We start from the raw sequence: 57,671 nt of genomic DNA, 5'->3' as shown, positions 1-57,671 counted from the left end.
TACGTAGGCGGCGGGCACCATGTGCGCGGGCAGCAGTCGCTCCAGATGGGCGCGGAGTTCGGCGGCGGACGGCGGCTCGGTGTCACCGCGGCCGACGACATGGGCCACCAGCCGCCGGGTTCCGGAGCCGTCCTCGTGGACACCCACGGCAGCCTCGCCCACCTGGGGGTGGGTGTGCAGGGCCGCCTCGATCTCGCCGGGTTCGATGCGGTAACCGCGGATCTTCACCTGCTGGTCGGCGCGGCCCAGGTACTCCAGCGTCCCGTCGGCCCGCCGGCGGGCCCGGTCGCCGGTGCGGTACATCCGTGTCCCGGGCGTACCGAACGGATCGGCGAGGAAACGCGTCGCGGTCAGGCCGGGACGGCCCAGATAGCCGCGCGCCAGCCCCTCCCCTGCCACGTACATCTCCCCCACGGCTCCGGGCGGTACCGGGGCCAGCGCGTCGTCGAGGACGTAGACGCGCAGGTCGGGAATGCCGGTGCCGATGGGGCTCGCGGAATGGGCGCGGGCCGCCGCGCGGTCCAGTGCCAGGTACGTGACGTGCACGGTCGTCTCGGTGATGCCGTACATGTTGACCAGGCGCGGGGCGGTGTCGGGGTGGCGGGTGTACCAGTCTGCGAGCCGGGAGACGTCCAGGGCCTCACCGCCGAAGACCACCGTGCGCAGGGCGAGGCGTGCGCCGATTTCGGGGTGCTCGGCGTCGGCGCGGGTCAAGGGGTAGAAGGCGGAGGGGGTCTGGTTGAGGACGGTGACCCGCTCGTCGGCGAGCAGGCGCAGGAAGTCCTCCGGGGAGCGTGCGATGTCCTCGGGGACGACGACGAGCCGGCCGCCGTGCAGCAGGGCTCCCCACAGTTCCCAGACGGAGAAGTCGAAGGCGTAGGAGTGGAACAGCGTCCACACGTCCGTCTCGTCGAAGCCGAACCAGTGGCGGGTGCGGGTGAACAGGCGCACGACGTTGGCGTGCGGGACGATCACGCCCTTGGGCCGGCCGGTGGAGCCGGAGGTGTAGATGGCGTAGGCGGGGGTCTCCGGCAGGGGGCGGCGGGCGGGGTCGGGGCCGCTGGAGGGGCGGCGGGCCAGGTCGGCCCGGGTGGCCGGGTCGTCCAGGGTCAGGACCGGCACTGCGGTGTCCCGGACGCGTTCGGCGGCCTCGGTGGTGGTCACCAGGGTCACCGGGGCGGCGTCGTCCAGCAGGTGGGTGACGCGTTCGGCGGGCAGCTTCGGGTCGATCGGCAGGTAGGCGGCGCCCGTCTTCAGCACGGCCAGGACCGCCACGACGAGGTCGGTGGAGCGGGGCAGGGCGAGTGCCACGAACCGTTCGGGTCCGGCGCCGGCCTCGGCCAGTCGGTGGGCGAGGCGGCCGGCCGCAGCGTCGAGTGTGGCGTAGTCGAGGCGGTCGGGGCCGCAGGTGACGGCGGTGACCTCGGGAGTGCGGGCGGCCTGGGCCTCGAACAGGTCCAGCAGGGTGTCCGCCGGGCGGCCCTGCTCGCCGCCGTTGACGTCGACCAGCATCCGCCGTCGTTCGTCGGCGGTCGTCCATGCCAGGGCGCGCAGCGGCCGGTCGGGCGCCTCGGCGAATTCCGTGAGCAGCAGGCGCAGCCGGTCGCCGAGCGCACGGACGGTGCCGGCGTCGAACAGGTGCGGGTCGTAGGCCAGGTCGAAGCCGAGCCGCTCGCCCTGGTAGGCGCGCAGCACCAGGGGGTAGTTGGTGGCGTCCCGGGAGGTGACGTCCGCCAGGCGGATGCCGGAACCGGAGGTGCGGGCCTCGTCGAAGGGGTAGTTCTCGAAGGCGACCATGCTGTGGAAGAGCGGGGTGCCGGACGGTACGTCGCTCAGGGCGGTCAGTTCGGCGAGGGAGGCGGCCGCGAAGCGCCTCGACTCGGCCTGGGCGGCCTGGAGTTCGCGCAGCCAGTCGACGGCCGAGCGGTGGCCCTCGACCCGGACGCGGGTGGGCACCGTGTTGATGAACATGCCCACCATCGACTCCACGCCCGGCAGTTCCTCGGGGCGTCCGGAGACGGTGGTGCCGAACACCACGTCCGGCTCGGCGCTGTAGCGGGCCAGCAGCAGCGCCCAGGCGCCCTGCACGACGGTGTTCACGGTCAGCCCGGCGTCGCGGGCGGTACGGGCCAGCGTCGCGGTCACCGCGTCGGACAGTTCGGCGGTGTGGACGTCCGCCGAGCGGGCCTCGTGTCCGCCGGTCAGGGGGCGGTCGAAGGGCAGCGGGGTCGGGGTGGCGAACCCGGCGAGGGCTTGGCGCCAGTGGGCCCGCCCGGCCTCGGCGTCCTGGTCGGCCAGCCAGCGCACGTAGTCGGCGAAGGGCCGGCGCACGGGCGGGTTCGGCTCGCTTCCTGCTGTGAGCGCCGCGTACTCCTCGCACACCTCCGTCAGCACCTGGGCCAGGCTCCAGCCGTCGAGTATGAGGTGGTGGGAGGTCCACAGCAGGTGCAGTCGGGCATCGGGCAGGCGGACGAGGGTGAGCCGCATCAGCGGTGCCGCGGCGAGGTCGATGCCGCGGGCGAGGTCGTCGGCCCGGAGCCGGTAGAAGCGGTCGGCGCGCTCCCCTGCGGCGACGTCCCGCCAGTCGAGCCGGGTGACCGGCACGCGGACGTCGCGGTGCACGACCTGCAGCGGCACGGGGACGTCCTGCCACACCACCGAGGTCCGCAGCGCGGGCGTGCGGTCGGTGACCCGCTGCCAGGCCACGGCGAAGGCGTGTGGGTCGGCCACGCCCTCCAGGAGCAGGGCGGCCTGGTCCACGTACACGTCCTCGGGTCCGCCGACCAGGCGGTGGAAGAGCATGCCCTCCTGGAGCGGGGTGAGCGGAAGCAGGTCCTCCACCGTGCGGCCGTCGCCCACCAGCCGGTCCACGGCGGCCTGGTCCAGGCGGGCCAGGGGGAAGTCGGAGGGGGTGCGGCCGCCCGCGTCGGGGCGGGCGCAGTGCTCGGCGATCGCGGCCAGCGCGGCCACCATCGCGTCCGCCAGGCTCCGCACGGTGTGCGTGTCGTGCGTGTGGTCGCTGTAGTGCCAGGTGATCTCCAGCTCGCCGTCGACCACGACGGCCGAGACGTCGAGCAGGTGGTCCAGCGGTTCGTCGGCCGCCATGTCCCTGCCGGGCACCTCGGCGGCCGGTGCGAAGTCCTCTCCGGGGCTCGCGTCCCACTGCCCGTGGTAGTTGAAGCACACCTGCGGCAGCGGCACCTCCCGCAGGGCGCGGGCGGCCGGAGCGGGCGAGCCGAGGCGGGCCAGCGCCTCGTAGCTCAGTCCGCGCCGGGGCACGCCCCGCAGCCGCTCCTTCACGGCCTTCAGCGTGCCGCCCCAGTCGGGTGCGGAGGGCGGTCCGGCCGGGGTGAGGGTGACGGGGTACTGGGTGGTGAACCAGCCCACCGTGCGGGACAGGTCCACGTCCTCGAAGAGCCGGTCCTCGCGCCCGTGGCCCTCCAGGGCGACGGTCACCCGCTCGGTGCCCGTCCAGTCGGTGAGGACCCGGCTCAGCGCGCTCAGCAGGACGTCGTTGACCTGCGTGCGGTAGGCGGCGGGCACCCGGCGCAGCAACGCCTCGGTGGCGGCGCGGTCCACCCGGGTACGGACGGTGCGCACGGATCCGGCGAGCGGGGTCCCGGGGCGGTCCACGGGCAGCGGGGTCCGGGGCTCGGCGGCTTCGGCCGTCCAGTACGGCAGGTCGTCGTCGAGTTCGCCGGCCCGCACCCGGCGGGACAGGTCCGCGGCCCAGTCGGTGAACGCCGAGGGGACGGGTTCAAGTCGTACCGGTTCGCCCGCCGACGCCTGCCGGTAGCCCAGCTCCAGGTCGGCGAGGAGGATGCGCCAGGAGACGCTGTCCACGGCCAGGTGATGCGCGGTCAGGAGGAGTTGAGGTCGTTGACCGGGCGGGGGCAGCAGCAGGGCGGCCCTCAGGAGGGCGCCCGTCTCCGGGTCGAGGGCCGCGCGGGCGGCGTCGGCGGCTTCGGTGCGGGCGGCGGGGACATCGGCGGCGCCGGTCAGGTCGTGGCGGGTCGTCAATCCGGTGGCCGGGCCCTCGCCGGGGTGCTGGCGCCAGGCGTCGCCGTCGCGGGCGAAGCGGGTGCGCAGTGCGGGGTGATGGGCGGCCAGCGCGTCCACGGCGCGCTCCAGCGCCGCCTCGTCGATGTCGTACGGCAGGTCGATGAGCATCGACATGCTGAAGAGGCGCGGGCTGCCGTGCCGGTCGCTGTGCGTGGCGAAGTACCAGTCCTGGACCGGGGTCAGCGGGGCGGGCCCCTCCTGCCGCGCCGGGCGGGGCGCGGGCACCTCGGCGGTGCGCGGGGACGCGGCGGCGGCCAGGTCGGCGACGGTCTGGTGGCGGAAGACGTCCCGCGAGGTGAGGCGCAGGCCGGCCGCGCGGGCGCGGGCGACGGCCTGGATGCTGAGGATCGAGTCGCCGCCGAGTTCGAAGAAGTTGTCGGTGACGCCCACTCTCGCGACGCCCAGCACCTCCGCCCAGATCCCGGCCAGGGTCTCCTCGTCGGGGGTGCGCGGTGCGACGAACTCCCGCTCGCGCGGGGCCGCGTCGACGTCGGGGGCCGGCAGGGCACGGCGGTCCAGCTTGCCGCTGGTGGTCAGCGGCAGCGCGTCGAGGACGGTGAACGACGACGGCACCATGTGGTCGGGCAGGACTCGGCGGCAGGCCGCCCGCAGCTCCGAGGCGGCGGGCGGCTCCGCGCCCTGTCGGGGGACGACGTAGGCGGCCAGCCGCAGGTGGCCGTGCGCGTCCGCGACCGCGACGACCGCGGCGCCGGTGAGGTCCGGCAGGTCGAGCAGTGCCGCCTCCACCTCGCCCGGCTCGATGCGGTGCCCGCGCACCTTCACCTGGTCGTCGGCGCGCCCGAGGTAGTCGACGCGCCCGTCGGCGGTCCAACGGGCCAGGTCGCCCGTGCGGTACATGCGGGTTCCGGGCGGGCCGAACGGGTCGGCGAGGAAACGCGCGGCGGTCAGCCCGGGGCGGCCCGCGTAGCCGCGGGCCAGCTGCTCGCCGGCCAGGTACAGCTCGCCGCCGACACCGGGCGGCACCGGCTGGAGGCGGTCGTCGAGGACGTACGCGCGCACGTGGGGCAGCGGCCGGCCCACCAGCGGACGCCCCTCGCCTTCGATACGGCAGGCCAGGGCGTCGACCGTGCACTCGGTGGGTCCGTAGAAGTTGTACGCGGCCACGTCCCGGTGGCCGGCCAGCTCCCGCCACAGGCCGGGGCCGATCGCCTCGCCGCCGAGCATCAGCACGCGCGGGCGGTGCCGCGGGTCGGTGAGCAGTCCCGCGGGCAGCAGCTGGCGCAGGTAGGACGGGGTCAGGTCGAGGAAGTCGATGCGGTGCTCGACGACGTACTCCACCAGGGCGGCGGCATCGAGCCGGGTCGTCTCGTCGACCAGGTGCAGCGGGTGGCCGTCGGCCATCAGCAGCACGCCCTCCAGCGAGGTGTCGAAGGAGAACGACGCGGTCAGCGCCACCCGCAGCGGTCCGCCGCCCGCGTCGGCGACGAATCCCGCGCGGTGCGCGGCCAGCAGGTGGGTGAGCGAGCGGTGCGTCACGGCGACGCCCTTGGGGCGGCCGGTGGAGCCGGAGGTGTAGAGGACGTACGCGGTGGTGTCCGGGGCCGGAGGAGCGACCGGGTCGGTGTCCGGCAGGGTGGTGGGCACCGCGCGCAGCGCGGCCTCGTCCAGCACCAGGGCGGGGCGGGCGTCGTCGAGCAGGAACCGGACGCGTTCCTCGGGCAGGGCGAGGTCGAGGGGCAGGTATCCGGCGCCGGACTTCCACACGGCGAGCATCGCCACGATCATGTCGGCGGTGCGCGGTAGCCGGAGCGCGACCAGCTGTTCGGGGCCGGCGCCCTGGGCGACGAGGTGGTGGGCGAGCCGGTTGGCGCGGGCGTTGAGGGTCGCGTAGTCGAGGCGGTCGTCCCCGGCGACCAGGGCGGTGGCGTGCGGGGTGCGGGCCGCCTGCCGGGCGAAGAGCTCCGGGTGGGTGGTGGCCGGGACGGGCGGGGCGGTGGCGTTCCACTCGTCCGTGATGCGCCGGGCCTCCCCCGGGGTGAGCAGGGGCAGGGTGCCCAGCGGGCGGTCCGGTGCGGTGGCCGCGCCCTGCAGGGTGCGCAGCAGCTGGCCGGCCATCCGCTCGGCGGTGGCGGTGTCGAACAGGTCGGTGCGGTACTCCAGCAGGCCGGTCAGCCCGTCCCCGTCGGGGACGAACTCCACGCTGAGGTCGAAGGTCGCCGCCTGCCGGGGCACGGCGACCGGGGCGGTGGCCAGATCACGCAGCGCGGGCGCTGCGGGCGGGGCCGGGTGCAGCAGGACCATCACGTCGAACAGGGGGTTGCGGCCCGCCTCGCGGGTCGCGCCCACGGCCTCCACCAGCCGCTCGAACGGCGTGTCACCGTGCGCGAAGGCGTCGTTGACGGTGGTCGCGGCGGTCCCGAGCAGGTCGCGGAAGGAGCCGGCGGTGTCCACGGGGGTGCGCAGGGCGACGGTGTTTGCGAAGAAGCCGACGGCGCGTTCCAGGTCGGTGCGGGAGCGGCCCGGGGTCAGGGAGCCGACGGTGATGTCGTCCTGCCCGGACCAGCGGGCCAGCAAGGTCTGGCAGGCGGCGAGCAGGGACGTGAACAGGGTGGTGTGCTGCTCGGCCGCCAGCTCGCGCAGCCGTGCGGTGACGTCCGCGGGCACGGTGAAGGTGTGCACGGCTCCCGCCCCGGACTCCTCCCCGTCGCGGGGGCGGTCGAGCGGCAGCCGCGGCGCCACGGCGCCCGACAACTGCCGCGTCCAGTAGGCGAGTTCACGCTCCAGGCGTGGGCCGGCGAGCTGTTCGCGCTGCCACGCGGCGAAGTCGGGGTACTGCGTCGCCACCGGCCCCAGCTCCGGGACCGCCCCCCGGGACAGGGCGTCGTAGGCGGTGCACAGTTCCTCCAGCAGGACACCCATCGACCAGCCGTCGGTGACGATGTGGTGCGCCGTCAGCATGAGCGTGTGCGCGGTGTCCGACTCGCGCAGCAGCCGGGCGCGCAGGAGCGGACCGGTGCTCAGGTCGAAGGGACGCTCGTACTCGGCGAGCAGGGCGGTCTCCAGGGCGGACGACGGTGTGTCGGTCACCGGCAGCGGCACCGGGGCCGCCGGGCGCACCGTCTGCGCCGGCCGGCCGTCGCTCTCCTCGAACGTGGTGCGCAGCGCCTCGTGCCGCTCGACGACGAGGTCCAGCGCGCGGCTGAGGACGGTGTGGTCCAGCGGGCCCGTCAGGCGCAGCGCGACGGCGCTGTTGTAGCGGGCGTCGCCGGGCCGCAGCCGGTCCAGGAACCACAGCCGCTGCTGGGCGAAGGACAGCGGCAGCGGCCGGGAGCGGTCGGCGCGCGGGATGCCCTGGCGTGCGGCGGCGGCCCGGCCGGCGAGACGGCGGCGCATCGCCTCCTGGAGGTCTGCCGGGAGGGCCTGGGTGCGGTCTCGCTTCGAAGACGTCATGGTCGTCCGGTCCTCACCGTTCGTCGTGGTGGTTGTCGCCGCGTACGGCGTCTTCGAGTTCGCTGAGCACCTGTTCCTCCACCAGGTCGGCCAGGGCGGCGACCGTGCGCAGGACCAGGACGTCACGGGGCGTGAGCGTCACGCCGAAGGCGTCGTTGGCCCGTGAGGCGATGAGCAGGGCGCGCAGGGAGTCGCCGCCCAGGTCGAAGTAGTCGTCCTCCGCGCCGACCGGCGTGTGCAGGGCCTCCTCCCATAGGGCGGCCAGCACCTCCTCGGTGGGCGTGCGGGGAGCGACGTGTTCCGCCGTCCGTGGCGCGTCCGGTGCGGGCGCGGGCAGGGCGGCCCGGTCGGTCTTGCCGTTCTCGGTGAGCGGGAAGCGCTCCAGCACCACGTACGCCGAGGGCACCATGGGGCCGGGCAGGGTGGCGGCGGCCAGTTTCCGCAGTTCGGCGGCGGTGGGCGCCTCGGCACCGGGTGCGCGCAGCAGGTGGGCGACCAGGCGCGGCAGCCCCGGCTCGTCCTCCCGGACGCTCACCACGGCGTCCAGCACGGCCGGGTGGCGCGCGAGCGTGGTCTCCACCTCGCCCGCCTCGATGCGGTGGCCGCGCAGCTTGAGCTGGCGGTCGGTGCGGCCCAGGTAGTGCAGTTCGCCGCGGGCGTCGCGTCGTACGAGGTCACCGGTGCGGTACATGCGGGAGCCGGGCGGCCCGAACGGGTCGGCGGTGAACCGGGTCGCGGTCAGGCCGGGCCGGCCCAGGTAGCCGCGGGCCAGCGCGGGTCCGCTCAGCCACAGTTCGCCCGCCACGCCGTCGGGGACGGGCCGCATCCGGGGGTCCAGGACGTAGGCGCCGGTGGCGGGCAGCGGGCGGCCGATGGGCGGGGCGCCGCCGTCCGCCTCCAGGGGATCGGACCAGGTGGCGACCACGGTGGCCTCGGTCGGCCCGTAGGAGTTGACCAGACGGTGGTGCGGGGCCCAGCGGGCGACCAGGTCGGCGCCGCACGCGTCGGCGCCGACGGTCAGGGTCTTCAGGCCGGGAAGGGTGCCGGGGGTGTCCGGCGGCAGGGTGGCGAGCGCGGCCGGGGGCAGCAGGGTGTGGGTGATGCCCTCGTCGCGCAGCACGTCGGCGAGTTCCGCGCCGAGCAGCGGGCCGGGCCGCGGTACGACCAGGCGGGCGCCGTGCGGCAGGGACATGCACAGCTCCAGCACCGAGGCGTCGAAGCTGGGCGTGGCGAACGCCAGCACCCGGTCACCCGGCGCCACCTGGTAGTGCGCGGCCTCGGCGGCGGCGAAGCCCGCCAGGCCCCGGTGGGTGACCACCACGCCCTTGGGGGTGCCGGTGGACCCGGAGGTGTAGATGACGTAGGCCGGGTCGTCCAGGTCCAGCGGGCGGGTGCGGTCGGCGTCGGTGGGCCGGTGGCCCGGTACGCCGTCCGGTGGCGCCGCGAGCAGGGCGGCCACCTCGGCGGCGTCGAGGGTGACGGCGGGCGCCGCGTCGCGCAGCATGAACGCGACCCGCTCGGCCGGGTAGTCGGGGTCCACCGGCAGGAACGCGGCGCCGGTCTTGGCCACTGCCAGCTGGGCGATGACCATGTCCGCCGAGCGCGGCAGGACCAGCGCGACGAGGGTGCCGGGGCCCGCGCCGCGTGCGATGAGCCGGTGTGCCAGGCGGTTCGCCCGCGTCTCCGTCTCGGCGAAGGTCAGCGACAGGCCGGGCGCGCTCAGGGCCGGCGCCGCCGGCCGGCGGTCCGCCGCCGCCTCGATCAGGGCGGGCAGGGTCGCCGGGGGCACCGGTGCGAGCTGCGGGCGGGCGGGGCCGCGCAGCAGCCGTGCCCGTTCCCCGGGCGGCAGGATGTCGAGGGCGTCCAGGCGGTCGGTGTCCTGAGCGGCCGCCAGTTCGCCCAGGGTGTGCAGGAGTTGACCGGCCAGGGAACGTGCGGTGGCCGCGTCGAAGCAGCGCGGGTCGTAGCCGAGTTCGACGCCGAGCCGTTCGCCCGGCGAGATCACCACGGTGAGCGGGTAGTTGGTGGCCTCGCGGGCGTCGAGGTCGCGTACGCGGACGCCGTGGGCGCCGGCCGTGGCGTCCCCGACCGGGTAGTTCTCGAAGACCAGCAGGCTGTCGAACATCGGTGTGCCGGCGTCCAGTCCGCTCCATGCCTGCAGGTCGGTCAGGGGCACGTGGTCGAAGCGGCGGTCCTCGGCCCGGGCGGCCTGCGTGTCCCGCAGCCAGGCGTCGAAGGACGCGCCGCCGTCCACGGTGACCCGTGCGGGCAGGGTGGTGATGAACAGGCCGGTGATGGTGTCGGCGCCGGGCAGGTCGGCGGGCCGCCCGGAGACGGTGGTGCCGAAGCACACCTGCCGCTCTCCGCTCCACCGCGACAGCAGCAACGCCCAGGCGCCCTGCGCCACGGTGTTGAGGGTCAGGCGGTTGCGGCGGGCGAAGTCCTCCAGCCGCTTGGTCTCCTCCGCTCCCAGCCACTGGGACAGCCACGTGTCGGAGCGGGTGGCGGAGCTCTGGGCCGGCCTGCGGTCGTAGGGCAGTGGGGTGGGGGCGGTGAAATCCGCGAGGACGCTCCTCCAGTGCTCCTCGGCGGGCGCGGTGTCCCGGGCGGCGAGCCAGGCGGCGTAGTCGGCGAAGGGGCGGCGGTCCGGCAGCCGGGGTTCCTCACCCCGGGCGAGCGCCGCGTGGGCGGCCATGACGTCCGCCAGCACGTGGAAGACGCTCCAGCCGTCCAGCAGCACGTGGTGGAAGGTCCACAGGACGCGTACCTGGTCCGGGCCGAGCCGGATCAGGGCGAGGCGCAGCAGCGGGGCGCGGTCCAGTGCCATGCCGCGGGCCTTGTCCTCGGCCAGGAGCCGTTCCAGTGCCGTGTCGCGTTCGGCCGGGGTCAGGGCGCTCCAGTCGTGCTCGGTGAGAGGCAGGACGGCGCCGCGGTGGACGGCCTGGAGCGGGACGGGGACGCCGTGCAACACCACGGTGGTGCGCAGGACGGGGGTGCGGTCGACCACGTACTGGAAGGCGGCGGCGAGCGGACCGGGGTTACGCGCCCCGTCCACGACGAACGTGATCTGTTCGACGTACATGCCCTGGCCGGGTTCGTCCAGCCCGTGCACGACCATGCCGGTCTGGGTGGGGGTGAGCGGGTAGAGGTCCACGATGTCGCGGCCGGTGCCCACCAGCCGGTCCACGGCCGTCTGGTCCAGCGGCGCCAGCGGGAAGTCCGACGGGGTACGGCCCCCCGCGCCGGGCTCGGCACAGTGCCGCACGATGCCGCGCAGCTCCTCGGCCATGTCGGCGGCCAGCCGGGCCACCGTCTCCGGCCGGTGCACCTCGCGCGAGTACGACCAGGTGAACTCCAGCCGCCTGTCCACGACCCGGCCGAGGACGTCGAGGAGGTGGGGCCGGTCCGCCGCGCGGTCGATGCCGCCGGCCAGTCCGGCGTACGGCGTGTCCAGCAGACCGCCCGTGGTGGCGTTCCAGTCCTGCTGCCCCAGGTAGTTGAAGCCGACCTGCGGCAGCCCCGGGAGGCCGAGCCGGTCGCGGTCGGGGTGCAGGTGACGCAGGGCGCCGTAGCCCAGTCCGCCCCGGGGCACGGCCCGCAGGCTCTCCTTGACGGACTTCAGAGCCGCCCCGGTGCCCGCGTCCCCGGGCACGTCCAGCGCGACGGGGGACATGGTGGTGAACCAGCCGACGGTCCGGGCCAGGTCGATGTCCTCGAACAGGTCCTCCCGGCCGTGGCCCTCCAGCGCCACCGTGACCCGGTCCCGCCCGGTCCAGCGGGCCAGGACCCGGCCCAGGGCGCACAGCAGGACGTCGTTGACGCGGGTGCGGTAGACGTCCGGCACGTCCTGGAGCAGCCGCCGGGTCTCCTCGCTGTCCAGGCTCACCGTCACCGTCTCCTCGCAGGCGGCGGTGTTGGCTCCGCAGAGGTCGGTCGGCAGCGGCGTCGAGTCGGCGGACAGGGCCTGCCAGTGAGCGAGTTCGTCGTCGAAGCCACCGGACGCGGTGTGCGCGGTCAGGCGCTGCGCCCATGCCCGGAAGGAAGTGGTCTTCGGCCCGAGGTCCGCCCGCTCGCCGGCGCGCAGCGCCCGGTAGGCGGTGTCCAGGTCCTCCAGGAGGATCCGCCAGGACACCGCGTCCACGACCAGGTGGTGGGCGGCCAGCAGCAGTACGGGCCGCCGTGCGGCGCCGGTCCGGCACAGCGCGGCCCTGAGCAGGGGTCCGGCGGCGAGGTCGAACCCGGCGCACAGGCGGTCGGCCAGGTCGCTCACCGACGTGTCCGTGCCGTCGGGCAGGTCGTGCACCTCCAGCGGCGGCGCCTCGCCGGGAGCGGTGCCGTGCTGCCGCCACCGCCCGTCGTGGGTCTGTTCGAACCGCAGGTGCAGCGCGTCGTGATGTTCCTGTACGACGGCGAGCGCGGCCCGCAGCAGGGCCTCGTCGGTGTCGGCGGCCAGGTGGAAGGAGACCGCCTGGGTCAGCCGCGCGGGGTCGCCGGTGAGCGTGTCGAACAGCCAGTGCTGGACGGGGGTGAGCGGCACCTCCCCCACGACCGGGCCCTGTTCCGCCACGGTCCGCCGGGCCGTGACCTCCTGGGCGGCGGCGGCCAGTTCGGCGATGGTCTGGTGCTGGAAGAGGTGCCGGGGGGTCAGGGCGAGGCCGGCCCTGCGGGCGGCGGAGACGATCTGGATGCCGAGGATGGAGTCGCCGCCGAGCGCGAAGTAGTTGTCCTGCGCCCCCACGTCGGGCACGCCCAGCACCTGCGACCAGATCGCGGCGAGCGCCCGTTCCGTCTCGGTGCGCGGCGGGCGGTCACCCGTCCCGCCCGGCGCCGACCACACGGGGTCGGGCAGCGCGCGCCGGTCCAGCTTGCCGGTGGCCCCGAGCGGCAGCCCCTCCAGCGGCACGACGAGAGCGGGCACCAGGTGGTCGGGGAGCGTGCGCGCGAGGAAGTCCCGCAGGCCGGCGGAGTCGGGCAGCCCACCACCGTCGGGGACGGCGTACGCCACCAGCCGTTTGTGGCCGTCGTGTTCGACGACGCGGGCAGCGGCCGCGGACACCTGGGGGTGCCGGGTCAGCGCGGCCTCGACCTCTCCGAGTTCGATGCGGAAGCCGCGGACCTTCACCTGGTCGTCCGAGCGGCCGAGGTACACCAGGTCGCCGTCGGCGGTCCACCGTACGAGGTCCCCGGTGCGGTACATGCGGCTGCCGGGCGGACCGAACGGGTCGGCGGGGAAGCGGGACGCGGTCAGTCCCGGCCGGTTCAGGTAGCCGCGGGCCACGCCGGTTCCGGCCAGGTACAGCTCGCCGGGCGCACCGGCGGGGACCGGTCGCAGCCGGGCGTCCAGGACGTAGGCGCGGGCTCCGCCGACGGGCCTGCCGATGGGCGGGACACGGTCGGGTTCGGCCGGGTCGCAGGTGAAGGCGGTGGCGTAGACGGTGGCCTCGGTGGGGCCGTAGATGTTCATCACCCGGCAGCCGGGGACCGCCGCGCGCACCTGGCTCACGGTCCGCACGGGCAGCGCCTCACCGGCGAGGACGACGGTGTCGGCGGTGACGCGGACGGCGTCCTCCGCCAGCAGCCGGCCCAGCGCGGAGGGCACCGCGCTGAGCAGTCCCGCCCGCCACGGCCCGTCGCGCTCGGCGAGGGCCAGCAGGTCGCGGACGATCTGGACGCGGCCGCCGGCCAGCAGCGGGGAGAAGATCTCGAACACCGACACGTCGAAGTTGAGCGAGGTGGAGGCCACGACGTGTTCCAGGCCGCGCCCGCCGAACTCGGCTGCGGCCCAGTCGGTCAGCGCCAGCACCGAGGCCTGGGCGACGACGACCCCCTTGGGCCGGCCGGTCGAGCCGGAGGTGTGGATGACGTAGGCGGGGTGGTCGGGCAGCAGCCTTCCGTGCCGTTCCTCGTCGGCGATGTCGTCGCCGGGCAGGGCGGCCAGGCGCGCGGCGCAGGCGGGGTCGTCGAGGGCGATCCGGGTGAACGGGCCCTCCGGCAGCCGGCTGGACGTCTGCGCACTCGTGACGACGGCTTCGGGCCGCACGTCGTCGAAGAGGAAGGCGACGCGCTCGGCCGGGTAGCCCGGGTCGACGGGAAGGTAGGCGGCGCCGCTCTTGAGGACCGCCAGCAGGGCCACGATCAGGTCCGGGGTGCGCGGCAGGGCGAGGGCGACGAACCGTTCCGGCCCGGCTCCGGCCTCGATGAGCAGCCGGGCCAGCCGGTTGGCGCGTTCGTCGAGCTGCCGGTAGGTGAGCTGTTCGGTGTCGCCGAGCACGGCGACGGCGTCCGGGACGCGCGCGGCCTGCGCGCGGAACGCCTCGGGCAGGGTCCGCCGCGGTGCCTCGGCCACCGGGCCGCCGAAGCGCTCCAGCAGACGACGGCTCTGCTCGCCGGACATCAGGGGCAGGTCGGCCAGGGTGCGGTCCGGGTCGGTGGCCATCTCCGTCAGCAGCGTGCGCAGGCTCGCGCCGAGGCCGTCGACGGTGGCGGCGTCGAAGGCGGCGGGATCGTAGTCGAGGGTGACGGTCAGGGTGTCGCCGGGCGCGACCACCACGCTGAGAGGGTAGTTGGTCGGCTCCACATCGCGTTCCTGCTCCATGGCCAGGCCGAGCCGGGCCAGGGCGTCCGCGTCGAACGGGTAGTTCTCGAAGACCACGATGCTGTCGAACAGCGGGGTGCCGCCCGGTACCTCGCTCCACGTCTGGAGCTGCGCGAGCGAGACGAAGTCGTGGCGCCGGGACTCCGACTGGGCGGCCTGGAGGTCACCCAGCCAGTCCGGCAGACGGCGCCGCCCGTCGATCCGTGCCCGGGTGGGCAGGGTGTTGATGAACACGCCCACCATCGAGGTCACGCCCGGCAGGTCGGCCGGCCGGCCGGAGACGGTGGTGCCGAACACCACGTCGTCCCCGCCGCCGTAACGGGACAGCAGCAGCGCCCAGGCGCCCTGGAGCACGGTGTTGACGGTCAGGCCGGCCTCCTGCGCGGTCCGGCGCAGCCTCGCCGACACCTCGGCGTCGAGCGTCACCCGCACCGACCCCGAGGAGGAGCTGCGGTGCGCCTCCTCCGGCCGCCGGTCGCGCGGCAGTTCGGTGGCGACGGGGAAACCGGCCAGGGCCTCGCGCCAGTACGCTTCCGCCCGCTCGGTGTCCTGCCGGGCCAGCCAGCCCAGGTAGTCGCTGAAGGGGGCACGGTCGGGCACCTGCGGGCGGCGCCCGGCGGTGAGCGCGGCGTACCGCTCGCACACCTCGTCGAAGACCTGGGCCGCGCTCCACCCGTCGAGCAGCAGATGGTGGAACGTCCACAGCATCCGCACCCGTTCGGGCGAGAGCCGGATCAGGGCCAGGCGCATCAGCGGGGCCGTCTCCAGGTCGAGGCCGGCCTGCCGGTCCTCGTCGACCAGCCGGGCGAGTTCCGCCTCGCACCGTTGGGCGGACCACCCGGACCAGTCGTGCTGGGTGACCGGCACGGGCGCCCGCCGGCACACGGCCTGGAGGGGTTCGGCGGTCTCCTGCCACACCGGGCGGGTGCGCAGCATCGCGTTGGCGTCCACGGTCCGCTGCCACGCCTCGGCCAGGGCGTGCGGGTCGCCGACGCCCGAGAGCACCAGTTGGACCTGGTTGACGTAGGTGCGGCTGTCGGGGTCCATGAGGCTGTGGAACAGCATGCCCGCCTGCATCGGCGTCAGCGGGTACAGGTCCTCGACGCCGCGGCCGTCGCCCACGACCCGGTCCACGGCCGCCTGGTCGATCCGGACCAGCGGGAAGTCCGACGGCGTACGGCCCCCCGCCCCGGGGTCGGCGCAGTGCGCGACGACCTCCTCCAACGCCCGCAGCATGCCGGCCGCGAGGTGGCCGACGGTCTCCTCCCGGTGCAGGTGCCGGCTGTAGTGCCAGGTGACCTCCAGCTCGCCGTCCTCGACGCGGGCCACCACGTCCAGCAGGTGCGGGCGCACCGACTCGGGCGCCTCGGCGCCGTCCAGCCCGCCCGGTACGGAGCGCACCAGCGCGCCGCCCCGGGCGGACCAGTCGAACCGGCCCAGGTAGTTGAAGCTGACGGCCGGCATCGGCGCGTCGGCCAGCCGCTCGTCCCGGGCGAGCCGGCGCAGGGCGCCGTGTCCCAGGCCACGCCCGGGCACGGACCGCAGCTGCTCCTTGACGGATTTCAGGGCGGCGCCCCAGTCCCCGTCCGGGACGTCGAGGGCGACGGGGAAGAGGGTGGTGAACCAGCCGACGGTGCGGGAGAGGTCGACGTCGTCGAAGAGCTGGTCCTCGCGGCCGTGCCCCTCCAGGCCGACGGCGACGGCTCGCCGCCCGGTCCACCCGGACAGCACCCGGCCGAGAGCCGTCAGCAGGACGTCGTCGACGCGCGTGCGGTAGACGCCGGGCACCTTCCGCAGCAGGTCGTCGGTGTGCCGCCGGTCCAGGCGTACGGTCACCGCGTCCACGTCGGCCATGGTGTTGCCGCCGTCGCCGTCCACCGGGAGCGGTGCGGCGCAGTGCCGGGCCACCTCCTCCCAGTGCTCGCGCTGCGCGGCGAAACCGCCGGCCTCGGTGTGGGCGTGCAGGCGCCGCGCCCACTCCTGGACGGAGGTCGTCCGCTCCGGCAGGCGCACCGGCTCCCCGGCTCGGGCCTGCCCGTAGGCGGTCTCCAGGTCCTCCAGCAGGATGCGCCAGGAGACGCCGTCGACGACCAGGTGGTGAACGATGAGGAGGAGCCGGGTGCCGGTCCCGGTCCCGGCTGCGGTCCCGGTCCCGGTCTCCGTTCCGGTCCCGGTTCCGGTGCCGGTGAACAGGCGGGCCGTCAGCAGCGGTCCGCTCGTCAGCCGGAAGGCGGCGTGCGCCTCGGCCGTGACGCGGGCCTCGGTCTCCTCGGCCGCCGTCGCCGGCAGTCCGCTCAGGTCGCGGACCTCCAGCAGCTCGGGGACCTCCTCGCCGGCTCCGGGGCACTCCTGGCGCCAGGAGCCGTCGGCGGACCGGGCGAAACGGCAGCGCAGGGCGTCGTGGTGGGCGTACACGGCCGCGAGGGCGCGGCGCAGGGCGGCCGGGTCGACGTCGTCGGGTGTGTCCACGACGACGGCCTGGTTGAAGAACTCAGGCCGCCTCGGTCCGGGATCGAGGTACCAGTGCTGGATCGGGGTGAGCGGGACCTCACCGCTCACCGGGCCGGTCCCCGCGACGGGTGCGGCGGTGCCGGTGGCCGCGGCGGCGGCCAGAGCGGCGACCGTGGGATGCCGGAACAGGTCCCTCGGGGTGAGCGTGAGGCCGGCGGCGCGGGCGCGGGAGACGACCTGGATGCTGAGGATCGAGTCGCCGCCCAGCATGAAGAAGTTGTCGTCGGCGCCGACCCGGTCCGCGCCGAGCAGCTCCGCCCAGATTCCGGCGAGGATCCGCTCGGCCTCGGTGCGCGGCGCGCGGTACTCGGCGTCGCCGGCCGCCGCCCAGTCGGGGGCGGGCAGCCGGCGTCGGTCCACCTTGCCGTTGGCGGTCAGGGGCAGCTCGGCCACCGTGACGAAGGCGGCGGGCACCATGTAGTCGGGCAGCTCGGCGACGACGTGCGCGCGCAGCTCGCTCGCGGACGGCACGGTGGCCGAGGGCGCGGGCACGAGGTGGGCGGCCAGCCGTTTGCGTCCGGTGTGCTCGTACACGGAGACGACCGCCTCGGCGACGGCCGGATGGGCGGTGAGCCGGGCCTCTATCTCGGTGGGCTCGACCCGGAAGCCTCGGATCTTGACCTGGTCGTCCGCGCGTCCCACGAAGTGCAGTTCGCCGTCGGCGCTCCACCGCACGATGTCGCCGGTGCGGTACATCCGCCCGCCGGCCGGGCCGAACGGGTCTGCCAGGTAGCGCGCGGCGGTCGCGCCGGGACGTCCGGCGTAGCCACGGGCCAGTCCGGCGCCCGCGATGTACAACTCACCTGGTACGCCGGGCGGTTGCGGTTGAAGGATGTCGTCCAGGACGTACACGCGGGTGTTGTCGAGCGGGCGCCCGATGGGCAGCACCGGCGGGAGCGGGTCACCGGCCCGGAAGACCCGTCGGGTCGCGAAGGTGGTGGTCTCGGTGGGTCCGTAGCCGTCGACGACGGTGAGGCCGGGGCAGGCGTCGAGCACGCGGCCCACCACGGCGCCCGGTACGGCCTCGCCGCCGGTCCACACCTCGCGGGCGCCGAGCAGGCAGGCGGGGTCCTCCTGGGCGAGCAGCCGGAACAGGCCCGCGGTCAGCCACAGGCAGCGCACGCCCCGCTCGGTGATCGCGCGGCGGACGACGGCGGCGTCCACGTCGACCGGCGGGGCCAGCACGGCCGTCCCGCCGCGCAGCAGCGGCACCCACACCTCGTAGGTGGCGGCGTCGAAGGCGTGCGGGGAGTGCACGAGGACCCGGTCGTGGCCGGTGAAGGCGCGGTCGAGGGCGAGCGCGGCGACGTCCCGCTGGCGTACCGCGACGCCCTTGGGGGTGCCGGTGGAACCGGAGGTGAACATCAGGTACTGGACGTTGTCGGGGTGGACCGGGCGGGCGGCCGGGACGTCTGCCGCGACGTCACCGTCCGCGTCGGGGAGTGCACCCGCCAGGAGCTCGTCCACGCGCAGGACGGTGCCGTCGGGCAGCGCCTCCCCCGCCGTCCGCTCCCACTCGACGTCGGTCAGCAGCAGCCGCGCGCCCGCCTCGGCGAGCATCCTGCGCAGCCGCTCCCGCGGTGCCCTGCCGTCCAGCGGGACGTACACGCCCCCGGTACGCACCAGTGCGAGCTGCACGACGACGAGGTCGACCGAGCGGCCCGTAAGCACGCCCACCGCGACCTCGGCGGCGACACCGAGCGCGGTCAGCCGGCCGGCCAGCCGGGCGGCCCGCGCGTCGAGCTCCCGGTAGGTGAGCCGCTCCTCGTCCGCCTCCAGGGCCACGGCGTCCGGTGTGCGCCGCACCTGCGCGGCGAACAGCTCCGCCACCGTGGCCTCGGGTGTGGCGGTGATGGTGTCGTTCCACTCCTCGACCACCTGGCGGCGGCGGGCGTCCGTGAGCAACGGCAGCCGGGCGGGCGCGAGTTCGGGGGTCGCGGCCATGCCCGCCAGCAGGACGGTGAGGTGCTCGACCATCCGCTCGACGGTGCCGGCGTCGAACAGCCGCGGGTCGTAGCCGAGCCGCAGTCCCAGTTCGGCACCCGGATAGGCCACGAGGCTCAGCGGGTAGTTGGTGGTCTCGATGCCGTCCAGTCCGGTCAGCCGCAGTCCGTGAGCGGCCGCCAGGTCGTCGTCGACCGGGTAGTTCTCGAAGACGACGATGCTGTCGAACAGGGGGGCCCGCTCGGGGAGCAGGGTGAAGTCCTTCATCCGGGTGAGCGGCACGTGGTCGAAACGGCGGTCCTCGCTCTGGTCCCGCTGGAGGTCGCGCAGCCAGTCGAGCAAGGCCCGGTCGTGCGGCACCGTCACCCGCGTGGGCAGGGTCGTGATGAACAGGCCGGTCATGGAGTCGGCTCCGGGCAGCTCGGGGGGCCGCCCGGAGACGGTCGTGCCGAACACCACGTCAGCTCTGCGGGCCAGACGGCTCAGCAGCAGCGCCCACGCCCCCTGCACCAGGGTGTTGAGGGTCAGCCCCGCCGTCCTGGCCAGCTCCTCCAGAGTCCGGGTGGTGACCGCGTCCACGGTGCCGCGGACCGCCGCGGTGGACTCGGCGCGGTGATTCTCGCGCGGCTCGCGGTCGTAGGGCAGAGCGGTGGCCTCGGCCAGGTCCGCGAGGCGACGCTGCCAGTGCCGGTCGGCCTCCGCCCCGTCGCGGTCGCGCAGCCAGGCCACGTAGTCGCGGAACGGGCGCCGGTCCGGCAGGGGCTCCCGGCCGGCCGTGGCGTGCCCGGCGAAGACGTCGGACAGCACCTGGAACAGGCTCCAGCCGTCCAGCAGCAGGTGGTGGAAGGACCACACGACGCGTACGGCACTGTCGGAGATCCTCGCGAGCACCAGCCGCTGGAGCGGGGCCCGGGTCAGGTCGATGCCCTGTTCACGGTCCCGGTCCAGCAGCTGCCGCAGCCGGGTTTCGCGCTCCTGCTCGGTCAGGTCGCGCCAGTCCAGGTGGGTCACGGGCACGCGGGCGTGGCGCCGCACGACCAGCAGCGGCTCGGGCATGTCCTGCCAGCGGACGTGTCCGCGCAGCACGGGCGTGTGGTCCGTGACGCGCTGCCAGGCCGCCGCCAGCGCGGCCGGGTCCGCCACGCCGTCCAGGTCGAAGGTCAACTGCTGGAAGTAGACGCCCTCGTCGGCCTGGGAGAGCCCGTGGAAGAGCATGCCGGCCTGGGTGGGGGTGAGCGGGTGGACGTCCTCCACCGCGTCCGGGTCGGCCCCCACGATCCGGTCCACGGTCGCCTGGTCGAGGCGGGCCAAGGGGAAGTCCGACGGGGTGCGTCCGCCGCTGCCGGGCCGGCCGGCGTGGCGCGCGATGCCGGCCAGCGCGTCGGCGAAGCGTGCGGCCAGATCGGCGACGGTCGTCCTGGTGTGCAGGTCCTCGGAGTAGAACCAGGTGAACTCCAGCGCGTCGCCGTCCAGTCGGCCCACGACCTCCAGAGGGTGCGGACGTACCGCCGAGGGGTGGGCGTCCAGTTCCAGCGTGCGGAACGATCCCGCGTACAGGCCTCCGGTGTCCGGCAGGCCGAACCGGCCCAGGTAGTTGAAGCTGACCTGAGCTTGCGGCGCCCCGGACAGGGCCTGCGGGCGGGTCAGATACCGCAGGGCGTCGTGCCCGACCCCGTGTCGGGGTACCGCCCGCAGCTGCTCCTTGACCTGCTTGAGCACGGCGTCCCAGTCGGCGTCGGGCGGGACGGCGAGGGCGACGGGGTGGCGGGTGGTGAACCAGCCGACGGTACGGCTGGTGTCCACGTCGGCGAAGAGTTCCTCGCGGCCGTGTCCCTCGACATCCACCAGCACCCGCTCGTGCCCGGTCCACGTGCACAGCACCCGGCCGAGCGCGCTCAGCAGTACGTCGTTGACCCGGGTGCGGTAGGTGTCCGGCAGGGTGCGCAGCAGGGCGGAGGTGTCCTCGGGGGTGAGGCGGACGGTCACCGAGCGCGCCGAGGCGTAGGTGTTGGCGCCTTCCCCGTCGGCCGGGAGCGCCGCCTGGGCGCCGGCGACGGCGTCGGTCCAGTACGCGACCTCGTCGTCGAAGCCGCCGTCGGCCGCGTGGGCGGACAGGCGCCGGGCCCAGTGCCGCAGCGGCGAGGACTTGGGGGGCAACGCCGTCTGTCCGTCGCGGCCTTCCCGGCGGGCGCGGTAGGCGCGGTCGAGGTCCTCCAGGAGCACGCGCCAGGAAACGCCGTCCACGACCAGGTGGTGAACGGCCAGGTGCAGCACGCGGGGCAGGCCGTGGCCGCGGTCGTGCAGCACGGCACGCAGCAGCGGGCCGTGGCGCAGGTCGAAGGCGCCGTGGTGCGGTGTGTCGGTGTCGGGGCCGACGTGGCGGCCCAGACGGAGGCGCGGTGCCCGCTCCTCGATGCGCCATGCGGCGCGGGGCGTCGCGTCGGAGCCGTCGATGGCGTCCTCGGCGGGCGCTTCGCCGGTCTCCTCGGTGAGGAAGCGGGAGCGCAGCGCGTCGTGGTGGGCGACGAGGTCGTTGAGGGCGTCCTCCAGCGCCGCCGGGTCCACCGTGTCGGGAAGCTGGATGGACAAGGTCTGGGCGAAGCGGCCCGCGCGCTCGGCCGCGCTGTCGAACAGCCAGCGCTGGATGGGCGTGAGCGGCGCGGGGCCGGTGGCGGGCACCGCGTCCGGGACGGCGGGCCGTCGGTCACCGGCCGCGTCGGCGCAACGGGCGAGGGCGGCGACCGTCTGGTGATGGTAGACGTCCCGGGAGGTCACTGTGAGGCCCGCCTGACGAGCCCGGGCCACCACCTGGATGCTGAGGATGGAGTCGCCGCCCAGCGTGAAGAAGTTGTCGTCCACCCCGACCCGGTCCACGCGCAGGATGTCCGCCCAGATCGCGGCGAGGGTGCGCTCGGTGGGAGTGTGCGGGTCCACGCGGTGCGTCCCGCTCCGGGCGGGCCCGGGGTCCGGCAGGCGGCCCCGGTCCAGCTTGCCGTTGGGGTTGAGGGGCAGGTCGGCCAGGATCATGACGGTCGTCGGCACCATGTAGTCGGGCAGGGTGCGGCCGAGGGTCCGGCGCACCCCCTCCGGCTCCAGGTGCGCGCCCGGAGCGGGAACGACGTAGCCGACCAGACGACGGCGGCCGTCGCTCTCCCGGACGGTGGCCGCCGCCTCCACCACCCCGTCCACGCGGCGCAGTGCCTCCTCCACCTCGCCCAGTTCGATGCGGAAACCGCGCACCTTCACCTGCTGGTCGGTACGGCCCAGGTACTCCAGTTCACCGTCGGTGGTCCACCGCACCAGGTCTCCGGTCCGGTACATGCGATCCCCCGGCCCGCCGAACGGGTCGGCCACGAACCGGGAGGCGGTCAGCCCCGGACGTCCCAGGTAGCCGCGCGCCAGTCCCCCGCCGCCCAGGTAGAGCTCTCCCGTCACGCCCGGCGGCTGGGGACGCAGCAGGCGGTCCAGGACGTAGGCACGGGTGGCGGCCACAGGCCTGCCGATCGGCGGGGCCTGGTCCGGTGCCGTCGGGCCGGCGAACCACGCGGTGGCGTAGACCGTGGCCTCGGTGGGGCCGTAGATGTTGGCGATCTCGCAGTCCGGCATGGCCCGCAGCAGGTCGTGCACGGTCTGCGCGGGAAGCGCCTCACCGGCCAGGACGACGGTGTCCGCCGCCACGGCCGCCCCACTCTCGGTGAGCATGCGGGAGATCACCGACGGCACTCCGCTGACCAGTCCGGCCCGTCGGGGTTCGCTGGAGTCGGCGAGGGCCGGGAGGTCGGCGACCACCTCGATGCCGCCGCCCACGAGCAGCGGGCAGAGCATCTCGAAGACCGACACGTCGAAGTTCAGCGAGGTGGAGGCCACCACGTGGGCCAGTCGCCGGGGGCCGAAGCGCTCCCCCGCCCATGCCGCGAGGCCGGCGACACTGCGGTGGGAGACCACGACGCCCTTGGGGCGTCCCGTCGAGCCCGAGGTGTAGATGACGTACGCGGGATGCCCGGGATCGAGGGGCCGCGCCCGGTCGGCGTCGGTGAGGTCGCCGTCGGCGACGGCGTCCTGGGCGAGGCAGTCCTCCAGGAGCAGCGCGGCGCAGTCCTCGGGCAGCGCGCCGGCGGTCTCGCGCGTGGCCACGACGAGAGCGGGAGCGGCGTCGCCGAGCATGAAGCGGATGCGCTCGACCGGGTAGCCGGGGTCCACCGGCAGATAGCCCGCGCCCGCCTTGAGTACGGCCCACAGCACCGGCAGCAGGTCCGCCGTCCGCGGCAGGCACAGAGCCACCAGCGTCTCGGGCCCGGCCCCGCGGGCGGCCAGCACCCGGGCAAGCCGGTTGGCGCGCCGGTTGACCTCGGCGTAGTCCAGGCGCTCGGAGCCGCAGACTACAGCGGTGCGCTCGGGTGTCCGTGCCACCTGCGCCTCGAAGAGCGCGGGCAGCGTGCTGCCCGACGCGCGGCCGGCGTCCGTTGCCCGCGGGTTCCACACCTCCAGCATGGTGCGCCGTTCGTCCTCCGACAGCAGGTCCAGCTCGCCCACCGTGCGGTGCGGTCCGTCCGCCATGCCCTCCAGCAGCCGGAGCAGGTGGCGACTCATCCGGGCGACTGTCTCCGCCTCGAACAGGCCGGTGCTGTATTCGGCGGTGAGCTCGAAGCTGCCGTCGGCGCGCGGCGTGAACTCCAGCACCAGGTCGAACCGGGCGGCCGGACGGGGCAGCGGATGCTGCTCGATGCGCACCCCGCCGACCGGCGGCGGGTCGCTCAGGGCGGTCTGCTGCACCACGAGCACCTGCACCAGCGGGGTCCGGCTGGGATCCCGGGGCGGGGCCAGCTCCTCCACCACCCGGTCGAACGGCACCGCGTCGTGGGCGAAGGCGTCCAGTACCGTCGCCCGCATGTTCTCCACGAACCGGTCGACGGTCGCGGCGTCGTCCACGTCACCGCGCAGCACGACGGTGTTGGCGAAGAACCCGGCCACGTCCTCCAGTTCGCGGCGTTCCCGCCCCGTGGTGACGGTGCCGAAGGCGACGTCCCGCTGGCCGGAGAACCGGGAGAACAGCACCGCCGCGGCCCCGGCGAACAGGGTGAAGACGGTCGTGGCACGCTCCGCCGCCAGGTGCCGCAGCCGCGCGACCAGCTCCGCCGGAAGGTGCTGCCGGTGCGCGGCGCCGGCCGTGGTGCGCACCGCGGGCCGGGGCCGGTCGGTGGGCAGCTCCAGTTGCGGCATGCCGGTCAGATGCCGCTTCCAGTACGCGAGGTCCTCCGCTTCCCTGTCGTCGCCGCCCTGTCGACGCTCCCACACCGCGAAGTCCGGATACTGCACGCCGAGTGCGGGCAGCCCGTCCGCCGTGCCGGACACCTCGGCCCGGTACAGCGCTGCCAGATCACGGGTGAGGATGCCCACGGACCAGCCGTCGGTGACGATGTGATGCTGGGCCAGTAACAGGAGATGATCGTCGGCACCGCGGCGGACGAGCAGCGCCCTGGTGAGCGGGCCGGCCGCCAGGTCGAAGGGGTGCTCCAGCTCCTCGGTGAGCAGCCGTTCGGCGGCCTCCTCGCGCCGGACGGCGGGCAGGTGCGTCACGTCGGCCGTACGCAGGGGCAGGTCGGCGTGCGGGTGTACGTGTTGTACGCCGTGTCCGTCCTGCGTGGCGAAGGTGGTGCGCAGACTGTCGTGGCGGGCGGCCAGCTTGTCGAGGGCGCGGGCCAGCGCCGCTGTGTCCACGTCGCCGCGCAGCCGCAGCGCCGAGCCGGTGTTGTACTCGGTGCCGCCCGGGGTGAGGTCGTTCAGGTACCACAGGCGCCGCTGGGCGCTGGAGAGCGGGAGCGGCCGGTCGCGCGGGACGGCCGGGATCGGGTCCTCGGCCACCGCGTCGAAGGGAGCGCCGAGCAGCCGGGCCAGGGAGGCGACCGTGCGCGCGGTGAAAACGTCCCGGATGGACAGGCGGGCGCCGAGTTCCTCGCGGATGCGGGCCAGGGCGCGGGCGGCGAGGATCGAGTCTCCGCCCAGGTCGAAGAAGTCGTCCTCGACGCCGACCGCGTCGACCCCCAGGACGTCCGCCCAGACGTCGGCGAGCACACGCTCGTGCGCGGTGCGCGGCGCCACGTGCCCCCGGCCGGCCGCGCGGACGGGCGCGGGCAGGGCACCCAGGTCGATCTTGTGCTGCGGGGTGAGCGGCAGGGTGTCGAGGACGACCACGACGGACGGCACCATGTGCGGTGGCAGGACGGCGGCGACGCTTTCCCTCAACTCATCCGTGTCAAGGGGCTGTTCAGGGTCGGCGGAGGTGACGTATCCGACGAGCCGGCGCCGCCCGGGTTCGTCCTCGCGCACCACGGCCACGGCGTCGCGCACACCGGTGAGGCCCCGCAGCGCCGCCTCGATCTCGCCGGGCTCGATACGGAAGCCGCGCAGTTTCACCTGGCGGTCGAGCCGGCCCAGGTACTCCAGTTCGCCGTGCGTGTTCCAGCGTGCCCGGTCGCCGGTGCGGTAGAGCCGGGCGCCGGGCGGACCGAAGGGGCTGGCGACGAACCGTCCGGCGGTGAGGCCGGGCCGGTTGAGGTAGCCGCGGGCCACTCCCCCGCCGCCGACGAACAGTTCACCGTCGGCTCCGGGCGGCACCGGCCGCAGGGCCGCGTCCAGCACGTGCACCTCAGTGCCGGGAAGGGGGGCGCCGATGCCCGGTGTGCCGGTGCCCGCGGCCAGCGGTCCGGTCCAGGACGCCACGATGGTCGTCTCGGTGGGCCCGTACGAGTTGATCATCCGTCGGCCGGGCGCCCAGCGGTCGACGAGTTCCGCCGGGCAGGCCTCGGCTCCCACGATCAGCGTGCGCAGGCGGCCCGCGCCGATCCGCGCCGGGTCGGGCAGGGTGGCGAGGGCGGCCGGCGGGATCAGCGCGTGGGTGATGCGGTGCTCGTTGACCACGGAGGCGAGCTCGTCGCCCAGCCAGGGGCCGTCCGGCGGGACGACGAGGGTGGCGCCGGACAGGACGGAGATGAACAGTTCCAGCACGGAAGCGTCGAAGCTGGGCGAGGAGAACTGCAGCACCCGGTCGCCCGGGCCCACGGCGTACTGCTCGGCGGCGCCCGCGGTGAAGGCGGAGATGCCTCGGTGGGTGACGGTCACGCCCTTGGGCGTTCCGGTCGAGCCCGAGGTGTAGATGATGTACGCGGCGTGGTCGGCGTCCACCCGTGGGCGCGGTCTCGGGGCGTCGTCGGCTGCCTCCATGACGGCGCGTACGCCGTCCGGGTCGTCGAGGACCACGGCGGGTGCCGCGTCCCGCAGCATCAGCGCGCGCCGCTCGCCCGGGTACTGAGGGTCCACGGGCAGGAAGGCGGCACCCGCCCGGGCCACGGCCAGCTCGGCGGCGATCAGCTCGAGGGACCGCGGCAGGACCAGCGCGACCGTCCGCTCCGGTCCGACCCCGCGTCGGACGAGATCGGCGGCCAGCCGCCCGGTCCGTGCGGCCAGCTCCCGGTAGGACCACGTCCGTCGGCCGTCGGTCACCGCCGGCGCGTGAGGCGTACGGCTCACCCAGGCCTCGAAGAGTTCGCCGAGCGACCGGTGGGGCACCGCGGTGTCCGCCCCGCCTCCTGCTGCGGTGACGTCGTCCGCCCGGGTGGAGGGGGACATCGGGTCGGGCGAGTTGTGCAGGTCCGTCATGGGGAGTCCTCGGAAGACGGTGACGATGCGGGGGCGCGCGGGCGCGGGGAGCCGCCCGGGCGCACCGGAACCCCCGCGCTGGCTGCTCTTCGGTGCGGGGAGAGGTGCGTCCGGACACGCCGGGACGGCTGGGGTGGGGCTGTGGGAACGCTCGTGGGTCAGACGGTGCCGACGCGGCGGGCCGTGCGACCGGAGATCTGCACGCGGTCGACGCTTCCGTCGACGGGGTCGCGGTGGAAGCGTCCGCCGGGTTCCCTCCGGCCGGTGACCGGGTCGACCAGGTCGCAGGTCAGATCCGGGTAGCAGATCAGCGGCAGCGGCAGGTCACCGTCGATGGACAGCGCGGGCCGGCCGGCCGGGTCGAGGCTGATCCGGTACTCGGTCGTCCCGTTGCGGTACGTCCCGGCGCATTCGGGGAAGGTGACGGGCTCGCCCCGGTCGGCGCCCGCGGGAGTGGTGGGCACACGCATGCCGGTGAGCCGGGTGAGGGTGTCGGCCAGGTCCCGCCACAGGGCGGTGGCACCACCGGCGTTGCCGGTGAAGGCGACCACGACACCGCTGCGCGGCTCCGCACGCAGGTGGCAGGAGGTGCCCTGGGCGTTTCCGTCGTGGCCGCACCACCAGCGGCCGTCCTGCTGGTAGAGGGCGGCCCCCAGCCCCCAGGCGTCCGCCAGGGCGCCGGCCTCGGTTCCCGGCTCGGGGCGCCGCATCAGCGTGGCGACGGAGGGGGGGACGACGGCGGACCGGCCGATCAGGGCTCTGCCCAGGGCGATCAGATCGTGGGCGCCGGCCAGGAGGGCGCCCGCCGGGGCCTCGACGGGGGCCAGGTTCTGGCGGGCCGGCCGCATGGCGCCCGTCGCGGTGTTGAGGGCGTGTCCGGTGGCGGTAGGGCGACCTGGGGCACTCGCGCCGACGAAGGCGGGCCTGGTGCCCAGCGGCTCCAGGAGCAGCACGCGGACGGCCTCCTGCCAGGTCATGCCCGTCACGGCCTCGATCAGCCGTCCCGCCGCCACATAGCCGACGTTGGAGTAGGAGAAGTCCGTCCCGGGTGCGAACAGCGCGTTCTCGGCGGTGCACTCCGTCGACAGATAGCGGCAGGCTGTCATGCCCGCCGCGGTGTCCGAGTCGGGGCCGGTGGGCAGACCGGCCGTGTGGGAGAGAAGGTGACGCACGGTCACCTTGGGTATGTCCTCGAACTCCGGAAGGTTGTCCGCGACGGCCTCGTCGAGGTCGAGGTCCTCGTCGTCGACCAGCAGCATGACCGTGGCGGCCGTGTACGTCTTGGTGACACTCCCCAGCGGCACGGCCGTGTCGGCCGTGAACGCGGTGCCCCGGACGGCGTCGGCCGTCCCGGTGTGCACGCTGACGACCTCCGTCCCCGTGTCGACGGCCAGATGGGCGCCGGGCACGCGGTGGGTTCGCGCGAGGGTGTCGAGACTGTGCTGCAACGCCTGACGTAACGGGGACGGTCGTGAGGCGGCGACTGAAGCGGCGGTGGGGTACGGCATGTGAAGGGGACTCCCGATGGCTGCGTTCCATGAACGTGACACGAGGGCCGATGGGGATGAGCGGTTCGGCCCGGCGCGTCGGTGCGGGTGTGCGTCGGTGCGTGCTAACGCCCAGCGACCTCGACCGGCAGGTGACGTACGCCGACGATGACGGCCGGGTTCTGGAAGGTGACCTCGTCGTAGTCGGGGACATCCAGGCTGGAGAAACGTTCCAGCAGCATCCGAAGCGCGATCCGCGCCTCCAGTCGGGCCAGGGGGGCGCCGAAGCAGAAGTGGATGCCGTGACCGAAGGTCAGGTGGGGATTGGGGTTCCGGGCCGGGTCGAAGACGTCCGGTGCGTCGAAACGGGCGGGATCGCGGTTGGCGGCGCCCAGATGGGCCACCACCATCGTGCCCTCGGGGATCTGCTGATCCCCGATCACCACCGGGCGCGTGGTGCGCCGGCCGAGCTCCGCGAAGGGGGGCAGCCAGCGCAGCACCTCCTCGATGGCCTCCGGCAGCCGTCCGGTGTCGGCACGCAACGAGCGGAGCGTGCCGGGGTGCTGGTCGAAGGTGACGACAGCGTTGCCCAGCAGGGCCGTGGTGGTGATGTGCCCGGCGACCAGCAGCAGGGCGACGAAACCGACGATCTCCTGGTCCTCCAGGCGGACACCGTCCACCTCGGCAGCCACCAGCTTGCTGGTCAGATCGTCTCCCGGCCGCGCCCGGCACCTGCGGATGTGGTGCAGGACGTAGCCGTTCATCTCCCGCACGGTCGGGGCGATGGCGTTCAGGGCGCGTTCCAGGTCGGCCATGCTGGGCGACTCGCCGAGTTCGTCACCGCTGAAGAGGGTGGCCGCCCACTCCTGGAAAAGCTTGTGGTCCGCGGCCGGGATACCGAGCAGTTCGGCGATGACGATGATGGGCAACGGGTAGGCGAGGGCGTCGACCAGATCGAACCGGTCGCAATCGGCGACGTCGTCCAGCAACCGACCGCACACAGTTTCGATACGCGGCTCCAATCCCTTCACCATACGGGGAGTGAATGCCTGACTGACAAGCGTCCGGAGCTTGCGGTGCTCCGGCGGGTCCATACCGACGAAATTGCCCTGCCGGAAGACCTCGAAGTCCTCCTGGGTGGGCGCGATGGACGAGAAGTCGGAGGAGTACGTCGCCGGGTCGGCGAGAATCCCGGCCACCGACGAGTAGTCCACCACCTGCCACGCGCCCTGCCGTTCGTCGTAATGGACCGGACCGCACGCACGTAAGGACTGCCATCGCTCGCCCAGTCTGTCAAAGGGCGAGTTCTTCTGGACCGATGGGTTGCCGGTCACCTTTTCTCCTTCATGGGGAACGCGGGGGACAGCGCGTCCACAAGCGGGATGGTCGACGGTGAGCAATCAGCCCCGGACTGGTCTCGCATGCGACCTGGGGCTCTCACGACAGGCAACCGGCTCTACACGGGTAGCGAAGCGGCCGACGCCTCGGAGCGGATGGCAGCTGGAATTGACGCGTCAAGCGTCTCGGAAACCGGCGCGGCTCCGGCCGATTCGAACAGCCCTTTGCCGTGCGTCACCCGGTTCCGCCGCCCGCCTCACCACATGCACCGCGGACCACATCGACTCCATGCCCCCCCTTGGACAAACGGCAGTACTTGTGGTGCGTACCAAGCCGACATCACACATCTCCAGTGAACGCACCGCGCAACTGCCGCGCGGCGACTTCCGCTTGCCTTTATGTATGGCGAGCCCTTGGGTGGGGCCCGCCATTCCGACTCCATGCAAGGCTGCGCATCCTCCCCGATCAGGGCTGGATCATACGCACGACGAGCACCTTCGACCCGGTCGAACTCGGCGATAGTCTTCACGGTGGGTCAACCGACGGCAACCCCCTCAAGTTGAACAGAGAGGCATACCGGCAAGCCATATCTCAGGGGCCTCGGGCAGCCCGAACCAAACCCGTCGACGATGGCCCTGCACGCGTGCCCCGGGAACTGATGGCTAAACAACCACACATACAGAACCTGCGATTCCCCGTGGGCGCACACCGCCCGCAACTCCCCTCACCTGCACAGAGATCGTTCGGCGTGGCCGCACGAGCACGGCTGCAAGGAACCGGAACACCCGATTCGAGGACCGTCCACCGCTGGGAGGCGTTCTTCGTGGAGCCCGGTGGCCGGCTGCCGCCGCCGCGGAAACGCGGCCGAGACCCGACACGGCTTTCGGCCGAATCCCGCCGGGGGTACATAGGGAGCGCGCGGGGCGCACTTCTCCCGCGCGTGCGCGGGTACGTGCCCAGCCCGGCTGTCTCGCGCGCCGGTGCGGGAGTCGCGATCACCACACCTGCCTGCCGGTTCGCCGCGCCGAAGCCCCCGGGTGGAGGGTCCGGCGCCATCGACGCCCGGCGGAAACCCGGACAGAGGGGGGCCTCGTTCAGTCCCGGCCGCAGACACACGGACAAGGCGAGCCGCCGTCCTGATCGAACCGACGGATGCGTCGTGGCGTGACAACTCGGCGATGTCCGCGGGGCGTTCCGACGGTCCCCAGGTGGCAGTGACACGCGATGCGGTCCAGGGCAAGTGGGCAGCGAGCCACCGCCGTGCGCACCGACCGTTCGGGCGCTTCTCCGGCCAGCCACCTCCTGCTCCGCCCATCTCCTTCGAGCTCGCTTCTTCGGCTGCTGTTCGCATGCCGCCTGGCGGCCTTCTGTGCCAGGGTCCCGTCCCACGGGTGGATCGTGGTGGCGGAGTCAGTGCGGGTCACTGCTCCGGGTTGTGCAGGTCCAATACGTTGCCAAACTGGGTGAACGATGAGTTCTCTTTGCGCATAGCGGAAACACGCGCTCGTTCACCGGGCAACAGAACGAGGAGCATCAAGAACCCTGGCACGTCTCGTCTGAAGATCACCGATGTCCCGGGGGCAGCTGGTGAGAAGCGCTCGATCTCGATGAGGTCCGCGTCACCGCTCACCAGAAGCTCCCAGGTATGTACGAGTTCTCCTTCGTCACCGTCTGAGCCACGCCCGGTGTGGACAAGGGACTCGGATTCGGCGACGACGGACACGGAAGCCCCGGCGAGTGCGTCCTCGACCATGGCCGAAGTGCCCAACTCCGTGCCGACGATGCCCCCACTGAGATGATCCGGGCGCTCCCAGACACTGTCCGTGCGCCGCACGGAGTAGTACAGCTCTTCGGCCAGGAGACCGTCGTCCCTGCGGTGCATGAGCAGGACGAACCCGAGGTCGCCGCTGATCCACACGTCAGCGACGATGACAGTGTCGGCGGGGATGGCCAAGGGGCGGGCCGCCGCGCGGTCGGTTGGTGCGTGCCCCGACCGGAGGGCGGTTTCGGCGATGTCGGCCATCGGCTTTCTCATGATCTTCTTGCTTCCTCGTTTTCTCGGGATTCTCCGAATCGGCCCTGCGGTCATCTTCATGGCCACCTGTGGGGGCGGCGCGCCGGGAGGGCACGCCACCCCTCTCATCGTTCAGGTGCGGGCGGCCGCGACGACACCGACGCTGCTGCCGAGTCCGCACTGCTCCACTTCTCCACCCCCCGATCATCGCCGCGTTCCTGCGCACCCGGGTCTACCGGCCCGAGTCGCTGGTCTGAGGTCGAAGTCGGCGTCACCACGAACTTCCCGCTCGGGCGGTGGGTGCACCAGCAGCGCAAGACACGGCGCGCCGGCGAATCGACCCCCATTGCAGGGCCACTACCGCCGGCAAGAGCCGGCCCGGGCCACGGAGCGTCCGCCCGTCCGGGGCACACGGACGGGCGGGGCACACGGACGGCCGGGGCAAGCAGGCGTGTGCGACGGCCGGGCGCCAGCACGTGCGGCATCGGTGCGGCGGGCGCGAGGCCGGGGCGGGTCATTCTCCGCCCACCCTCCGCACCCCCAGCCCCTCTCCCGGCCCCCGTCTCCCGCGTTGCCTTCACCCCCGCGTCCCTCCTGCTCATCCCCGGTTTCCCGGTCACCGGGCCGGTGGGCAACAGGAAACCCGTCGACCCCAAGCCGGCGGCGGGGCAACTCTGGATCCGTCAGCCGGTGGCGGTGAAGGGGGGCGAAGTCCATGCGACGGGTACTGGTGTCGATCTGCGCGACGGTGGCGGCCACCGCGGCCGTCACGACCGGGTGCGCCGGTGGCGGTGACGACGACGGCCGTGCGCAGAACCCGCGTTCGCGTCCCGCGGCGCTGACCTGGCAGCAGGAACTGCGCGTCGCCGACGCGCAGCAGCGTCTGACCAAGCAGTGCATGAACCGCCGTGGCTTCACCTTCTGGGAGGACCGCGGTCTGACGCTCGACGAGAGCCGGCCGGTGCGCTTCGTGCAGGACGACGTGGCGTGGGCCCGCACCCACGGGTACGGTGGCCGAATCGAGGCAAAGGGCCAGGCCCTCCACGCGCGCAACCCCGTCGGCACCTACCGGCAGAGCCTCTCCGCCGGCCGGCGCGCGGCCTTCGACGCCGCGCTGGACGGCGGCGCGGACGCCCGCGTGCTCACGGTGACCCTGCCCGGCGGCGGGGAGATCCGCAAGCGTCTGGGCGGCTGTATGGAAGAGGCCGAGCGCCGGCTCTACGGCGATCCGGCCGCGTGGTTCCGCACCGGCAAGGTCGTCACGGGCCTCAACGCCCTGTACGGCGAACGCCTCATGAAAGATCGTCAGCTCAGCTCCGCGGTACGGGCATGGTCGCGGTGCATGAAGCGGGCGGGACAGCCCTACCAGGAACCCCAGGCCGCCCGCGACGCCGTGCGCGTCAACACCGACCGGCTGGGACCGGCCCGTTCGGACGAGGCCTTCGCCGCCGAGCGGAGGACCGCCGTCGCGGACGCCACCTGTGCCCGGCAGACCTCCCTGCGGGCCGTGGCCACGGCCCGGGAGACGTACTACCTGGACCGCCTGCGTGACCGGTTCGGCAAGGACATCGACACCTACCGGCACCTCGGTCAGCAGGCCTACGACCGGGCGGTGCGGATCGTTCCGGAGCGCCACTGACCACTCCGCGCTCCGGAGCGGACACCGCTCACCGGCGCGGTGCGCCGGGCCGCCGGCCCGGCGTACCCGCGCCCGCACCTCCGCACGACCGGCAACACACCGACAGTGACAGGAAACGAGGGGAAACAGCATGCGCAAGATCAGCGTCACCGCAGCGGTCCTGGGGCTCGCCGCCCTGGGCCTCGCCGTACCCGCCACCGCGCAGGCGGCCGAGAGCGCCGTTCCCGGCCCCGGCTGCAACAGCAAGTGGGGACCGCGCAACGGCAACATGTACGCCTGGCAGGACCTGGACTGCGGGGGCACCCTGCTGATCGCCACACCGGGCAACAGCAGCAACTGGGGTGCCGCGGCCAACGACAAGGCCACCTCCGTCATGAACCGCGGCTACACGGGCGGCCTGGACCACGTCGCCTTCTACGAGAACGACAACCACGGCGGCGGCCACGCGTGTCTGGCGCCGGGCGAGCTGTACGCCGACAACCTGACCGACAACCGGTTCACCAACGGCGTCATCGTGAACGACAACATCACCTCGCACCGTTGGGTGGCCAGGAGCGCCTGCGGGGCCTTCCTGACCTGATCCGCGGACCGGTGAGGAACGGGCGGCCCGCGCTCCCGCGGGCCGCCCCGCCCCCTTCCACTGACCCGTCCTCACAGCCAGGGGGGAACACCATGCGCAAGATCACCGTCACGGCGGCCGTGCTGGGGCTCGCCGCGCTCGGCCTCGCCGTTCCGGCCACCGCGCGGGCGGCGGAGAACACCGTCGCCGGGCCGGGCTGCGCCGGCAAGTGGGGCCCGCGCGACGGGCGGCTGTACGCCTGGGACGAGCCGGACTGCCAAGGCTCCCTGCTGCCGGTCCCCTACAGCGGGACCTGGGGCCCGGCCGCCGACAACAGGGCCTCGTCCGTGATGAACCGCGCCTACACCGGCGGCGTCGACCACGCGGCGTTGTACGACAAGCCCGACTACGCGGGCGGGCACGTCTGCCTCGCCCCGGGTGAGCTGTACGCCGACGACCTGACCGACAACCGGTTCACCGACGGCACCGTGGTGAACAACGCCATCAGCGCGCACCGGTGGGTGAACAGGAACGCCTGCGGGGCCTTCCTCACCTGACCCGGCGCAGCGAGCTGCACAGAACGTCCGGAACCGCCCCACGGTTCCGGACGTTCGCGTTTTCGCCACACCGGGGAAAGCTTGGCTGCCCTGAGCGCCCCCGCAGTAGCCTGGGCATCCGCCGTCTCACGGACGCACTGCCATGGGGGACACCGTGGGAGACCCGCAGCACGGGCATGACACCGACCACCGGAACGGGCGGGACCGGAACGCGCTGACCACGCACTCCTTCCCCGCACAACTGCGACGACTGCGACAGGCACGCGGCCTGTCGCTGACCGATCTGGCACGGCAGACGCACTACAGCAAGGGCTACCTCAGCAAGATCGAGACCGGGACAAAGCGGGCGACCCTCGACGTCGCCCGCCTCTGCGACCAAGTGCTCGGCGCGGGCGGGGAGTTGCTCAGGCTCGTCCAGGAGAGACCGCCCTCCGACGGCGGGGACGTCCCCGAGGCCGCGCTCACCGGGCGCGAGACCGACGGGGCGGGTCCCTACCGCGGCCTGTCGGCGTTCACCCCGCAGGACGCGGAGTGGTTCTTCGGCCGGGAACGCGCGACGGCCGCCCTGGTGGAACGGGTCTTCGAACGGGTGGGCAGCGGCCCGCTGTTACTGGTCGCCCCCTCGGGCGCGGGCAAGTCGTCGCTGCTCAACGCGGGACTGGTGCCCGCCCTGCGGCGCGGCGACTTCCCGATGCCGGGCGCCGACCGGTGGCCGGTGGTGACGTTCACGCCCACGTCGCGGCCCCTGGACGAGCTGCTGGAGCGTACCGCGAAAGCGGTGGGCGGGGACCTCGGCGTCACCGTCGAGGAAGCCCGGCGGAACCCCGACGCGGTACTGGACGCCGTACGCACCATGACGGACGCCCCGTCTGCGGCTCCGGGGGACCGCCGGCCCCCGCCCTGCCGGCCGGTGCTGATCGTCGACCAGTTCGAGGAACTCTTCACGCTCTGCGCGGACGAGGACGAGCGGCGCTCCTTCGTCCGGGTGCTCCGCGCGCTGGCGGCGTCCCGGCCGGAGGGCGGCGGGCACGGCCCCGCCGTGGTGGTGCTCGGCATGCGGGCCGACTTCACCGGCAACTGTCTGGAACTGCCCGAACTGGCCCCGGTCTTGACCGACGGGCTGTTCGTGCTGCCCCCGATGTCCGTGGCGGAGCTGCGGGAGTCCATCACGCGCCCGGCGGAACTCGCCGGACTGACCCTCCAGCCGGGTCTCGTGTCCCTGCTCCTGCGGGACGCGGGTCTGCGCGACGGACCGGCCGGCACCTCCCCGGGCGTCGCGGAGGGGATCCGCCCCGGAGCCGACGAGACGCCCTCGGGTGCCCTCCCCCTCGTCTCCCACGCTCTGCTGGCCACCTGGCAGCGGCGTGAGGGCTCCGCGCTGACCGTCGCCGGGTACGAGCGGGCCGGCGGGATCCAGGGCGCGATCGCACGCACCGCGGAGAACGTCTTCGCCCGGCTGTATCCGGCCGAGCAGAAGACGCTCCGCCGTGTTCTGTCCCGCCTGGTGTACGTCGCGGACGGGGCCGGGGCGACCCGCCGCCGGATGAGCCGGGCGGCGCTGATGGAGCAGCTCGCCGACGCGGACGGCGCGACCGCCGCGCTCGACGCCTTCGTACGGGCCCGGCTCATCACGATGGACAGCGACACCGTCGCGATCACCCACGAGGCCCTCCTCCACGCCTGGCCGCGGCTGCGCGACTGGATCCACGCCGACCGTGCCGGACTGCTGCTCCACCAGCAGCTGGCGCACGCGGCCGCGGAGTGGGAGCGCGAAGGCCGCGATCCGTCCGCCCTGTACCGCGGCACCCGGCTGAACACCGTGCGTTCCTGGGCCGAAGAGCTGGACGGGTGGAGCCGGCTCAGTCCCGGCGAGGAGGCGTTCCTCAGGGCGAGCCTGGCCGAGAGGGAGGTGCTGGAGCGGCAGTCCAGACGCCAGGTCCGGCTGCGGCAGTCCATGCTGGCCACCCTCGTCGGGCTGCTGGGGCTCGCCCTGACCGCCGGGGCTCTCGCCTACCAGCAGCGCGAGAGCGCCCTCGACCAGGAACGCGTCGCGCGCTCCCAGGCCCTCGCCGTACGGTCCGCGTCGCTCGCCGGGGGCCAGCCGGAGGCGTCGATGCTGCTGGCCGGGGAGGCCTATCGGACCCACGCCACCACCGAGGCGCGCGGCGCGCTGCTGAGCACACAGTCACAGCCGTTCTCCGGCCGGCTGGGCGGCCACCGGGGCCCGGTCAACGCGGTGGCCTTCGCGCCGGGCAACCGGTCCCTGGCGACGGCCAGTTCCGACGGGACGGTGACGCTGCGCCGGGTACACGACCGCCGTACGACCGCCACGTTCGCGGTGCGCGGTCCGGTCCGCTCGATCGCCTTCAGCCCCGACGGCCGCCTCTTGGCGGCGACGTCGGCACGCGGTCCCGTGAGTCTGTGGGATGTCGCCGGGGCCCGGCGGACGGCCGTGCTCGGTGAGGGCACCGACGGCGCCCGGAAGCTGGCGTTCGACCCCCGCGGGGGCAGGCTCGCCGTCGCGACCACGCGCGGGGTGATCGAGGTGTGGGACACCGCGCGCACCCCGAGGATCACCGCCACCCTGACCGGACACGAGGGAGCGGTCAACGCCCTGGGGTACGCCCGGGACGGCCGGGCCCTGGTCTCCGCCGGCACCGACCGGACGGTGCGGCTGTGGGACACCGACCGGGCGGGGCAGCTCACCGTGCTGAAAGGGCACACCGACGAAGTGCTGGGCGCCGCGTTCTCCCCGGACGGCCGCGAGGTGGCCTCCGGCGGCATCGACCGGACGGTACGACTGTGGGACGTCCGCGGCGGCCGGCTCAGCACGACGCTGTCCGGGAGCAGTGACGACATCAACGCCGTGACGTACACGCCGGACGGCGCCACGGTCATCGGCGCGGTCGGCGACGGCACGACCCGGCTGTGGGACGTCCGCAGCGGCCGGCAGACCGCCGTGCTGGCCGGTCACACCGACTACGTCATGGGGGCGGCCGTGACCTCCGACGGCGCCCTGCTGGCCACCGCCGGGTTCGATCGGTCCGTCGTCCTGTGGGACCTGCGCGGCCCGCTGCTGACGGCGCGTCCGTTCACGGAGGTGTGGCAGGCCCGGTACAGCCCCGACGGGTCCCTGCTGGCCACCGCCGACACCGACCACACCGTGCGCCTGTGGGAGGTGCGCGGGCGGCGGCTGCTGGCGACGCTCCGGGGCCACACGGAGACGGTCTTCTCGGTGTCCTTCGCACCCGACGGGCGAACCCTGGCGTCGGCGGGCTCCGACGGCACGATCCGGCTGTGGGACGTGGCCGCCCGTAGCTCGCTGAGGACGCTGACCGGCCACATCGGGCAGGTGCTCTCCGTCGCCTTCGCGCCCGACGGCCGGAGTCTGGCCTCGGCCGGCGCCGACCGCACGGTGCGCCTGTGGGACGTGGGCGAACGCAGGCCGCGGGCGACGCTGACCGGCCACCAGGACTACGTCAACGGCGTCGCCTTCAGCCCCGACGGCCGGACCCTGGCGAGCGCCGGCGACGACCTGGCCGTACGGCTGTGGGACGTGTCCGCGCGCCGGCCGCTCGGCACCCTGGACGGCCACACCGGCGCGGTCCGCAGCGTCGCCTTCGCCCCGGACGGGCGGACCCTGGCCAGCAGCGGCAACGACGGCGCCATACGGCTGTGGGACGTGGGCCGGCGCCGTGCGCAGGCCGTCCTGACCGGGCACACCGGCTCCACCCGGGGCATCGCCTTCGCTCCGGACGGCCGTACGCTCGCCAGCAGCGGCAACGACCGTACGGTGCGCCTGTGGGACGTGGCCGGACGGCGTCCGTGGGCGACGCTGACCGGGCACACCAACGCGGTGTGGAGCGTGGCTTTCGCCCCCGACGGGCGCACGGTCGCCAGCAGCAGCACGGACGGCACCGTACGGCTGTGGGACCTCGACCCCGGGGCGCGGCTGGCGGAGATCTGCCGGCTGCGCGCGGACCTGGGCGCCGACGAACGCGCCGAACTCCTGCCGGGGGTCCCGCTCTCGGACGGGGCTTCCTGCGACGGCCGGGACTGAGGCGGCGTCCCTGCTCGGAGGGGGTTTCCCAGGTGTTTCCCGTTGCCCGTCGGCGGGAGTCGACGGGTGGGATGTCGACGGGCGCGGGGCGCGGCCAGCAGGCTGCTGTGCGACCACTTCCTCACCGCCTACAGGAAACGGGGGTCCTGGCATGGTCCGCCGGACCGGTCTCATTCGCACACTGATCGTCTTCATGGCCCTGATGTTCTGGGCGCCGGTGTCCGCCGCCGCCGCGCCCGGCCCGGCGTCCGCGCCACGGGCGGCCGCCGCTCCGTGCGGCGCCCTCGCGCCCGGGGCTTCCCCGGCAGCCGAGCGGGCGATCGCCGCCGCCTGCGCCGAGGTGGCGGCCGGCACCTGGTACACGTGGGGCGGCGGCCACGGCTCCCGGCCGGGCGCCACCTACGGGCAGGTCGACCCGACCGACCCGGACAGCGCGCACGACCCCGAGCGGCTCGGTTTCGACTGCTCCGGCCTGGTCCGGCACGCCTACGCCAAGGCGACGGGCTCCGACATCCTCAACGGCATCGCCAGCCAGCAGTACTACACGCACCGCGCGGCGGCCCGTTTCACCGCCGCGCAGGGCCTCGCCCCGCTTTTGCCGGGCGACCTGCTCGCCTGGGGCACGTCCAAGGACCTGCACCACATCGCCATCTACCTGGGCGCGGGCAAGATGGTCGAGGCGAAGGAGTCGGGCACCCGGCTCATGGTCAGTGACGTCCGTATGAACGGCTACTTCGGAGCCGTCCGCGTCAACACCGGCCAGGTCACCGGCCACATCCACCAGACCTGGGGCACCGATGTGTGGACGAAGGCCAAGCCCTCGCTCGGCGCGGAGCGCGTGTACGCCTTCCCGTACTCCACCACCATCCGGGTGCAGTGCCAGATCCACGCGGAGATGGTCAGCGCCGAGGGCTACGACAACGACGTGTGGTCGTACCTGCCGGACTACCGGGCGTGGGTGAGCAACATCTACATCAAGGGGCCGGCGTGGCTGGACGGCGTCTCGGACTGCGGGACGACGACACCTGTGCCGATGGTGTGACGAGGGCGCGGCGCCGTCCGTGACTCAGGGACGCCGAGCGTGGCGAGGGCCCCGATCCGCAGCAGGACCGGGGCCGCGACGGTCAAGAGCCCAGCCTGACCCGGCTCCTGACGGTGCGCCAGCCGCGACAGCGCCGGATGTCTCCCACGCCGGTGATGCCGGAACAGCCGCACGCGAGGCGCACGCGGTAAGACCACCGTGTGGGAGTCGGGCCGCGGGGCAGAAGACACGGTCCGGCTATGGCATCTGGCAGGTGCCAGACCCGTCCCAGTCAGGCCCGATGGGAGGACGTCGCACACTGATCCCTACAGTCGCAACGGATAGACGACGAGGCCAAGGACTCAATCCGACTCGCCACGCCGGGAAGACTGGCCCGTCATCGGCCCGGCCACCGTCGAGAAGGAGCGCGCCGCCGTACTGCCCCCTCGCAAAGACGGCGGCGACGGGATCGCTGGTGGTGCTCACCCTGGCGTGAGCGGGGGCGCACGACCGGAGGGGTCCGAGGGGGCGGGTGCGGGTCCGACGGCCTCCCGGCGGCGTTGCGGTTCCGTTATCGCCCGCCGTGCAACCGTAGGGCGGGTGCCGCTGTCGTACCGTCGTGATATCCCGTCCTCCCTCCCTCGCCCCTGCCCGTTTCGGCGTCGCCACAGCCGCGGTCGCCCTGGCTGTCGCGGGGTGCTTCGCCGGCGAACCGGCAAACCCGCCGCACCCCGTTTTCTCTGCCCCCAAGGCCCAGCAGCCCGCCAAGGCCCTCGAAGCGACCCTGGCGACGGACGGTTTCGCGTTCCGGCAGACCATGACCTTCGAACTCGGCACCGGGGAAGCGGTTCTGAGGAGCGAGGGCCGAATGGCCCCGAAGGCGGGGCACGCCGTTGGCACCCGGTCCTGGACCTTCACCAAGCGCGTCACCACGGCGGAGCGGGAGGCGCTGCTGGGCCCCTCCCCCGCCCCGTCCCCCCAGCCGTCGAAGCTGGGCGTGGCCGTCGACGGGACGGACGTGCTGGTGCGGCCAGGCGCCGCGCCATACTGGATCCGCCATGCCCCGAACGACTTCACCCTCGACGGCAACCGCAACGTCGAGTCCCTGGCCGGGACTCAGGTCCCGTTCGGCGGGACGCTGCTGGAGCTGCTGGCGTCCGGAGGGCGGGTGACGAAGTCCGCTCCGGCGCAAACCGGCCGGACATACACGATCCGCACCCCCGCTCCCGCGGCCCTCGCCCTGTTCCCCAAGGACCTGCGGGAGATGTTGCACCGCGGTACCGACGAGGCCGCCGCGCCCTTGCCCGTCGACCTCGCGCTCCGCGCCGACGGCGAGGGACGCCTCACCCGCGCCTCGGCCGATCTGGGCGCCCTCAAAGCACGGGAGTGGGGTTCGCTACGGAACCTGAAAGGGATCCGGGCCGAGCTGACCATCAGCCGACACGGCGCACCCGCCCCGAAGCTGCCGTCCCCCGCCCGGCAACTCGCCGCGCGGGACACAGTCCGGGAGATCGACGAACTGCAACCGGGCGCCTGCTTCGACCCGCACACCGGCACCAGCTCCAACCGCCTGGTCGTAAGCCGCCCGTGCAAGACCAAGCACGGCGCCCGCATCCTGGCTCAACCCGAACTCACCACCACCTACCCCGGCGCCGGCAAAGCCCGCCGCCAAGCCGAAACCGCCTGCGACCGAGCCGTCCCGAACTCCCCCGCCGCCTGGCGCACGGAATCCGCCGAACGCGACACCCACTGGTTCACCTGGCCCACCGACAAATGGGACTGGAACGAACACGGCGCCGCCCACGCCACCTGCTACGTACTCACCCACTGACCACACACTCAGCTTCAGGGAGCTGATCCGGTCCGTAAGGGCCGGCCGTGGTCGCTGCCGCTGGAGGATCGGGTGCTGCTGGTGGCCGCGTACTTGCGCACCAACCTCGCGCTGCGCCAGCTCGCCCCGCTGTTCGGCGTCTCGAAGTCGGCGGCCGATCGGATCGTCGACCACCTCGGACCGGCTCTCGCCCTTCAACCCCGGCGGCGGTTCCGCAAGGACACTGTGCTCGTCGTGGACGGCACGCTGGTGCCCACTCGTGACCGGGCCGTGGCCGCCTGCAGCAAGAACTACCGCTACTCCACCAACCACCAGGTCGTCATCGACGCCGACACCCGCCTGGTCGTCGCCGTCGGCAAGCCGCTGCCCGGCAACCACAACGACTGCCGGGCCTGGGAGGAGTCCGGCGGCTGCCCTCCTGGAAGGAGGAACACGACGCCTCCCACCGCAAGGTCCACGCCCGCGTCGAGCACACTTTCGCCCGCATGAAGAGTCCCTCGGTTCCATCGGGAACGCGCGACTCCACTGTGAATTCCGCTCGGCGACCAATTCGGTTGCCGCTGGGGTGGCGGGCGGGTTGACTGACTGGCTATGAACCTGGCACAGGCTGCCAACCGGCTCGGGTTGGGGCAGTTGCTGGATGCCCCGCTGCTGCTCAAGGATGACGAGCAGAGCCCGGTGTGGAAGGCCGTTACTGACTCCGGCTCATGGGTGGTGAAGATTGCCAAGCCCTGGGGTGACTTCTGGCTGCCCATGGCTGCCCAGGCAGGGGCGCTTGAAGCCGCCGCGTGGGAGATCGGTGTCACGATGCCCGAGCCGCAATCGACGACTCTGGGAGAAGCGGGTCTGTGGCGGCCGATCGGGGACGGTTTCTACGCCCGTGCGGTGCGCTTCGTCGAGGGCGCGCATCCGACCGCGCCGGCGTCCGAACCGTTGGCGGCATGGGCCGGCGGGCTCGTGGCTGACCTTGCACGGTGCGCGATTCCAGCCGACCCGACCGTCGATGGCGACTACCGGTCGTACTCCCAGGGAGAGTGGGAGGAGTGGTTCGCTCAGGCCGAACGCCTCGAGGTCCTCAGTGCCGAGCATGTCCGCATCCTCAAGCTGTCGGTGGAGCAGGCCGAGGCCATGGTCGAAGATCAGCAGGAGCTGTGGCGATGCAAGTTGGTCATGCATCGCGACATCCGGCACCAGAACATTCTGACCGGCTCCGGTGGACCGGTGCTGTTGGACTTCGATGCCGCTGGGGCGCAGGACCCGTGGTGGGAGCTGGTCTTCACCGCTTTCCATCTCGCCGGCTTCGGCCGCCGGTTGGAAGTGCCCGAGCGCCGTATCGTCGAAGCCTGCCTCTCCGGGTATGTCGCTGCGGGAGGGGCAGTCGGGGCGGTCGATGAGTCGGCGTTCACCGGTATGTTCGCCGGACGCGTGGGAGCGGCGGCTTGGCAGCTGTGGATGGCCTGCGGCCACCGGGGCGGGAGTCCGGAGTACCAGGCCGGCTTCGCTCAGACACTCAGGGAGTCGGTGAAGGCGATGGCCATGATGCGCAAGGCCATGCCGACCTGGGTCACTTGGCTCAAGGCGTAAGCGATACCGGATGGAACGACATTCTGGAAGCCGAGCACCGCGCCACCCGGGACAGGGCAGTAGAGGCCGCGAGGCGCGCCCGTCGGGAGATCTTGCAGGCCGCGCCCACCGAGGTGCGGCGGGCCGCCCGCGATGCCAAGGGGGCCGCTCCGAGTTGGGAACGCGACATGCGAAAGGCCGACGAACGCAGGACCCGCCGGAGTGCCGAGGAAACCGCCCGGCGCACAGTCGGCCCGGCCGTCAGGCCCTACGTCTGGATCCGCGCCAAGGCCGCCAGGCGTAGACGCGTGGTGAGTGCGGCCCGGACCGCGCACGAACTCCACGCGTTATCACGCCAAGTTCGAGGAAGAGCAGGACGACCGGTCGGTCTCGACATCGAAGCACTCGGTATCCAGCGGGCGAGCCGGTACGGTCTCCGCCCAACGCTCCCGTCACGTCCGGGTCGAAGAAGCACCTCACGTCATCCCACCGATAAGCGATGATGCGGGGGCAAGGACGCCACGCGTGCTGGCCCTCACTGTGTTCCGGGGCGAACGACCCGTTCGCGAGGGTGACTTCTCGCTCTTCGGCAGCGGTGATGTACCGAAAGAATGAGTAAAAGCATGGAGTGTAGACGGCGTCGACGTGGTCATTACCCACCTCCAATCGTGGCAAACTCATTGAGCGCGAGATGATGGGCTGTTAGCGTTTGATCGACCGATGGTGATGCGTGAGCGCCTAAGATTCGAATGCTGCGGAAACTCACCCCTCTTCGCAGGGGCAGCATTTCCGAGGCAAACGGGGGATCTTTTGGATACGCGACAATTACAGGCATTTCTCGGTGCGGTCGACACCGGAAGCTTCACGAGAGCGGCGACCGTCCTGCATGTCTCGCAGCCCACGGTGACCAATCGGATCAAGGCACTCGAACGGGCATTGGGATCAACTCTGCTCGAACGGCTTCCGGGCGGCGTGCGCCCGACCAGCGCGGGGCGCACACTCCTCTCGTACGCACGTGAGATCGTGCGTCTCAGCAGCGAGATCCACCGGCTCGTCGACTCGCCGGGCCAGCCGAGCGGGCGCGTCACCGTGGGAGCCCCGGAGAGTCTGATCAATCAGCGGCTGCTGCCGCTGATCGAATACATACATCTGCGCTATCCGCAGATCGACTTCTCGCTCCGCCTGTCCACTCCTCAAGAGGCCGCAGCCCACCTGTGCAACGGACTGCTCGACTGCGCCTTCACGATAGGAGACGGCACGCCTCACGGGGATCTGGATCACCGCGAACTGTGTCCGGAGCCCCTGGCCCTGGTGGCGGCGCCTCTACGCGACACCGGGTCGCGGCGAGACAGTGAGGAGGAACCGTTCGACTTCGACTCCGTCCTCGTCTGTGCCGACGTCGACGGGCGCTATTGCGGTGACCTCCTGCCTGACGCGGCATTGTCGACAGGGTCACGCCGGATGCTCTCTCTGAACTCGGTGGAGGCCGTCAAACACATGGCGGAGAACGGGATCGGCGCCGCTCTGCTTCCCGAGATCTCCGTCGCGGAGGACATCACGAACGGGCGCCTGCGGAAGCTGAACTGGCAGCCTGTGACCCGCACTTACACGCAGGCGCTGTGGCGGCACAGCAATGTTTCCCGGCCGGCTCTGGAAGCGGTGCTGAAGGCCGCGGCCAAAGTGATAAGTGAGAGTTGATGCCGGTGCCGGCCACTTCGGGCCGGCCGCGCCGCGGTGCCTAGGGGGTGTCCGCAAAGTCCCGCCTGCCCCGCGACGCCCGGCACGCACTCTCGCCGCACCGGGCGAACACCCGAGTACAACCAGTACGCGGGTGCCCGCCCGGCACGCCGAGAGCACGCACCGAACGCCGCGGGGCCCGCCCTCCGGGCGAACGACGCGACTTTGCGGACACCCCCTAGGCGGGCACGCGGCGGGTCCGACGACCCCCGCGTGCCCGGGACTGGATCGGTGCGCGGTCAAGCCGGGTCGCGGTGCAGGGCCGCCAGCAGTTGCCGCCGGTCGACCTTGCCGTGGTGATTGACCGGCAGTGCATCGGTGATCCGCGTCAAGCTCGGAGCCATGTAGGCGGGCATCGACTGAAGGCAGAACCTCAGGAGGGCGCTCTCGTCCACCGGCGGCGCATCGTCGGTCAACACCACGAAGGCGGCCAACTCGGGTTCCTCACGCGAGGATTCCACGACCACGGCGGCGGCCTCCGCCACCCCGGGGTGCTCCAGAAGACGTCGCTGCACCTCGGCCAGTTCCACTCGGTTGCCCCGGATCTGCACCTGGGAGTCCACCCGTCCGCAGAAGCGCAGACCGCCGTCGTCCGCCCGGTAGGCGAGGTCTCCGGTGCGCAGCACCTTCTGCCCGGACCTGGGATCGAGCGGGTCGGGTACCACCGTGGTGGCCGTGGCCTCGGGGTCACCCCAGTACCCGGACATCAGGGCCGGGCTGCGCAGGTACATCTCCCCCACGTCGCCGGATTCCGTCACAGGTCGGCCGTCGGGGCCGAGGAGCAGGATGTCGGTGCCGCGGTGGCCGTTTCCGATCGACAGGTGTGTGACGTCTTCGGGCAGCGGGTTGGGCACGTCGGCGAAGCTGGCGGCCATGGACTCGGTCGCGCCGTAGCAGTTGACCAGTCGCGCCTGGGGGCGCAGTTGCTGCAGGTGGCGCAGTTCCTGCAGAGGGAAGTCCTCACCGCAGAACAGGACGCCCCGCAGATCCGTCAGTGCGGCGATCTGGTCGGGAAGGTGGCGGAGCGGCTGTCGCCAGATGGACGGAACACCGTTGACCTGGGTGGCGCGGGTGGTGCGCAGCACCTTGAGGAACCGGGTCGGCCAGCGCAGCAGGGCCCGCGGGACCGGTACCACCGCGGCGCCGCTGCCCAGGGCCAGGCCGATGTCCAGCAACGAGAAGTCGAATTGCAGCGGGGAGGTCGAGGCGACCCGGTCACCGACCTCCACCAAGTGCTCGTCGAGCATGCCGCGGTAGAACGAGACAACGGCTCGGTGGCTCATCACCACGCCTTTGGGGCGGCCCGTCGTCCCCGAGGTGAAGATGATGTAGGCCGTGTCGGTGGGTGTCACCGTGGTGCGGTGCCGTGTGCGCGGTTCCGGCGGCAGGGGGACCTCGATTCCGTCGGATCCGAACCGGCCCCAGCCGGTCGCGCTGTCGGCGTCGGGTCCGGCCGTGAGGCACAGGGCCGGTTCGGCCAGGCCCGCGATCGTCGCGCGCCGCTCGGCCGGCGTCTCCGGGCTGACGGGCACGAACGGCAGGCCGCGTGAGGAGCAGGCCAGGACGAGCGCGATCGCCTGCGCGGAGGTGTCGGAGACGATCATCACGCGGTCCCCGATGTCGAGGCCGTACCGGTCCAGGTCCGCGGCGTAGCGGTCCGCGGTCGCCCGCAGTTCGCGGTAGGTCGTGATGCGGGCGGTGCCGTCGACGTACTCCACGACCGCCGGACGGTCGGGGTGCACGGCGGCCGCCGCGAGAAGGAACTCGTCGAGGCGTTCGTCGGGCCGGTGGATGACAGGTGTTGCGGGCATGGGGTCTCCAGGTCAGCACGGATCGTCGGCGGTGGCCACAACGGGCAGGGCGGGGGCGACGGTGTGCGGTTGTCCGCCGACGAGCACCAGGGGCTCGGCGGGCGAGGACCGCAGGTGGCGCACGGTTCCGACGACCAGCACGTGGTCGACGGCCGCGAAGGACCGCGCCACGTCGCACGTCATCGCCACGGCCGCACCGTCGAGAACCGGTACACCGTGCGGCAGTGTGTGGGCGGTGTCCCGGAACCGGTCGGCCGGGGCGCCGGTGGCGAAGCGACGGACCAGTTGCTCCTGCTCGTGCGCCAGTACGTTGACGGCGAAGCGGCCCGCTGCGAGGAGGCTCTCCAGGGTGCGGCTGCCGCACCGGAAGGCCAGCAGCACACTGGGCGGATCGACGGAGAGCGACATGAGCGAGGTCGTGGTGCATCCCACCGGGCCGTCCGGGCCGAGCGCGGTGGTGACGGCCACACACTTGGCGAGGCTCGTCATGGTCGCGCGGAACAGGCTTTCATCGATGGCCGGCTCAAGGCCGAGCATGGCGCACCTCAGTCCTGGTCGTGAGTTCGATGAGCGAGTCGAACGCCTGGGAGACCACTCCGGTGCGGCGACGGCCGCGCCGGGCGGAGTCCGCGGCGAACCGCAGGGCCTTCGGGAGGCGGGCCCAGGCGTCCGCCAGCGCGGGGGCGGGGTGGGCGGCCTGGCGGTGGATGTGGTGCCGGGCCGCTGCCCACAGGTCGTCGGTGTGCTGCTCCAGGACGTCTTCGTCCGCGACGAAACGATCCCGTAGACAGGTGAGCACCTCGACGGGGTCGCGCAGCCAGGTCCCGGACCAGGCGGGCGGGGAAGGCTCGCCGGTCCGCAGCCACCGGTAGTGGTCGAGGGCGCCGACGTCGGTGGCGGTGCCCAGAGCGTGCACGTCCCTGTTGAGCACCGGCGGGTCGAGCCGTTCCAGGGGGGTCATCGCCTTGCGCAGGGAGTCGTCGTCGAGCCAGCCGTCATGGGGGCGCTGCTCCCCGCCGGGCATCAGCGCGTGGAAGGGGTCGACGACCCGCCAGTGCTGCTCGCGGCGGGCCCGCAGCAGGAACCAGTGGGGCACGGCCCGCACACCGTGGTGGGGCGACCAGGGCAGGTGGAGGGCGTTGCCGGCCACGATGACCGACCCGTCCCGGGCGAGCTGGTCCGCGAGGGCGTCACGGGTCTCTTCCCAGCCGTCGCAGTGGCGGTAGGCCAGGGCGCCGTCGTCGATGCGGTCGTGATGGGAGAACGCCAGGGCTTTGTTCGGGTCGTCGGTGCGGACCCACAGGTGCACCGCCTCCGCGAGCCGGTCGGCGGCCGTGCCTCCGAGATGCTTCACCAGAGCGGTCGTGTAGCAGGACAGCGCGGGTGCCATCAGTGCTCCTCCCAGGCGCAGGCCACGGGTACGTCGGCGAGGTCGCGTACCTTGTGCCAGCGCAGGCCGCGCCAGCTGCCGGCATCGGTGTCCGGGGGCACGTCGATGCGCCACGGGCGTCCGCCGATGCCGGAGCCGGTGGTCTTCACACAGGCCTCCTGGACCGTCCAGATCTCCGTGAAGACGGTGCTCCGCACGGAGGGCGGCAGGCGGTCGAGCCGGTCGGCGTAGCGGGCGGCGCATCGGCGCAGCAACGAGGGGGCGACCTGGCGCGGGGGAACCTGGATGTCGATTCCGACGCGGCGTCCGCTCGCGACGCTCACCGCCGTGTAGGTCTCGTCGTGGGAGATGCTGATGCCCACGCCGGGCCACCGGTCGAGGGCCGGTTTGCCGTTGCCGTCGGCGATCAGGGTGGCGTCGGCGGCCTGCGGGGCGACCCGGGTGAGCAGGGCCCTCAGCAGGGCGCGGCCGCCCAGCAGTTGGCGGGCTCGCCAGGGCGGTGCGCCACGGGCGGCGGCGCGGTCCGCGGGTGTGAGGGGCCCGGCGCAGGCGCTGCTCACGGCCGCCCACACTCCGGGGCCGATCTCACGGACTTTCATGACCCGGGCTCCGCCAGGGTTTCGGGAGCCGCGTCGGCCATGATGGACAGGACCACCTCGGTCGTGCCGCCGCCGATGCCGAACAGGGCCGCCTGGGCGCGCAGGGCTTGCGGTCCGCCGGTGCGGAAGCCGTGCGCGCCCTCGAGGTGGGCGCAGACGTCCAGGACCTCCTCGACCGTGAGGGCGGCGCTGGCCTTGAGCGTGGCGGCCGCCGCGGAGTCCCGCCGCGCGGCGACCGCTTGGGTGAGGTTCTCGGTCAGGGCGCGGTGCTGGCGGGCGCGCAGCAGTGCGGATGCGTAGCGCTGGCGGATGCCCTCGTGCTGCCACAGGGTGCCGTCGCCGCGGCGGCGCTCGCGCAGGTGGCGTGCGGTGTCCCGCAACGTCCGCTCGCACAGGGCGACGGCCCACAGCGCGCCGGCCAGCCGCTCGGTGGCGATGTGGGCCGCGAAGGCGCTCATCCCGCGCCCCTTGCCGCCCACGACGTGGTCGTGTCCGACGCGCACCCGGTCGAAGGTGAGGTGGCCGGTGCCGGACCCCTCGAACAGCTGCGTGTCAGCGGGCTCCGCGCTGACGCCGGGGGCGTCGGTCGGCACGAGCACCCAGGTGAAGTTGGTGAAGTGGGGGCCGGGCCGGTGCCTAGCGAGGACGAGGGCGGCATCGCAGGTGGTGGCGTTGGTGATCCACCGCTTGGTCCCGTGGAGGTACAGCCCGTCGTCGTCGAAGGTGATCTCCGTGCCGAGCGAGGCCAGGTCGCATCCGGCACTCTCGTCGGTGGCGGCGAGCGCCACTACACACCGGCCTCCCAGCGCTGCTTCCAGGACCGAGGAAGCCAATCCGGTGGAGGAGGCCATCAGGGGCAGACAGGTGGCCAGCGGTACGGTCACGGCGAGCGTCGAGCCGAGGGAACAGCGCCGGTCGAGTTCGCTCAGCAGGGCGCCGAGGGCTGCGGGATCGATACCGTGCCGTGGGTCATGGTCGCGATAGACGCGCGAGAGGAGGTTCTCGGCCCCGAGCGCACGCCAGAGTTCGGCTCCGCCGGGGCTGCTGGGCAGGGTGTCGAGGAGCCGGCGGGCGTGGGTGTCCACCGGCTCCGGCAGGGTGAGTGTGCTCATGCCGCCGTCCTGTTGTCTCCGGCTGCGGCTCGTTGCACCGCGTTCCACAGGCTGCCCGCTGTGGCGAAGGTGGCGTCGTTGAGGTCCTCGTCGGGCAGGGAGACGCCGAGCTCGTCCTCGATGGTGAACAGCAGGTCGATGGCCTTCATGGAGTTGAGGCCGAGATCGTGCAGACGGCTGTCCTCGGTGAGCGGCTGGTCCTTGAGGTAGGGCAGGAAGGGCGCGAGCAGGTGGGTGAAGGTCTCGTTCACTGGGTTCTCCGTCAGCTCGGTTCGGGTGGCTGGACTTCTTCGTCCCGGACCGCGAAGACCTCGCGGTCGGCGTGGAGAGCCGAGGCCAGGTCGGGCAGCAGGGAGTCCGGGGCGGGCCGGCCGCGCTGCACGCGGCGCAGGGCGATGAAGGCGGTGGCGGTGAGCTGGTCCCAGCGGCGCAGGTGGTCCTGGACGGTCAGGCTCTCGCCGAGGTGCTCCCGGTAGGCCGCGTGCAGGTGGCGTGCCCGGGTCATCAGCCAGGTCTCCGCGGTGAGGCGGCGCAGAGCGGTGAGCCGGTCCGGGTGCGCCGCGTACGCCTCGATGTAGGGGCCGGGATCGTCGATCCCGACCGTCGGCCGGGGTGCCCGGTAGTCGGTCGACGCCGTGAACTCCACGGCAAGGAGCGCCGTGGGCAGACGGTTCCAGGGCATCCGCCAGCGGCCGGGGCGGGCCGGTCCCCATGCCGTCTCGTTGTCGTAGGCGTCCTCCACGACCGCCTCGTCCGCGTCGTCGCCGACCAGGAAGCTGTGTTCCATGCGAGCTCGGCCGGCGTAGGGCAGCCAGGGCATGTCGTGGGTGTCCCCCACGGCGTAGACGACCGGTGCCCGCCGGGTCAGGGCGCGCAGGGCCTCCGGGTCCAGGTCGTGGTGGACGTCGCGCGGCACCAGTCCGATGAGTGCGCGGGCCTCCTGGAGGTGGGTCTCGGGGGGCGGGTCGACGGTGGGGAGGCCGTCGGGGCCGGGGCGCGGCCGGAAGCGCAGGTGCGCGCCGAGCGAGAGGTGGCGCAGGGGCTCGCCCCATCGGTCGGCGAGCAGGGCCAGGTTGACCTGGATGCAGTCCAGCAGGCCGGTGCGGACGTCGGTGGCCGGGGCGGTCATGCGCGGGGCTCCACCGGCGCCAGCCCCGCCACGGCCCGGGCGAGCGCCTCGTCGGGGGGCGACTGGTCCTCCACACCGCCGTCGAGGAAGTGCTCGTACGCGGCCAGGTCGAGGTAGCCGTGCCCGCTGACGCACACCAGGACTCCGCCGGAGGCCTCGGGGGACGCGGCGATCCGCGCGGCGGCGGCCAGGGCGTGCCCGGACTCGGGGGCCGGCAGCACACTCTCGTGCCGGGCCAGCAGCCGCCCGGCGTCGAGCGCGTCGGCCTGACTGACCGCGACGGCGTCGATGTCGCCGCTGTGCCGCATCGCCGAGACGAGCTTGGCGGCGCCGTGGAAGCGCAGCCCGGCGGTGTGCGCGTCGGGGATCTGGTAGTCGCTGCCGATGGTGTACATGGCTTCCAGCGGGCCGCTGCCGGTGGCATCGGTCTTGTCGTAGGCGTAGACCCCCCGGGTCAGTTTGGGTGTGCTGCTCGACTCGGCGGCGACCAGGCGGGGGCCGTCCGTCCCGGCGGCCCGGGCGGCGGCGTGGAACGGCAGCGCGATCCCGCCGAAGTTCGATCCGGCGCCGACGCAGCCGACGACACTGCCGATGGGGGCGTCGAGCTCGGCGAGTTGCTCGGCCGCCTCCAGGCCGATCACCGACTGGTGCAGGATGCTGTAGGTCTCCCCGCTGCCGATGCAGAAGGCGACCTGGTCGTGCTCGGCGGCGTACTCGACGGCCTCTCCGATGGCCAGCGAGAGACTGTTGCCGGCCGCGAGGTCCTCCTTGGCCGACACCTTGGTCATGCCGCTGGGGCTGGCGTGCACCTCCGCGCCGAGCATCCGCATCAACACGCCCCGGTAGGGCTTGCGCCGCAGGCTGGATTCGACCATGAAGACCCGGCACCGCAGACCGAACAGGGCGCACGCGGCCGCCATCGCGGTGCCCCACTGGCCGGCGCCGGTGCCGGTGACCAGCTCCTTCACTCCGGCCTTCTGGTAGTAGTAGGCCTGCGCGAGGGCCGTGTTGAGCTTGTGGCTTCCCGATATGTTGACGCCCTCGTTCTTCACGTAGATCGGCACCCGGGCGCCCACGGCCTCCTCGAATCCGCGGGCACGCCACAACGGGGTCGGGCGGTACTGCCGGTAGCGTTCGACGACCGGGGCGGGGATGTCCCAGTACTCGCGCGGGGAGACGCTGTGCCGGATGAGCTCGGCCGGTATGTTGATCTTGATTTCGCCGTCGTCGCCGGCGGCACGGGACGGTGTACGGTCCGGGGGCAGCGGCTCGGTCAGGTGCGGGAGGACACTGCGCCACCGGGTCGGGACGTGGGTGGTCACGGCCTCACCTCCGCGGCGGTCACGACGTCGATGAGGTCCGCGACGGTGCGAAAGCTCCGCCCCACGAACAGGTCGTCGGGAAGGGTCACGTCGAGTTCGTCCTCGATGCGCACGAGCATCCCGACGAAACCGAGGGAGTTCACCTGCAGCAGGGGCCCGACGAGGGGTTCCTCGTCGGGGATGCTCTCGGGGGGAAGGGACAGCCGCGACTCTGCGACGACCACCTTCTTGACGACGGTGGCTACGGCGGTCCTGTCCAGTGACAGTTCGGGGGGCATGGTCTGCCTTTCCGGGTGGAAGGGGGAGGGCGCTGTCAGCCGCGCAGCGCTCCCGCGGCGTCGGTGACGTAGCTGTGGGTGACGAGTGCGGCGAGCGTCACCGGGCCGCGCACGTGCAGGCGTCCGGTGGCGATGGCGATTTCGGAGCCCAGACCCAGGGTGGGGCCGTCGTGCAGGCGCAGTGAGCCGTTGACGACCACCATCGAAGCGTCGACCCGGCGGCGGAAGGCATCGATGACCTGCGGATCCTGGGCGATGAGGCCCTCCGTGTGGCCCGAGCCGTACCGGCGGACGTGGGCCAGGGCGGCCGTCACACCGTCGACGCCCACGACGGCGATGACCGGGTCGAGGAACTCGCGCCCCAGATCGTGCGGCCCCAGCGCCTCGACGCGCAGGCCGGGCGCGGCCGAAACGTCCACGGCCGCTTGCACGCTCGCGTCGGAGGTCGGGTCCAAGGTCGCGTCCACGCGGAGGGTCAGCGCTTCCGCACGGTCTTCGAGGCGGTGGGCCAGCGCCTGGAGATAGGCGCCGGCGACGGCACGGTCGACCAGGACGGTCTCCACCGAGGTGCAACCGGCCGGCTCGGGCAGCTTGCTGTCCAGCGTCGCCCGGGCCGCCAGATCGAGGTCGGCACTCCGGTGCACGTACAGGTGGTTGACTCCACCACCGCCGGCGATCAGCGGAATGGCGCTGGTGCGGCAGTAGTCGACGAGCGCCGGGCTGCCCCGCGGGATGAGCACGTCCACCTGGTCGGGTCGCTTCAGCAGGGCGCGCAGCAGCCGGCGGTGCGGATCGTCCAGGACGGTGACCAGGTCGGAGGGCAGTCCCGCCTGGTGGAGGGCGGCGTGCACGGCTTGCTCGAGCGCGGCGTTGGTGACGGCGGTCTCCTTGCCGCCGCGCAGCAGAACGGCGTTGCCGACGACCACCGGGAGCAGCGCTCCGTCGACGGTCACGGTCGGCCGGGCCTCGTACACCATCATGACGACACCCAGCGGCCGGGGGACGCGGTGCACCGTGCGGGCCGCGCCGGACACGGGCACCTCCGTCTCCCGCACGGAGTCCAGCTCGCGCCGGACCTGTGCGGTCAGCGCCACCATCCGGTCGAGGTGGCCGTCGTTCAGGCGCAGCCGGTCCACCAGGGTGGGTGGCATGCCCGCGTGTTCGGCCTCTTTGACGTCGGTGGCGTTGGCGGCTGTGATCCGTGGCCAGTGCTCCGTCAACTGCTCGGCCAGCGCGCCGCAGTAGCGGGCGTAGGCCTCGTCGCCGACCGGGGGTGCGGCGTCGAACGCCGCGCGGGCGCGCGCCGGCAGGTCGTCAGTCACGATGTGCTCCCGTCCGGGCCAGGAAGGTGTCGAGGTGGCCGAGCAGGACGGGCAGGCGCTCGCCGTCGAACGCGGTGAAGTGCGTGCCGGTCAGCGGGCGCACGGTCAGATCGCTCGTCGCGGCGTGCCATGACGCCAGGTGGGCCTCGTTGTCCTCGTCCCCGCAGGGCATCAGGAGGGTGGGGCAGTCATGGTGGCCCGTCACCCGGTAGGAGACGACCGCGTCCAGGTGTGCCTCGGCCGTGCGGGCGACGAGGTCGGCGTCGATTCCGCCCTCCTCGGTGAGGGACGCGCGGACGCGTTCGCGCCACCGGCGCTCGCTGGCGGGGTCCCGGTCGATGCCGGCCGAGGGACTGTCGACCATGACGACGTGCGGGCGGTGGCCTTCGGCCCGCATCCGCGCCGCCAACTCCCAGGCCAGGACGCCCCCCAGCGACCAGCCGAACAACAGGTCCGGGGGTTCGGGGAGTTCGCGCAGCAACCGCTGGTACCGGTCCGTCATCGCGGTGACCGTGCGGTCGGGGGTCTCGTCCGCGGCCAGGCCGTAGCCGCGGATCCCGAACACCGGGCCGGTCCGGCGCAGTGCGAACCCCACCCCCGTGTAAGCGCCGAGACCGCCGCCCGCCGGGTGGATGAGGACACTGCACCTGCCGGGCCTGGGCCGGCCCAGGGGCATGAGCACCGGACGGGTTTTCTCAGCGCTTTTCACGACACCGGTCCGCGACACGGGACATCGCTCATCAACGATCTTCCTTCCGCACTCATTGATATCGACAGTCAGCGGTTTCCACCTCTACCGGACTGCAAACGAAACATCCCCGCGGCGCATCGGAAACGCTTATCACCGCCTCAAGAAGCGCTATAACACCAGTTCAAGGGGCGTAATGAGGTTTCTGCATAGCGGGATAAGGAATTCTTGGCGGTCTGCACGTGTGCACTGAATCAATTGATAAGCCACGGGTAGTCGGCGGTCGACGCCATGACCACCGACGGTGGTGGATCTGTCATCACACAGCATTCCGTCGAGCCCATCCGAAGGAACTCGTATGACTTTGATGGTCGACCAACCGGTCGCCGGCACCCGCTTTCGGGCGTTCGGCCCGCGGCAGATCGACGACATCGCCCGGCGTTACGGCCTCGATCCCGACCTCCGAGCGGGTATCGCCCTGCTGGCCCACGTCCTCCCGTTCCGGGTCAACGAGTACGTGCTGAACGAACTCATCGACTGGAGCAGGCCGCAGGAGGACCCGATGTTCCGGTTGGTCTTCCCCCAGCGCGGCATGCTGCCGGAGCGGGACGAACGCGCCCTGGAGGCGCTGGTACGCTCCGGCGCGCCCTCGCGCGAGATACGCGCGGAGGTCGCCCGCATCCGCGCCGGCCTCAACCCCCATCCCTCGGGGCAGCGCGAGTACAACGTGCCGGTCCACGAGGGGGAACGGCTGCCTGGCCTGCAGCACAAGTACCGGGAAACGGTCCTGTACTTCCCCACCCAGGGGCAGTCCTGCCATGCCTTCTGCACGTACTGCTTCCGATGGGCACAATTCGTGGGCGACCCCTCCCTGCGCTTCGCCGCCCCGGGCCCCGACCTTCTCAGCGGCTACCTGCGCGCCCACCCGGAGGTCAGCGACGTACTGGTCACCGGCGGCGACCCGATGGTGATGAGCACCGAACGGCTGAGCGGCCACCTCGAACCGCTGCTGGGCATCGAGAGCGTCAACACCATCCGCATCGGCACCAAGTCGCTGGCGTACTGGCCGCAGCGCTTCGTCAGCGACGCCGACTCCGACGCGCTGCTCCGCCTGTTCGAGCGGGTCGCGGCCGCGGGCAAGCAGGTCGCGGTCATGGCCCACTTCACCCACCCCCGCGAACTGCGCTCCGCGGTGGTGACCGAGGCGCTGCGCAGGATCCGCTCCACCGGCGCGGTGGTCTACTGCCAGGCGCCGATGGTCGCGCACGTCAACGACGACGCCGACACCTGGGCACAGATGTGGAAGGCCGAACTGGCCGCCGGCGCCGTGCCGTACTACATGTTCGTCGAGCGGGACACCGGCCCGTACGACTACTTCAAGGTGCCGCTCGCCCGGGCCGTGGAGATCTTCCACGCGGCCTACCGCACCCTGCCCGGCCTCGCCCGCACGGTCCGCGGGCCGGTCATGTCCACCACTCCCGGCAAGGTGGTCGTCGACGGGGTGGAGAACCACTCCGGCGGCCGCTCCTTCCAACTGCGCATGGCGCAGGCCCGCAACCCCGCACTGGTCGGGCGCCCCTTCCGCGCCCACTACAGCACGACCGCCAGCTGGCTGAGCGACCTCGAACTGGCCGACGACGCACCGCAGGACATCCGGGAGGCACTGCGGCCATGACGACGCCGATGTCACCGAACCTGGCGCTCAACGAGCGTGTCGCCAGGCTGCGCGCCGAGGGCCGTTCGATCGTCCACCTCGGCTTCGGCGAGTCCCGGCTGCCGGCCTTCGCCCCGCTGACGGAACAACTGCGTGAGGGCGCCCGGCGCAACGCCTACGGCCCGGTCGCCGGCGCTCCCGACGCACTCGCCTCGGTCAGCGGCTACTTCAGCCGCCGCGGTCTGCCCACCGAACCGGAGCACGTCATGCTCGGACCGGGCAGCAAACCGCTGCTCATGGCCCTGAACATGGTGCTGCCCGGTGACGTGCTGCTCCCCCGGCCGTGCTGGAACTCCTACGCTCCGCAGGCCCGCATGGCGGGCAAGCGGGTCCACAGCGTGCCGATCCCGGAGTCGTGCGGAGGCGTTCCCGAACCGGCCGCCCTGGCAGCGACCGTCGCCAAGGCCCGCCGCGAAGGCGGCGACCCGCGCATCGTCGTGCTCACCCTTCCCGACAACCCCACCGGCACGCTGGCCGGCGCGGACCTCGTCCGGCAGATCTGCGCGATCGCGGAAGCCGAGAACCTGATGATCGTCTCGGACGAGATCTACCGCGATGTGATGCACCGGCCGGACGCGGCGTTTCTCAGCCCTGCCGAGGTGGTTCCGCACCGCACGGTGGTGACCACGGGGCTGTCGAAGTCGCTGGCCGTGGGCGGATGGCGGATCGGGGCGCTTCGGGTACCGCCGGGCGGGGCCGGGGGACGGCTGCGCGAGGAACTGATCGCCGTCGCCAGTGACATGTGGTCCACGCTGTCCGGTCCCATGCAGCAGGTGGCGGTGTACGCCTTCGCGGATCCGCCGGAGATCAGGGCGCGGCTGGCGGCCAGCGCCCGGCTGCACGGCGCGGTCGCCCGGGCCGTGCACGCCGCCGCGGTCGCGGCCGGCGCGCTGTGCCGCCCTCCCACCGGCGCCTTCTACGTCTACCCGGACTTCGAACCGCTGCGGCAGCGGCTGCGGTCGCGCGGAGTGGACGACGCGCAGTCCCTGGCCCGTCACCTGCTGGACGATCAGGGCCTTGCCGTCCTGGCGGGACACCTCCTCGGCGACGAACCGCGGGCCCTGCGCTTCAAGGCCGCCACCAGCATGCTCTACGGCGACACGGACGAGGAGCAGGAGGCCGCCCTCGCGGCAGCCGACCCGCTCACCCTGCCGCACGTCGCCGACGCCCTCACCCGCGTCGAAGAAGGCCTCGCCAAACTCGGCGCCTGACCGTAATCGGGAGAACCCATGGACACACCCGACATCCGCGCGGTCGTCACGCGGATCACCGCCGAGGTCCTCGACGTCGCCCCGGCCGAACTGCGCACCGTCGCCACCCTGACCGACCTGCCCACCTTCAGCTCCTTCCGGATCGTGGAGATCGTGGAACGCATCGAGGAGGAACTCGAGACGGAGGTGGAGCCCGGCGAGCTCACCCCGGACAACCTGACCCGGCTGGACACGCTGGTCGCCCTGTTCGAGCGGACCGTCACGGGAAGCGGGATACCCGCATGACCGTCACCGAAGCCCGGCGCGCCGGGTGGGCGCCGGCCGACCTCGACCGGGCGGTCACCGAGGTCGAAACCGTGGCGGCACAGCACGCCGCCGACTGCGACCGCGAGGCCCGCTTCCCGCACGAGGCGCTGGAGGCGATGCGGCGCACCGGGCTGCTGGGCCTGATGGTGCCCGCCGAGGACGGGGGGCCGGGCGGCGACCTGGCCGACCTGGTCGCGGTCAGCAACCGGCTGTCCCGCACCTGCATGTCCGTCGGCATGATCTTCACCATGCACTGCCAGCAGGTGGCGGCGATCGTCCGCCACGGCGGCGCCCTGCGCGCCACGCTGCTGCCCCGCATCGTCCGCGGCGAGCTGTACCTGGCGTCCGTGACCACCGAGGCCACCACCGGCGGACACCTGCTCTCCTCGGGAACGGCGCTCACCGCCGACGGCGGCACGGCACACCTCGACCGCTTCGCTCCCGTGGTCACCGGCGGCCAGTACGCCGACGGCTTCCTGATCACCGCCGTCGCCCCCGGCGCCACCTCACCCTCCCAGATGTCCCTCGTGTACGCCGAACGGGACCAGCTCACGATCACCGTGCGGGGCGACTGGAACCCGATGGGCATGCGCGCCACCCACAGTGCGCCCCTGCACCTGGCCGGAGACATCCCCACCGGCCACGTCATCGGCGAGCACGGTACGTTCAGGGACATCGCCGTGCGCACCTTCGCGCCGACGGCCCACCTGGGCTGGGCCGCGTGCTGGCTGGGCGCCGCGGACGGGGCACTGGGGCGCACCGTGACGCTTCTGCGGGCGGACCGGCGCCGCCACGACCTGAACT

At 73.0% G+C, this 57,671-nt stretch carries 28 protein-coding genes and 2 pseudogenes (2 of these 30 running past the window's edge); 14 read left to right on the top strand and 16 right to left on the bottom strand.

Going from position 1 to position 57,671, the window contains the following annotated elements; genetic code table 11:
* From ACIRDU_RS19965 to ACIRDU_RS19945, 5 genes are all read right to left on the bottom strand, one after another.
* Nucleotides 1-7,473, bottom strand: the 5' end (the start) of a protein-coding gene (locus ACIRDU_RS19965; protein WP_403581231.1) for a non-ribosomal peptide synthase/polyketide synthase. It extends 12,636 nt beyond the left edge of the window; 7,473 of the gene's 20,109 nt are visible here — the first part of the coding sequence; the start codon lies at nucleotides 7,471-7,473; its stop codon lies off the left edge, out of view.
* A 13-nt stretch (nucleotides 7,474-7,486) separates the two neighbouring features.
* A complete protein-coding gene (locus ACIRDU_RS19960) occupies nucleotides 7,487-26,179 on the bottom strand; it encodes a non-ribosomal peptide synthase/polyketide synthase (RefSeq protein ID WP_403581229.1) in 18,693 nt (6,230 codons plus the stop codon).
* 158 nt (nucleotides 26,180-26,337) lie between these two features.
* Nucleotides 26,338-27,627: a serine hydrolase domain-containing protein gene (locus ACIRDU_RS19955; protein WP_403581228.1), complete on the bottom strand. Its 1,290-nt coding sequence runs from the start codon at nucleotides 27,625-27,627 to the stop codon at nucleotides 26,338-26,340.
* Nucleotides 27,628-27,791: 164 nt separating this feature from the next.
* Nucleotides 27,792-29,000, bottom strand: a complete 1,209-nt coding sequence (locus ACIRDU_RS19950; RefSeq protein WP_403581226.1) for a cytochrome P450 — start codon at nucleotides 28,998-29,000, stop codon at nucleotides 27,792-27,794.
* A 1,424-nt stretch (nucleotides 29,001-30,424) separates the two neighbouring features.
* Nucleotides 30,425-31,099, bottom strand: a complete 675-nt coding sequence (locus tag ACIRDU_RS19945) for a hypothetical protein (protein ID WP_403581262.1) — start codon at nucleotides 31,097-31,099, stop codon at nucleotides 30,425-30,427.
* Between the two features lie 66 nt (nucleotides 31,100-31,165).
* On the opposite strand from ACIRDU_RS19945, the pseudogene ACIRDU_RS19940 reads away from it, so the two are divergent.
* The 10 genes and pseudogenes from ACIRDU_RS19940 to ACIRDU_RS19895 all read left to right on the top strand — a co-directional run.
* Nucleotides 31,166-31,354: pseudogene (locus ACIRDU_RS19940) on the top strand (hypothetical protein); the annotation flags it as partial.
* Between the two features lie 379 nt (nucleotides 31,355-31,733).
* On the top strand, nucleotides 31,734-32,657 hold the full coding sequence (locus ACIRDU_RS19935; protein WP_403581225.1) for a hypothetical protein: 924 nt from the start codon (nucleotides 31,734-31,736) through the stop codon (nucleotides 32,655-32,657).
* A gap of 130 nt (nucleotides 32,658-32,787) precedes the next feature.
* A complete protein-coding gene (locus ACIRDU_RS19930; RefSeq protein WP_403581223.1) occupies nucleotides 32,788-33,237 on the top strand; it encodes a peptidase inhibitor family I36 protein in 450 nt (149 codons plus the stop codon).
* Nucleotides 33,238-33,329: 92 nt separating this feature from the next.
* Nucleotides 33,330-33,773, top strand: a complete 444-nt coding sequence (locus ACIRDU_RS19925; protein WP_403581221.1) for a peptidase inhibitor family I36 protein — start codon at nucleotides 33,330-33,332, stop codon at nucleotides 33,771-33,773.
* A 142-nt stretch (nucleotides 33,774-33,915) separates the two neighbouring features.
* Complete coding sequence (locus tag ACIRDU_RS19920) at nucleotides 33,916-37,833, top strand: helix-turn-helix domain-containing protein (protein ID WP_403581220.1); 3,918 nt, start codon at nucleotides 33,916-33,918, stop codon at nucleotides 37,831-37,833.
* A 151-nt stretch (nucleotides 37,834-37,984) separates the two neighbouring features.
* On the top strand, nucleotides 37,985-38,875 hold the full coding sequence (locus ACIRDU_RS19915; RefSeq protein ID WP_403581218.1) for a C40 family peptidase: 891 nt from the start codon (nucleotides 37,985-37,987) through the stop codon (nucleotides 38,873-38,875).
* 598 nt (nucleotides 38,876-39,473) lie between these two features.
* Nucleotides 39,474-40,685, top strand: a complete 1,212-nt coding sequence (locus ACIRDU_RS19910; protein ID WP_403581216.1) for a hypothetical protein — start codon at nucleotides 39,474-39,476, stop codon at nucleotides 40,683-40,685.
* Between the two features lie 15 nt (nucleotides 40,686-40,700).
* Nucleotides 40,701-41,179: pseudogene (locus ACIRDU_RS19905) on the top strand (transposase family protein); the annotation flags it as partial.
* 97 nt (nucleotides 41,180-41,276) lie between these two features.
* On the top strand, nucleotides 41,277-42,269 hold the full coding sequence (locus ACIRDU_RS19900; RefSeq protein WP_403581215.1) for a phosphotransferase: 993 nt from the start codon (nucleotides 41,277-41,279) through the stop codon (nucleotides 42,267-42,269).
* A 699-nt stretch (nucleotides 42,270-42,968) separates the two neighbouring features.
* Complete coding sequence (locus ACIRDU_RS19895) at nucleotides 42,969-43,946, top strand: LysR family transcriptional regulator (RefSeq protein ID WP_403581213.1); 978 nt, start codon at nucleotides 42,969-42,971, stop codon at nucleotides 43,944-43,946.
* Between the two features lie 278 nt (nucleotides 43,947-44,224).
* Here the strand turns inward: ACIRDU_RS19895 and ACIRDU_RS19890 are convergent, their stop codons facing one another.
* The 11 genes from ACIRDU_RS19890 to ACIRDU_RS19840 are packed head-to-tail and all read right to left on the bottom strand — an operon-like array spanning nucleotide 44,225 to nucleotide 53,624.
* On the bottom strand, nucleotides 44,225-45,796 hold the full coding sequence (locus ACIRDU_RS19890) for an AMP-binding protein (RefSeq protein WP_403581211.1): 1,572 nt from the start codon (nucleotides 45,794-45,796) through the stop codon (nucleotides 44,225-44,227).
* Between the two features lie 12 nt (nucleotides 45,797-45,808).
* On the bottom strand, nucleotides 45,809-46,333 hold the full coding sequence (locus ACIRDU_RS19885; RefSeq protein ID WP_403581210.1) for a flavin reductase family protein: 525 nt from the start codon (nucleotides 46,331-46,333) through the stop codon (nucleotides 45,809-45,811).
* The gene (locus ACIRDU_RS19880; RefSeq protein ID WP_403581208.1) at nucleotides 46,320-47,186 is read right to left on the bottom strand and encodes a hypothetical protein; all 867 of its coding nucleotides are present in this window, start codon (nucleotides 47,184-47,186) and stop codon (nucleotides 46,320-46,322) included. Before ACIRDU_RS19880 ends, ACIRDU_RS19885 begins: the two co-directional genes overlap by 14 nt.
* Complete coding sequence (locus ACIRDU_RS19875; RefSeq protein ID WP_403581207.1) at nucleotides 47,186-47,785, bottom strand: 4'-phosphopantetheinyl transferase family protein; 600 nt, start codon at nucleotides 47,783-47,785, stop codon at nucleotides 47,186-47,188. Before ACIRDU_RS19875 ends, ACIRDU_RS19880 begins: the two co-directional genes overlap by 1 nt.
* Complete coding sequence (locus ACIRDU_RS19870; protein ID WP_403581205.1) at nucleotides 47,782-48,897, bottom strand: acyl-CoA dehydrogenase family protein; 1,116 nt, start codon at nucleotides 48,895-48,897, stop codon at nucleotides 47,782-47,784. The genes ACIRDU_RS19875 and ACIRDU_RS19870 overlap by 4 nt, the downstream gene beginning before the upstream one ends.
* The gene (locus ACIRDU_RS19865) at nucleotides 48,894-49,148 is read right to left on the bottom strand and encodes an acyl carrier protein (RefSeq protein ID WP_403581203.1); all 255 of its coding nucleotides are present in this window, start codon (nucleotides 49,146-49,148) and stop codon (nucleotides 48,894-48,896) included. Before ACIRDU_RS19865 ends, ACIRDU_RS19870 begins: the two co-directional genes overlap by 4 nt.
* 11 nt (nucleotides 49,149-49,159) lie before the next feature.
* A complete protein-coding gene (locus tag ACIRDU_RS19860) occupies nucleotides 49,160-50,026 on the bottom strand; it encodes a hypothetical protein (protein ID WP_403581201.1) in 867 nt (288 codons plus the stop codon).
* A complete protein-coding gene (locus ACIRDU_RS19855; RefSeq protein ID WP_403581200.1) occupies nucleotides 50,023-51,348 on the bottom strand; it encodes a TrpB-like pyridoxal phosphate-dependent enzyme in 1,326 nt (441 codons plus the stop codon). Before ACIRDU_RS19855 ends, ACIRDU_RS19860 begins: the two co-directional genes overlap by 4 nt.
* Complete coding sequence (locus tag ACIRDU_RS19850) at nucleotides 51,345-51,626, bottom strand: acyl carrier protein (protein ID WP_403581198.1); 282 nt, start codon at nucleotides 51,624-51,626, stop codon at nucleotides 51,345-51,347. Before ACIRDU_RS19850 ends, ACIRDU_RS19855 begins: the two co-directional genes overlap by 4 nt.
* Before the next feature lie 35 nt (nucleotides 51,627-51,661).
* Nucleotides 51,662-52,948: a glutamate-5-semialdehyde dehydrogenase gene (locus ACIRDU_RS19845; RefSeq protein WP_403581196.1), complete on the bottom strand. Its 1,287-nt coding sequence runs from the start codon at nucleotides 52,946-52,948 to the stop codon at nucleotides 51,662-51,664.
* Nucleotides 52,941-53,624, bottom strand: a complete 684-nt coding sequence (locus ACIRDU_RS19840; protein WP_403581259.1) for an alpha/beta fold hydrolase — start codon at nucleotides 53,622-53,624, stop codon at nucleotides 52,941-52,943. Before ACIRDU_RS19840 ends, ACIRDU_RS19845 begins: the two co-directional genes overlap by 8 nt.
* A gap of 370 nt (nucleotides 53,625-53,994) precedes the next feature.
* Between ACIRDU_RS19840 and ACIRDU_RS19835 the strand changes: the two genes are divergently transcribed.
* The 4 genes in view from ACIRDU_RS19835 to ACIRDU_RS19820 are tightly spaced (at most 18 nt apart) and all read left to right on the top strand, a layout consistent with a single transcriptional unit that may run on beyond the window.
* Nucleotides 53,995-55,311 (top strand): KamA family radical SAM protein, encoded by a 1,317-nt coding sequence (locus ACIRDU_RS19835; protein WP_403581195.1) that lies wholly within the window; start codon nucleotides 53,995-53,997, stop codon nucleotides 55,309-55,311.
* Nucleotides 55,308-56,561 (top strand): pyridoxal phosphate-dependent aminotransferase, encoded by a 1,254-nt coding sequence (locus ACIRDU_RS19830; protein ID WP_403581193.1) that lies wholly within the window; start codon nucleotides 55,308-55,310, stop codon nucleotides 56,559-56,561. Before ACIRDU_RS19835 ends, ACIRDU_RS19830 begins: the two co-directional genes overlap by 4 nt.
* Before the next feature lie 18 nt (nucleotides 56,562-56,579).
* On the top strand, nucleotides 56,580-56,846 hold the full coding sequence (locus ACIRDU_RS19825) for a hypothetical protein (protein ID WP_403581191.1): 267 nt from the start codon (nucleotides 56,580-56,582) through the stop codon (nucleotides 56,844-56,846).
* Nucleotides 56,843-57,671, top strand: the 5' portion of a protein-coding gene (locus ACIRDU_RS19820) for an acyl-CoA dehydrogenase family protein (protein WP_403581189.1). The gene runs 350 nt beyond the window's last position; only the first 829 of its 1,179 coding nucleotides appear in the window; its start codon is at nucleotides 56,843-56,845; its stop codon lies off the right edge, out of view. Before ACIRDU_RS19825 ends, ACIRDU_RS19820 begins: the two co-directional genes overlap by 4 nt.

This window comes from Streptomyces sp. NPDC093598, from assembly GCF_044764825.1.
GTDB lineage: Bacteria > Actinomycetota > Actinomycetes > Streptomycetales > Streptomycetaceae > Streptomyces.
The sequence above is the reverse complement of the archived record's forward strand: the minus strand, read 5'-3'. Positions and strand labels throughout refer to the sequence as shown.

Coding starts and splice junctions, on each gene's coding strand:
- ACIRDU_RS19960 (WP_403581229.1), bottom strand. CDS start 26,179: ATGACGGACCTGCACAACTCGCCCGACCCGATGTCCCCCTCCACCCGG.
- ACIRDU_RS19945 (WP_403581262.1), bottom strand. CDS start 31,099: ATGAAGATGACCGCAGGGCCGATTCGGAGAATCCCGAGAAAACGAGGA.
- ACIRDU_RS19935 (WP_403581225.1), top strand. CDS start 31,734: ATGCGACGGGTACTGGTGTCGATCTGCGCGACGGTGGCGGCCACCGCG.
- ACIRDU_RS19930 (WP_403581223.1), top strand. CDS start 32,788: ATGCGCAAGATCAGCGTCACCGCAGCGGTCCTGGGGCTCGCCGCCCTG.
- ACIRDU_RS19925 (WP_403581221.1), top strand. CDS start 33,330: ATGCGCAAGATCACCGTCACGGCGGCCGTGCTGGGGCTCGCCGCGCTC.
- ACIRDU_RS19920 (WP_403581220.1), top strand. CDS start 33,916: ATGGGGGACACCGTGGGAGACCCGCAGCACGGGCATGACACCGACCAC.
- ACIRDU_RS19915 (WP_403581218.1), top strand. CDS start 37,985: ATGGTCCGCCGGACCGGTCTCATTCGCACACTGATCGTCTTCATGGCC.
- ACIRDU_RS19900 (WP_403581215.1), top strand. CDS start 41,277: ATGAACCTGGCACAGGCTGCCAACCGGCTCGGGTTGGGGCAGTTGCTG.
- ACIRDU_RS19895 (WP_403581213.1), top strand. CDS start 42,969: ATGGTGATGCGTGAGCGCCTAAGATTCGAATGCTGCGGAAACTCACCC.
- ACIRDU_RS19890 (WP_403581211.1), bottom strand. CDS start 45,796: ATGCCCGCAACACCTGTCATCCACCGGCCCGACGAACGCCTCGACGAG.
- ACIRDU_RS19885 (WP_403581210.1), bottom strand. CDS start 46,333: ATGCTCGGCCTTGAGCCGGCCATCGATGAAAGCCTGTTCCGCGCGACC.
- ACIRDU_RS19880 (WP_403581208.1), bottom strand. CDS start 47,186: ATGGCACCCGCGCTGTCCTGCTACACGACCGCTCTGGTGAAGCATCTC.
- ACIRDU_RS19875 (WP_403581207.1), bottom strand. CDS start 47,785: ATGAAAGTCCGTGAGATCGGCCCCGGAGTGTGGGCGGCCGTGAGCAGC.
- ACIRDU_RS19870 (WP_403581205.1), bottom strand. CDS start 48,897: ATGAGCACACTCACCCTGCCGGAGCCGGTGGACACCCACGCCCGCCGG.
- ACIRDU_RS19860 (WP_403581201.1), bottom strand. CDS start 50,026: ATGACCGCCCCGGCCACCGACGTCCGCACCGGCCTGCTGGACTGCATC.
- ACIRDU_RS19850 (WP_403581198.1), bottom strand. CDS start 51,626: ATGCCCCCCGAACTGTCACTGGACAGGACCGCCGTAGCCACCGTCGTC.
- ACIRDU_RS19840 (WP_403581259.1), bottom strand. CDS start 53,624: ATGCCCCTGGGCCGGCCCAGGCCCGGCAGGTGCAGTGTCCTCATCCAC.
- ACIRDU_RS19835 (WP_403581195.1), top strand. CDS start 53,995: ATGACTTTGATGGTCGACCAACCGGTCGCCGGCACCCGCTTTCGGGCG.
- ACIRDU_RS19830 (WP_403581193.1), top strand. CDS start 55,308: ATGACGACGCCGATGTCACCGAACCTGGCGCTCAACGAGCGTGTCGCC.
- ACIRDU_RS19825 (WP_403581191.1), top strand. CDS start 56,580: ATGGACACACCCGACATCCGCGCGGTCGTCACGCGGATCACCGCCGAG.